Below are 45,246 nucleotides of genomic sequence, written 5' to 3'. Positions count from 1 at the left end.
AAGAAAGTTGATTCGCTCATTTTGTTACGTTGGCTTAGTTTCTTAATTGAAACTAAAATTTTTGTTTGTTTGCACGATTTTGTTTGTTTAGTTTTCAAAGAACAAATTCACCTTTTCTCAAAGTGACAAAATCTATTATAATATAATTCTCTTCAAAAAGTCAACATTTATTTATCATTAAACTCATGATGTTTGACCCATTCTCAAAGGAACTTTCCAATAATAACACGGATGTTTCTACAGTTCAATGAAAGATTTTTCCATATCTATTATTTTAAAAAGGCAGTCGATCCATGAACCACTGCCTTCTTGAAATCTACACCAAACGTTTTCAAGTGCCACCTCACTCAGTCACCAGGTTTTTCCATTCCTCATATTTGGCCGGGCTAAGCTTTGACACATGTTCCAAAAAATCTTGCAAAAATCCAAGCTTTTTTAATCCAGTTAACAATTTGGTAGGGACAGCCCTGTCTGTATTAAATGCCCTCTTGAGGTCGATTACTTTTATTTCCCCTAGTTCATTGAAAAAAATGTGGCGAACCTCAATATCAAGTCTTGTAAAACCCAAAGTTTTCATTTCATCCAGCATCGATAAAATTTTCCCCACGATTGCCTCTGAGAGTTTTTTCTCTTTTTTTAAAAAATGCTTAAGATTATATCCTTTTATAAACTCCATCACTATATAGTTAGAACCATATTCATATAATTTAGGAATAATAGGAGAGGATTGTCCAATTTGCAGTGCATTTAATTCCTTTTTTTGTGTGTCGTCATTAACAAAAACTTTGACGCACTTCTCAGGTGTCAATTGAAAGACGGATCCATCAGCACCCTTCCCAATCATTGTGTAACCGCTCAGGTCTTGAATGGTTACAGTCCCTTTATTCTTGGCTACTATTTTTTCAAAATCTTTCATTTCTAATCTCCTTCTATTTCGAAATTTCAAACCCCTTTGTTGTATTTAGATCTTGGGGATTGCTCTAATATAATCCGAGTTCTTTTCCCCATACTTCTATTTTCTCTAGATATCTTTTTAAAAGTGTGCTCTTTCCTCCATCCAACACCTTTTGTAAATGACTAGAAAGCTTTTTTTCTAGAGTTCTCTGTAAATATGCCTTTTTTAGAAGTTTCAATGGATCATCACTGAAGGTTATTCCATATTTCTGCATTTCTTCGCAATACAGCTGCACACATTGACTTCGAATCTCTTCTTCCCTTTGTTGCCAATCTGAGCGAAAATCAATTAATAATTCGACTAGGACGACCAAATCATACCAGCATGGATACTGCTTCGCAGACTCCCAATCAATCAAAGAGACTTTCCAATTCTCCTCCTCATCATTGGCATTTTCACAGCAAATATTGTGGACATGGAGGTCACCGTGGATGAGACATTGTCCAGATTCCGTAATTTCAGGAAAAAACACAGGCCCTTTTTTTAATATTATTTTGATCATTTTATACCTTGGTGCCACCAATTCTCTTAAGTTAGGATCTTTCAATGCCAGATCCAGATTCTCTTTTGCTTTTTTGATACCCTTAGTCCTCTCCTTTACCTTCTCTTCAGAATCAAAATGGGGAAGAGAGGCGTCAAAAAGATCCGCATGCTGCAAAAATCGATGATCAAAGGTAATGGCATGAAATTTTGCCACGGTTGGGATAATTCGTTCCAAATGTTTTGGAGCTAATTTTATTTGTCCTCGTATCGGCTTCATACATTCGGTGAACATCCATGTTTCATTACCATTTACATTCGGTTCAAGCCAATATAATCGCGGCATAAACTCATGATAAATGTTATAGGCTTTTTGATACATACTGATTTCTAATCTATGATTTTCTTTCAGTGGTTGCTTGTATATTTTAAGGACTATGGGAATGAACTCCCGGCCATCAGTTAGAACCAACTTCCAAATACTTGTCTTTTCCCGTGTATTTTTGAGGCATTCTATTCTTTCTTCCACTAACTTTACTTTTTTACCAAGGACATTTTTTAGCTTCTCTTCCCAATCAAATTGCTTCCAACAGCTTATAATTTCTTCTATATTATTCAAACCTAAAGTTCCCTCCTTCCTCTGCCATCACTTATTTTCTCCCCCATAAGTTTCGCAAATGGGAAACAAAACTTCGAACAAACGGAAGAGGGTCATTCCAAGCAAAAAGAGCCTCCACCTTTTTTCCAGATAAACTTTTCACCCATTCAACGAACTTCATTTCTCCATTTTTTTGTTTTTGGCGAAAGGAAAGAAAATCACGGACAAAGTAAACCCATTTGACCCCTTCTTTCTGCACTGTCACTGGTGCTGGATTTTGCCCGGTAAGGGATAAATAATACAAGTAGGCCAAATTTACCCCACAAGCCATTGATAACGCTTGAGTTAAACCTATTCTTGAATTGATTTCGATAAATTTCAGTTTCCCATCTCTTGGGTCCCGTTTAAATTCAGCAATCGCCAAGCCTTTGAACTGAATATCTTTTAGAAAGGTAGTAGCGAGTTGAATGACTTCTTCGTCCCTCATACTTAGGGCAAGTGCAGTAGATCCAAAATGAGGGGGAAATTGATGTAATTTTTGGTTCATCCACAAGCCAATTAAATTCATCTGATCGTCAAAAAATGTCTTGACGGAATAAATACAATTCTCCTCACCAGGGATGACCTCCTGGATCATTAGTTCACCGAATGGCCGATAAAAAAGGTACTCTTCTCTCAATTGGGAAGCCTGTTCTACTACAATGGCTTTCTTATAAAGACGATGATCGATATTTGAGCGGAAATGAGAAGAATGAACTGGTTTTAAAATACAAGGAAAGGTAATTTGATGGATGATTTGCTCAAACTGCTCTTCGTTATTTATTGCGAAGGTTTTGGGGCATGGCACATTTGATTTCAGGGCCAATTCATACGTTAATCTTTTATCTAATACGGCTTCAACTAGTGTGTGTTTAGGTAATAGAAAGCGATAATAGTGTGAAAGAACAAATCTGTTTTTTGAAATAAACTGTACAAAGTCATCAGACCCCGCATACAGGACAGCCTTTTGGCCAAACTTTTGGGCCAATCTGGTAAGAAATAGAATTAATGCAGCTCCCTCACTAACCGGATTTGGGCAAATTCCACAGGTGGCAAACCGTGTTTTACCGATTTCATATTTCCCTCTCGTATCAAACGCATATACCTTAATCCCTTTTTTCGCTAAACTCCTCACAATACCTATTCCAGTTGCACTTAGATCAAGGACAACGGCAGGAACATCATGTTGCATACTTTTTTCCTCCTTTCATAATAATGACCGATAGATGCCTTCAATCTTTTGAACCATGGTACTAACGGTTAAATGTTGTTGCGCAAATTCCTTCGCATTGCCCGCCAATTCTTTTCTAATTGATTTTTTTCGTAAAAGGAGCAATAATTTTTCTGCAAGTTGTTGTGGGTTAGCTGGTTCAACTATAAATCCTGAATAGTTATCTTTAATGATTTCCGGAATGCCGCCACAATTGGTCGTTAGAATTGCTTGATTGGTAAACATTGCCTCGATTATTGAGATGGGCAGCGTATCACTCGTAGTTGGATGAACAAAAATGTCTGATTCGCTTAATAATTTAGGTACGTCTTCTCTGCTTCCTAAAAAGGATACGTTTTTTAATTTCAACTCACTTACCTGCTTTTTGAGCTTCTTTCTCATCTCACCATCGCCTACAATCCGTACTTCTACATTTTTCAACTTGTCTTGAATTAGAGCAAGCGCTTTGAATAAATATTTATGTCCTTTTCGAGGACGAAGACGTGAGATACAGGTAATTACAGTTTTGCTTTGGCTATTCTTAACTTTCTTCTGAATATTCCATTCCTCAAAATCAATCCCAGTATATACAGTGGTCATTTTATCTTCTTCCGCGCCTAAATTTATTAGGATCGGGCGAAAGACATCACAAAGGATGATTAATTGGTTGGCATTTTTAATTGCTTGTTTATCAATGGCTGAAAAATAGATTTCCTCAACCGAACCTTTTTCCATCAGGTTAAACTTTAATCTGTTTTGGGTCATAAATCCATGCGGTGTGAATAGAAGAGGTTTTTGATAGGATTGGTTAAGTAATCCTATTACATTAGCAGTATATCGATCTTGTGCGTGAATAATATCGTATTGCGACAGATCAATTTCCTCTAACATCATATAGTAACTGTATAGTTTGCTGATATTGTGTAGTATTTTTGGATTACTGATGCCATACCGATTGATAAAAAATTGTGAGAATTTCTCGGAATATCTCTCTCGTAATGCCTGCATTTCATCGGCCGGAAAATGGTTTGGTGCAATAACATGGACACTATGTCCTAAATTTTCCAAGCCAGTTTTAAGTGCTGCGATATAGTTCTGCAGACCACCGATAAATGGATATTCCCAAAACGTTGTGATTAATATCTTCATTTTTTTGTTTTGAATTTCTGCTGATTCGAATTGCTCCCATTCGAATTGCTCCCATTCGAATACATTTTCTTCTTCATAAGGCTCATTGACTCCATAATATTGATCCATTGCATTTATTAAGTAAGGAAAAAGGGTCGGCAGAAATGGTAGTTCATTTTGTTGTTCATTCATCTTTCACTTCCACACCCTCCTAATGATTTCAAAAGCTTCCGCGTATTCGACCCCAACGGTCATTCCTCTGACCCGTGCTAAGTATTTCACTCCGTCATAGGAACGTGGATGTGGAAATGGTCTCATTTCTACATCATAATGGTGAAGAGATTGAATCTTATCTTCGATGGTATCGGTTATATCTACAAAATAATTGGGTTTAAACTCTTTATCATTCGTATGCTGGCTCCATTCACTCGAAGAAACCGTTTCAAAACAAAGAATCTCAATTGGTTTTTTTCCAGGTAACGGTCGAGTAGCTGTTAACACTGCTTGAAACAAAATTTGGTGGTCCCGGTTGGTGTCACCATAATGGTGGGTGAAAATCATTGCAGGAGTATATTTGTCCAAAAGAGCTTCGATCGATTTGTTGATTTCAACAAGTGGTTTCGTTTCCATTAAAAGATTGGGAAATTCCAAAAATAGCACTTCCTCCACTCCTAAGTGTCTATTGGCATGCAGCATTAATGGCTTAATCCGATTTTCTTCCTCCTTACGTCCTTTAGCAGCAATCACAGTAATTACCTTATAGCCATGATTAATTAACTTCTTAATGGTTCCGCCACTTCCAAGAATTTCATCATCTGGATGAGCGGCAATCACTAGCACATACTCACTCATTAAAGCACCTCATCTCCATTTAAAAATACTATTCTTGTAATTATATGAAGACAAAATAAAGTGGATATGGACAATGTGAATAAAATGAAAAAATGGGCTGATTTTAAGTGATATTTATTTGTTTCGACTGCAAACCTGCCACTATCGCTTTTCCAAAAAGCAAAAAAACATATGCATTACGCATATGCTTTCTAAAACTGGATTTTTTTTCAAGGATTATCGTTTCTACTAAATTAGTTGATTAAAACCTCGTCAACCTTTTCATAATCGCTGTTTTTCGTTCCCTATCTTTAATTCTTGTTAAATCAAGAGCATATTCATGACCTTTATTTTTGGCTTTTAAGATTTCTCTTACCGCATTTTTCACACTTTCTTCATTATCTGTAACCATAATTACCTTCCGCAGCATACCTTCCCCCACTCCTTATCTTCCCGTAACGAATTAGACGCTTATTTTTTAGAAAATGTTTCGTTTGGTGACCATTTTTGCAAAGAAGCAAGGTAAAAAATCACATTGAATAAAATTTTTATCTTAGTTTGAAGATTTTGTGTAATTTCCTCGCTTTACCCCCACAAAGTCTAAATTTATTTTAAAATAATCATAGAATATAAAAAACGAGGGGTATAGTTTTGAAATCACTGCAGCTACTACAAGATACTTTTTTAATTGATGCCTACCACGAAGCCATCCGTCTAGAACTTTGCACTGACTTTATTCATTTATTACTAACAGAGATCAGTCATAGAAATTTAATTCATGAAACTATTATCTAAGCCTCTAGACCATCCGAATTCGGTGGTTTTTTTTATGCCAATTTTGGTAACCTTCAATTCTTGAACGGCACCTTTTCTTGTTGAAGTGTTAATCTAGTATTGCTAACTTCCTATATAAATACTTTCTTCTTTCCTCAATATACTTCGTTATTACCGATAATTCCTGGTCAAATATATCTATATCGCGTTTTTTATATGGGTCCTGTTTGACAAACGGACGAATTGATTGTGTCATTTTTTCAACCTTCGGAATCATATTTTCTACTGTAAATTGCTGTTTCATCATTTCTTCAAGTAGCGTTCGATATTGTTTTCGAAAGGTATCTACATTTAATATACGGGCGGTTAATGTATTAAACCCATCAATCGGTACATAATCGGGCTCCATAATCTTTCCATTAACATCCCTGCCCCATGTCGCATCATAATCCCAAGGAATGATTTCAAAAAGGCGCGTTTCACCATTCCTGTAAAGCGCATAGTTATGAACGAAACCATCATAATTTGAAGTAAAAATAATTCCAGCCATCCAGCGGAGATATTTATCAATATCCACAAATTTTTGAATTTCCTTCTCGAATTCATTATTCGCAATCGTATTGATATTAAATATTAGTTCCTTTAAGAAATAGTCATCTTCATGCTTCCCTACCTTTCTTTCATACCCTAACTCCAGTGATTTTTTTGTCTCCTTATCTAAATCGCTCATCAACGAAAAGTTTGCATCACCATCGACCGCATAAAAAATGCTTCCGTTTGGAAGGTTTCTTCTTTTCAAAAAATTCTCATCTACTGATTCGATTTCCAAATAGACCCCTTCTACTTTTCCATTTTGGATTAAAAAGATATGGCGCGATAGTGGTGATAAAACCCCAAGTTCCGCAAAGAAATCAAACGACAGCTTATTTCGGATCAATGAAGGATCCTTATATTCTGCGTTTAAATGAATATGGCTTGAACCTCTGAATTTTTTGGGTTTATAAAAGGAAACCTGATATGATTTTTTCGGAAAATCGCGGATATGTGATCCTCGATAGGCCACATCTATCTCGAGTCTTTTCCCTTCAATCGTTAACTGAGCAGGAATCGGTTCATCAATCCAAATGTCTCTTCTGAGTTCCCGAAGGTCATTCGGCCTAATAAAAAGCTTGTATTCCGGTATTTTTGCAGCCTCGTCCATTTTTTAATTCCTCCTTCCTTTATTGGTATGAAGGAAAATGGATGCTGGTCACGTTTGAATAGCATTTTTTCTTATTTTAGGCTTTTGGCTCATTCCATTGTTTCTGACGATACGTATTTTGATAAGAGAAGAGTGAGTTTATTGGACAAATAGTTTCGTACTCCCTTTTCAAGCTTAAAGGAGGTGCAAAAATAATATGAGTGATTTTTCAGCTGAAGATATTCAAAGAGCTGCAGATGAAGTGAGACGTGGTGGTTTCGGAGACTTTATGTTCCGTGACCCAGGTCAAAATCGTGGCACCACACGCAGAAGAACATCCGGGCGTCGGATGACATCACGCCGAAACACCTCTAGACGTACATCTGGAAACCGCAATACTTCGAGAAGAAATACTTCAAGAAGAAATACTTCAAGAAGAAATACTTCAAGAAGAAATACTTCGAGAAGAAATACTTCGAGAAGAAATACTTCAAGGAGAAATACTTCAAGGAGAAATACTTCAAGGAGAAGAACTTCAAGATGCTGTAAATGGTCAGGGTGGCGGTACAACTCACGTAGCAATACTCGAATAAATAGATGTTGGAAAGACGGAAATATGTGGAATTTACGAGTCCGCAGACGCTAATAGGTTTAAAAACAAGAGGGGATGGAAACTTAGTTTCCTTCCCCATCTTTTGTTATGGTCATATCTACTTTTTTTCAGGAATGGCACAGCTGCCATCTGCACAGCTAACATCGTCTTCGGTGGAAAGATCCTGCAGCACTGGTGCAGGAGACTCTTCCTCCCAAACTTTTTGTAGTGCCCCCATGAAAGTTTCCGTCGGTTGTGCACCAGAAATGGCATATTTTTGATTAATGACAAAGTATGGAACACCGCGAACACCATACTGCTGAGCAAGGGATTCATCTTGACGAACATCAGTTGCATAGGCTTCCTTATCATTAAGGACTTGCAATACTTCCTGGCGATTTAATCCTGCCGCTTCAGCTAGGTCTGCCAATGTTTCAATATCTCCAATATGCTTCGACTCTGTAAAGTAGGCATGCAGCAGCATTTCTGAGACGGCGGCTTCCTTCCCTTGTGTTTTTGCAAATTTAGCCAAGCGATGAGCATCAAACGTATTTGTTGGCTTCATCTCATCAAAATTAAATTTCAACCCAACAGTGGCTGCCTGCTGCCCCACCCCTTGATTTGCTTCCTTCGCTTTTTCAACACTCATTCCATATTTTTTTGCTAATACTTCATGGATGTTCTGGCCAATATTTTTTGGAGAATTTGGGTCAAGTTCAAAGCTTTTGAATTCAACTTCTACCTGATCCCTATGTGGAAATTGATCTAACGCCACTTCTAATCGGCGTTTCCCAATATAACAAAACGGACATACATAATCTGACCAAACTTCAATTTTCATATAGACACCTCGTTTTCTTCGGTTAAATTTTATAGTAACACAAGGTCAGATAAATCTATTCATAGTTGCTCATGATGAGTATCCCCATAGCTGAAGCTAGGAGTTTCGAAAGAATAGGCTTTAAAGCCGCATTGTCTTTACGAGGGCTACCACAAGTCCCGCTACTACATCAGACCGAAGCCTTCAGCTTTGCATTTCTTTTCTTTATGATGATTATTTTTCGTGGGGATTGGAGGAACTGTTTTCTCTCCAGTCCTTCGAAAACATCCTTGGTATGTTTACGGACAATATTAAAAGCTCCATTCACATCGGCATGGATCAAAATCTTAGAACCTTTGATTTTGTAAAAAGCTCGACTGCTTCTATACCCGCTAAAATAAGTTTGGTGCTCTTCCCCGTAAGTTGGAATCGGGTCATGATTCAAGAAACTAGATTTAGAGGTATAGCTTTCTTCTCGGACAATGACTTGAATTCCGTGTCGTTCTGCTTTGTATCGAATCATTCCTATGAAAGTGGCATATGGGATTTGTATGAAGGTTTGTTTTGTAGTCTTTAGCATATCAACCTCCATCTTCCAACCCTCATTTTTACCTATGACGATCGTATCAATGGTTCTTTCTTGAGCAATCTCGGCCACTTTTGCACTGGCCTTATGTAAAAATCCATGACTCGATTGTTTCTTTTTCGGTCTAATGAAATTAATCTTGTGCTGTTAAACTTCCCTTCCTTTGGTCCTTTTCCATTTCGAAGGATACTCATGTATTTGGCTCTTAATTTGTTATAGTATTGATTGATCGATTTTAACCATTTGCCCTTGATAAGCAGAGGCTTTAGCCCCGTGTTATCGATGATAGTTGCCAGGTTATCTACTCCTAAATCAATACCCATTACTCGTTTCGGCTCAAATACCCACTCATTTAATTGTTTTTCGGATCGTTTGATCTCCTTTTCCTGTTCACTTTTAAAAACAACTTCCATTACATACCGCCCATAGGACGGGACAATCCGCACTTGTTGTAGTTTACCATCTATATGTGCGATTTTTCCCAGTTTTAATGTAAGAGGAGTTCCTGGTAATGATAGCATATTTCCGTTTTTAATTTTGGTAATTTGATTGGTTAAATAACAGGTCGTGCGTCCATTTTTCGGTTTGTATTTTGGAATCTTTGGCTTTCCGGAAAAGTTAGTAGGATTAATTTTATATTTCTTGGAGGCTTCGAAGAAACTTTTCCAATCATCATATACCTTTTTTATTGTTTGTTGATTGGACTGTGAGGGCATAGAAAGGTAATCGGTTTGTTTCATCACTTTAAACAGTGCTTCTACAAAGGTATAGGGAAGGAATGCTTTCTCTGGATGAGGCATTTCAAATAGCTTTGGTTTTGGCTCGAAAACATGACCATTATTATCGACTTTTTGAGACTTAGATTTGGCTCTCTCAAAACTTTTTAGACGAATTTTATTCATTTGAGGTAAATGGACTTGAATATCTGTTAGAACTTGAAGTTGATTTTCATTTCTAGTTTCTTTGTTTATAGCTGTGTAAACCTGTCTAATATAGTAGTTGGTGGTATTGTACAAGTTTTTCGCTTTAAAACAGAGTGAGTCGCAGTAGTCGTACAATTCATGTTCCGGCTGTATTTGTATTTTATAGGATCGATACATTTCATTCACCTCCCCTTAATAGAACGAATGTTCTATTTATACTTTGATTATACCAAAGAACTTCATATAATGTATAGTAAAATTAATGCATTATCCTAAAAAATCGAACAAAAAAACAGCTTATATCCCCATATCTAAAGCTAGGGGTTTTACGCAGCTTTTTGATAAATTGGTTGAATTTACTTGCAAAGAAAGTAAAATTAACCCAGTGTAGAGTAAAAGGATTTTTCTCGTAAAATGGAGAATATTGATTAAACTATTCTAAAAATAGCACGAGGTGATGATTGTTGAAAGAATGGATGAAGGAAATTGAAATTAATGCTCTCATCGATCAGGTTTGGGGATTGTTAATTGGCCCACTAGCGGATATGCAAAAAATTATGCTGCAAGTCGTAGATCATCAACCTGTAAAAGTGACTAATGAAGGTATCGGCACTATCTACCGTCAAAAATATAGGAAAGGTAAACGAATCGAGGAGTATGATGTTGAGACCTTAGAATATGTGAATATTCATGATAAACGGAGATTAAAAGTGGGCTTTACGCTGGCCAAGATGTTTGAAATCACCGCTTTGTATGAATTAACGGCAATCGATGAGCAGAAAACTCTTTTTAAATACACCTGCACAAACCGACCTTTAAAGGCATTTCTCAAGTTATTTTTACTATTTGCCAGTGATAAAATAGTTGTTCAATTTTGCGAGCGAGTCAAAAAAGTAGCTGAAGAAGAATTTAAAAATACCAAAGTTCTTGTTAAATAGCCTAGTTAATATCTAGCTAGCTAAAGAAAATTCCACAAGCTTGAAGTTAGAGGGAAGGTTTCTTTTTTGATTCAATTCAGTTTTATATAATGCCGTATAGTCTTGTCTTAACGCACTTTTTATCAAGTTATATATCATTTAATTTTATCTAATTAAATATAAAATCATCTAATCTGTGACCAAGTTGTGACCAAAGTGTGACCATTTTTTATAGTCATTGTTAAAGTGGAACAAATTTAAAGATACAATGTTTTTATTTTTCATTGAGCATTCTTTCGTGCTTAAGAATGATGCATAGAATAATTAGTAATAAAAAAATTCCATTAGGCATCCTTAAACCTAGTGGACTTTTTTTTGTAATAAATTCAGATTAACGACATTTCTTGTATTTTGACAATGAACCTTATAATGCTAAACCTAGATACCAGACCCATGCGTCTAATTTGTTTTTTCTAATCCACGTTTACATGAAAGTTAATTTTAACCAATAAATATAATTATAACTAAATCATTAAACATTAATCTTTTTATACCAAATCAGATTAAAGTATTAGTTACAAGACATTGAGTGGGGAGCAATGTAGAAAAACCTCCATTTCTAGAGGTTTCTCATTCATTAAATATTATAAATAAAATCCTCAGGTATGACCCGTCTTAAGAAATGCTGCGTTCTTTCTTCTTTTGGTCTTGAGAAAATTTCCTTTGGAGAATTCTCTTCTACGATCACACCGCCATCCATAAATATGACTCGGTTGGCTACATCCTTTGCAAAAGACATTTCATGCGTCACCACTAACATGGTTGTTCCTTCTTTTGCAATATTTTTCATGACGGTTAAGACTTCACCGACTAATTCTGGATCCAGTGCAGACGTTGGTTCATCAAATAAAATAATATCTGGATTTAACGCAATCGCTCTTGCAATGCCAACCCGCTGTTGCTGCCCGCCAGACAGTTCACTAGGGTAGGAATTCAATTTATCTGCCAATCCGACCTCGCCAAGGCCTGTTGCCCCTGCTCATTGGCTTCCGCTTTCGGAACCTTTCTTCCAATGATAAGACCTTCTGTCACATTCTCTAATACTGTTTTATTCGTAAACAGATTATAATTCTGAAACACAAAAGCAATCTTTTGCCTAATTTGATGTATTTGTTTTTTGGTTGCTGATATAAGGTTTACATGAATATCACCAAAAATGGCTTGCCCCTGATCGGCTCGTTCAAGGAAGTTAATGCACCGAAGCAATGTGGTCTTACCAGAGCCACTCGGGCCAAGAATGACAACCACATCACCCCTATCAATCTGTAAATCTACTCCTTTTAAAATCTCATTCTTACCAAAGGACTTGTGGATATTTCTAATCTCTAACATGACTTTGCCTCCAATCATAATTTTAGGCAGCGGCTGCTTTATACTTCCTTAACCGTTTTTCATACAGCTTAAAAAAGGTTTCCACTAAGCTGCATAAAATGAGATAGACAAGAAAGATATCGATGTACGCTTCAATAAAATTGTAGCCAACATTGGCTGCCACTTGAGTTTTTAACGTAATCTCTCTCAATGACAAAGCATAACCCAAAGAGGTAGCTTTAATAAGATTGACCGTTGCTGTACAAATATTGGGCAATGCCACCACTAATATTTGTGGGATGAGTATTCTTCTAAACGCTTGCACATTGTTCAACCCAACGGAATAAGCTGCTTCCAGCTGCCCCTTACTGACCGTGCTAATAGCAGAACGAAATACTTCAATTAAAATAGCTGTTGTATTCAACGAGAAAACAATAAATGCGTACCAAATCGGATTGATATCGTAGATACTCGTTTTAACATGATACTTCTCGAATATGGGAGCCAATAGTAAAGGAACACTTGTAAAAATAATAAAAATTTGAACAATGACAGGAGTCCCTCTCACAAACGAAACATACACTCGTGCCAACTGGCTTATCACTGGAATTCGATTAATCCGCGATAAGGCGAGCAAAAATCCTGTAGGCAGAGCAATGAGTAAGGAGACAATCGTAATGAGTAAGGCTATAGGCACTCCAGATAATGCAACAAAAAAGGTTTTTACTAAAAATGAAACATCCAATCCGACCGACATGCTGTCACCCCCTATGTCGTTTTTATAACCAGTTTACCTTTACTAAAAATCTTTTCTAGCTTTGAAAAGAACTGTTCAATCAAAATGGATAAAACCCAGTATACAAGAGATAAGGCAAGATAAATTTCTAACGAATGAGAATTATAGTTATTTGAAATAATAAGGCTTGCTTTCCCCATAATATCAACCAAACCAATGGTATACGCTAATGATCCTTCCTTCATTAATTCAAGGAGGCTGGTGCCGAAATTGGGCAATGCGACAACAAATGCTTGCGGCAACACAATTCCCCGAAATGCCTGGGCAGGACTAAGCCCAACACTAACCGCTGCCTCATATTGTCCCCGGTCGATCGCTTCATAGGCCGTTCTCATCACCTCAGACATGAAGGCCCCAAATTGCAGCGAAAAGGTAATCACAACATAAATCGAAGTGTGAAGATGATTCAGTTCTGTACCAAAGTTACTGGCTATTGCCGGAAGCCCGTAATACACTAAAAATAAAAGAACAATAGAGGGGGTACACCTTAAAATGGTGGTATACCCATTGGCGATTTTTCTGGCAGCTGTACTCGTTCCGAGTTTCATTACGGCTAAGATAAATCCTAGAATCGTACCGAACAAAACCGATAGACCTGCTACCATAAAAGTTACGTGTAAAAACGAAAGAAGTTGTGGCAATGCTCCCCAAATGTAGGTACTATCAAAATACGTTTGCATATTCCACCTCTTTTTAGATGGTTACCTTTTTACAGTATCCAATAGTTTAAATAAATCAGTATTATAGAACTTAACCATCAGTTTGTTTGTCTTCTTTTCCTCTTTTATTTTCTTGATGGCTTGATCATAGGCATCTGCAAATTCTTGTTCTTTTTTGTTGAATAATGGCCACGTTTTGACAACTGCAAACTCATTATAAACAAGGTCATTTGCTAAATTATGGTAAGGTCCATCCTTTGCAAGAACTTGCTTTTCATACGTTGCTCCCAAATAAATGCCTCCATCTACACGTCCTTCATTTACCCATTGAACGACATCCACTGAGAATGCATCTCCGGCTACCAGTTTAACTTTATTGTCTGGATTGGCTTGGTTATATTCATCCACAATGGTATATTGAGCATTACTTGCCACAATAGGTGCTAACGAAAGCTTAGCTTTAGCAAAGTCTGATAAGTCTTTTATATTTTCGTTTTTCTTTTTTAACAAAATACCAACGCCGCTGAGTCCGAGGAATTCTTTCGGAAAAATATAACTCTTTGTTCTTTCCTCTGTGAACCAGGCATTTTTTACCCCTACTTGATATTTGCCTTGCTGCACCCCTACCAATAAGTCTTCACTGGATGTTGGCACATATTCGAATTCATATTCTGGCAATGCCTTATCCACTAATTTCATGACTTCAATTTCATATCCCGTTGGGTTGCCCTTTTCATCTAGGTATCCGATTGGTTTACCGCCTTGATCAAACGCTACTTTTACTTTTCTGACTTCTTCCTTAGCAGCTCCCGCATCCGATTTTGCCCCAGTTGTTGCCGTTGAGCCGCAGCCTGCGATGAGGGTTACTAAAGCGATTCCTGTAGCGGCGATTTTAAAAAACTTATTCATTTTCATTGTCTTTTCCTCCCTTAGATTCATATTGATGAATAGCTGTTTGAGCTAATTTTAAAATGGTTAGATCATCCATTGGCGGATTATGCAGGCCTGCTCGGACATCTCGGTAATAACGCTGCAGTGGATTGGTCAGTTGTAAGCTTTTTGCTCCGACCAATCGCATCGCTTTATCGACCACTGTAATCGCGGAGTTGGTCACAATATGTTTGGCTACAAGTGCTTCATTTGTGATATCCCGTTGACGATACTCATCAATGTAAGCCTCTGCCGTACCATATAAGGCAAATCTTGCTTTGTATAATTCCAAGTCCATCTCGCCTAATAACGCCTGCACGTTCGTCAGCTGAGCGATTGGACCCTTAATACTATTTGGCGAATGGATATTGGCAAATTCGAGTGCATAGTCCCTGGCCGCCTGCGCGATCCCTAAATAGGTGGCAGGAATCAGCAGACCCCAGCCATTCAGTTTAAACCCCGTATGATAACTAGGAATTTCGACTAAGTCCGACTCATCCACTACCACGTTTTCTAATACTAGATCATGGCTGCCGGTACCACGCATCGCGATCACATTCCAATTTTCCTCGATGGTTAGTCCTTCCGCTTCTTTTGGAATCAGCAAAAATCCTACCGTTCCTTTTTCTTCGATCCAAGCAGAAGTTAAAAAATAATCCAGTTCCGGTGAGCAGGTTGTATAGCTCTTCCGCCCATTAATCACCCATTTGCCAGCTACACGCTTAGCACTTGTTTCGGGCCGGCCCCCGCGAATGGGACTGCCTGTAGCCATTTCGCTTACTGCTCGGTTAATAATGGCCCCATCGTTCACTTCTTCAGCAAAAAGGGCTAACTTTTCTGGTTCCCAATACCGATTTTCAAATAATTCTCCAACGGTCATTAATGTCCATCCAATCGATAACGCGGTGCTGCCATCATAGCTTCCCAGCTTTTCTTGTAATAGAATGGTATCGTATAGAGAAAATCCTGACCCGCCAAATTCCTTTGGTAAGGTCAATTTGGTGTAACCGATTTTTCTTAACACCTGGATATTCTCTCTAGGGAAGCTGCCCTCCATGTCGATTTGCGAGGCTTGTGCTTTAAAGTCCGCTTCTAATGGGTACAGCCGTTCAAGCCACTTGCGCTGCTTGCTATTTTTTACAAATAAGTCCTGCATGTTCTTTGCTCCCTTCTAACACTAAATAAAAAAGACTGCTCCCATTTAGAATGGAAGCAGCCTTCAGTTGACTGATAAGCTAAACTCATAAGTTTTTATATACATTTTTGGAATATTATGTATCTATTACATTATAATAAGCATATTAATCCAATGTGTCAACTAGGAATTTAAAATTGTATTTTCATTAACTAATTTACCTTCTGCTTTTAACTGATCGAAAGTTTTGGAGAGTCCTAGTTTGTGTTCACCAGCGGTAAATTTACCGGCTAACTCATAAAAGTTCTCCATTACGAGCGAGGCATATTGGTTAATAGGAATCTTTTCTACGAAGAATAGTCCAAATCAACTATTGTTTCAAAGTCAATTCAAAAAAATGAACAAGTTTAATATCTCTATAAGGAGCTCCACCTTCCGTTATCTCACAAAAGATGACAATTGTAGAATTGGAAATATGCCCCTCTCTATTGAGAAGGGTTTTTTATTTCACAAAGACATCACAAGGTATTTGTCATTTTTTGTCTAACTGTTAGTGTAGTTACCTAATAAAGGAGTTGTGTTAAGTTGAAAGTAGGAGATAAAAAGACATTTGTTTATATACCATGGTTAGGATTTATTGAAGCTGCTGATACAATGGAAGAAACGATTAAAAGGATTAATCAAGAGGAAGCAAAAATAGAATGGGAAGACAAAAAAATTCTACGTACATTACAAAAAGCAAAGCCCGGTAAAAATATAAAAATTGGAGATTCATGGCTAATAAGTGAAGCCCCTCTCCATTAAGAGAAGGGTTTTTATTGTGGAGCAAAACGGGAACTTAATGCTTTCCCTATAGAATTCCCATAGAAAAAAATTTATTCAAATTAAAGATACAAAAGTGAATTAATCTTAGCAATAGTGTGTTCACCTGCAATTCCATCAATTTTTGGAATCATATTAGTTAGTTGTTTTAGGTTTGGTCGATTCCCTATCCTCTGTGTGCTAGGTCTTGTGGGTGCATCTTGCTGAGGAGAACCGGAATTCTAAGAACGTCCCTTGCATGCATAGGTTTTAGTGGTAAATGTCCACGAGATTTTAAAATTCCTTGAAGACAAGCAAGAGTTCCAACAATAATTGGTGAAGCACTAGATGTTCCGCTAAAATTATCTTTATACCAATCTTCTTCATTAACTCCACCTTGTAAATCAGCGTCACCAGTGGTAGTTACTTCCCTTTCCCACCCTTGAACATCAACAATAGCTCCATAATTAGAAAACTCAAGTCTAGAACGATCAGGACCATAATCTCTGCCATATGTACCGGGAGGCGGTGCTCCCGCTCCTACTAAAATAGCTCCAGAATCCCTATGACTACGGTTGAATTTGTTTTGATATATCTCATCCTCTAAATTTTCTGCTCCATTCCCCGCAGCTTCTACCACCATAACTCCCTTAGTCTATGCCCCTCCTTTCTTTTGATCAATGCAGAAAAAGGAGAGAAAGGTTCTCCCCTTTATATTTTATTTGTTGTAATGCTATGTTTAGTTCTAAAACATTTACACGAGGCTCACCAAAAATCCCCAACTGGCGTCCTTTGGTATGTTCCTTTATAAGTTTTTCTATTCGATCTTCCGAAACATTCATGGCTTTGGCAATTCTAGGTACCTGTGCCTTAGCTGCTTCCGGAGTTAAATCCGGATCAAATCCGGAACCGGAAGTTGTCACTAGATCTGTTGAAATCGTGTCACCTAAATTTCCATTTTCCTTTTTTAAATGATTCACATTGTCTTTCACTGTTTGAATGTATTCTTTTGATGCAACGGCAGCATTCGTTGCATCAGATGCTTTTGGGTCATATTTTGCCGCGGATCCTCTTGGATGGAAGCATTGCGGACCCTTAAACTCTTGAGCCAAAAGCTCTGAACCTTTAGTCGATTGACTAGCCAAATTGTGTAAACAAAATGCAAAGATAACGATTTAAGACTCCCAATTTGATCAAGCTCGCTTTTGTGCCAAAAAACCTTGGTTGACTATCTTTTTATTATTTAAGAAACGTGATAATCCAAATGTTGTAATACTTGCAAACACAACACATAACGCACTGAACCATGTAATTGATGATATTGATATTTGCCCCACAATTACTCCACCTAAACCTGCACCAACTGCAAAACCTAATTGCATCATCGATTGGTTCAGACCTAGCAACACATCTGAGGATTCAGGTGATATCGTTGCTAAATTATATTGCTGAGTTGCACCTGATGACCATCCTGCAAATGACCAGACTGTCAATATAATAAATACTGCAATAATTGAATGTGATATGAATGAAAGCACGACTAAAGATGTTCCGTTTACAAGTAACCCTCTTTTTAATGTAAAAATTACGCCTCTTTTATCTGCACTTAAGCCACCTAGTTTAGAACCAAATAAGCTTGCAACTCCAAGAACAAGTAAAGTAATGCTTAAAAGATGATCACTCATACCTACAGTATTTACAAGGTATGGAGATAAATAAGTAAAAATAATCCCGTACCCTGTCATTAAAAAGAAGGTGATTAATAATGCTAAAGCAATTTTTGGTTTTTTGAACATAGCAATTTGTCTCGATAAAGGGATTGAAGCATCTCCATTCATTTTTGGTATTGTATTTAAAACAATAAAAATGACAAGTAAAACTAATAATGCGATACCGATAAATACAAATTTCCAGCCATACGTAGATGTAATAAAACGTCCAATAGGAACACCAATGATTAATGATGCGGTAAATCCCATTACAACTGTTGCAATTGAACTTGCCTTTTTATTAGCAGGTGTAATCTTTGCTGCGATACTTAAAACTGTAACGACCGCTACACCTGTACTTAAAGCCATAATAATGCGAGCAATCATAAATAATCCATACCCTGGAACAATTACTGATAGTAAATTTCCTATAATAAAAACAAATAACGTATAGATCAGTAATTTACGTCTTTCCATTTTAGCCGTTAATACCATTAATATAGGAGTACCGATTGCATAGGCTAATGAAAAGACTGTAATTAATTGACCAGCCGCTCCAATTGACACTCCTAGGGCATCTGCCATTTTATCCAAAATACCTGAGATGATATACTGTGAAGTACCAACTAAAAAACTTATCAATGCTAAAATATTAATCTTTGCTGTATTTGACATGTGAAATTTTCTCCTCAATATCACTATTAATTTCTATATTTCTATAAACACTGAAATAATATACAAAATGAAAGAAGCTATTTAAGCTTCATTCTATTCTAGTGCTTTAAATTAATGTATTAAGATGCTTCTTAACATCGTATTCTTCCAACTCTTTACCAATTTTTAAACGATGAATAAAATCAGGATTAGAAATTAATGGACGTCCGAAAGCAGCGACATCGATTATTCCTTCTTCAATCGCCTGATTCGCCATTTCTGGATTTAATGTACCTACCCCAATAATGACACCATCCCAGTATTTTCGGACTAATTGATGCATCGTTTTTCCATTTGCAAGCACTCGATCAAATTGCATAATCGATGGGTGAATCATTGTTGCACCCGCTTCCTTAAATGCCTCAACAAATGTACGAATAGCCATTTCTGGATCTTCCCACATGTAATTTGGTATATCTGCTTTATGAGCAGAGAATCGGATCATTGTTCGTTCTGTACCGATTGCGTCGATAACTGCTTTAATTACTTCCTTCATAAACGTTAATCTTTGAGCAAGGTCACCACCATATTCGTCTGTACGATGATTTGTTATATCTGAATTAAATTGGTCAATTAAGTATCCGTGGGCACCGTGAATTTCTACACCATCAAAACCTGCTGCTATTGAATTTTTCGCAGCTTGCGCATATTGATTGATTACTTCATTAATATCTTTTATTGTCATTTCTTCAGGAACATCATATGGCTTACGGAAACGAGAGACAAGGCCTTCAGCTGGAATAGCTGATGGTGCTTGAGGAGGCAGATTTCCAGCAAGCTCGTGATGAGATAAACGACCAACATGCCATATTTGAGCGATCATTGTTCCTCCCTCTTTATGCACAGCATCAGTTACTTTTTTCCATCCCTTAATTTGTTTGTCTGAATAAATTCCTGGAATTCCAGGATAGCCTTTTCCACGAGGACTAATGACGGTTCCTTCTGAAATGATTAAACCAACTCCATCGGCAGCACGTTTTCGGTAATATTCAACAATATCCTCCCCTACTACGCCCGTCTGATCATCTGCAAAGGATCTTGTTAACGGCGCCATTGCGATACGAGAGCGTAAATTCCAAGCTCCGATTTTTATCGGTTCAAAAAATTTACTTTCTAAACCATTTTTTAAATTTCCCCAAGAATTTGTTTCTTTGCTAATTTGGCCCATACATTTTCCCCCGTTCATTTCAATTATTCGGTATTTCTATAAATACTGAAATTAAAATTAAAATTATTCCGCTTTAACATTAAAGCAAAGCGGGTGCGTATTGTTCAAGGACCTCACGTTGTAAACTGTAATATCTGAAGGTTCCCTCTCTGCGAACTGCTAATAATCCGCAATCGAGTAATGGTTTTAAATGATGTGTCAATGTTGAATTGGCAGGGACTTTTAATTGATTTGCCATTTCCAGGCAGGCTAACTCTGATTGTTGAGCAAGTAATTTTACGATTTGTAAACGAGTCGATTCACCTAGTGCCTTATAGACTTTTACAGCAATATCATCACTCACCGCTAAAAACCTCCTTTCAGCAATGCTTATTTCAGTATTTCTAGAAATATTGTATTTCATCAGAGATGCTCTGTCAAGAGAGTGCTTTTCATTTTTTAATTCAAAGGCTGTTTTCTTAATTTAAGAATGTGATTGTGTACCACTACACGATGCTCGCTCCTAAATAAAATGATTTTATTAATATAACTTTTAGTCTTCCACACATTCTAATTATCTTTTTTAACAATAATTTCCAATCTTTTTATTTTCGAATACAATTTATGTCTTTAGAGTTTTTCACTTATATAAAAAAACGCACATTAGGTTAAATATATATAAGAACAAATAGTCACCAAAATTTAAAGCCCGTAACTTAGATTACCAAGTAATCATTTGATACAGGCTATTTTAAATAATGGAAGTTATCCTTCCTTGGCTAGCTTCCATTTTTATTTTACTAAACTTTTACAATTAGTACCATGTTAATATATTATTGAACCATTATATACATATATTTCATAGTAAGTCGGTGACCCGCAGAAATACTTTTTTATAAATGAATTAGAGATTACTTATACACACTGATCAATTTCATTGGGTTTCTCATCACAAGCAGTTTTGAAGCCTGTGGAATTTTCTTTTTTTTTCCTAAAGAGCCCTTAATTGATTTGGTTCAATGAAGTAAAGTATTTCTTTGCTTACGGATTCTTTGGTTAATTCCTCCCAAGCCTGTTTATAAAAAGATAATTGGCTGCTATAGAATGCTTGGAGCTTTTCGTAGTCTTCGACCTGTTTTGCTCGGTCTGTTTTATAATCAACGATGTTCCATGAGCCATTCTTTTTGTAGATAAGATCAATCGTTCCTTTGACGTAGAAGGGATGGATATCTTCAGGATTTTTAGTGATTAACGAATAAAGAGTTTGGCCCTTTTCAACTTTTAACGCAAAGGGAACTTCTGTCAGCACTTCTTCCGCTGTCACTAACTCATCCCAAAGGAGTGATTTTCGCAAGTTTTGCAGATAAGACTTTACTTCTTCCTCTCTTTCGATAGGAAGCTTAAATTTGTTTAAGGCAACCTTTATATAATTAGAAAGTTCATGGCCCTGAACAGCTTTTTCAAAGACATCATGAATCAGCGTTCCCCAATCCTTTCCACCACCCGATTCTCGTTCAATCATGATTAACTCTGAATAATCTTTGTCTTTTGTTGGCGACCAATGTTCAAAAGTTTTCATTTTACTTTGGTCAAGCCAGGCGTTTTTACTCACGGTTTTCGCCTTAAATTCGGATAAGGTAAGCTCCTTTGGCTCTAAGTTAATTTCAAACACTTCTATTTCAGGCACTTCCATTTCCTCGATGTTTTCCATTTCAAAAAGGATATTCCAAGGGTTTTTCTTATTACCAGTGTGAGAACTGATGATTAGTGCTTTTTCGGCACGAGTTGCCGCGACATAAATAATCCGCTGCTCTTCTTCGGTAAGGTACATTAGCTCTTCTGTCTTATGTGTCTCCCATTCAAGTGGAATCGCAATTTCTTTTTCCGCAAAGCCATTCTTCACTGTAAACGTAAAGTACCCTTTAGAAGTATAGTCCTCACGTTTAATATGCTGTGATAAAAAGGATTCAGGACTGACTGACTTGACTGGATGTGCCAAAAAGACAATTGGTGCCTCTAGTCCTTTTGCTTTATGAATATTCATAATCCGAACCGCATCTGCGTCTTCTTCAAGGTTTGCAACCACTGTTTTTTCAAAAATCAGCTCGGTCAGTGCTTCGATTACTTGTTTATATGTTGTATTACCAGTCGTCTCCTGTTTACGGAGGGCTTCTAGCATTTGGAGCAGACTCTTATACGTTCGTTTATTCCGGCCATTTTTCAAAAGTAATGGATAGAAACCGACCTCTTCGATGATTTTTTCAATTGCAGCTGTTGGCGACAGCGTCCGAATTAGCTTTTGACATCGCTGTAATTTATCCCATGTTATTTCAAATTTATCTTTTAGCACTATCGGAATTTCAGCCGGTATTTGGGCGTAAATGGAAAATCTTCCACCAGCTTGTTTCCATTGATATAGTTCTTGATCACTGATACCGAAGAAAACCCCCCGTAACACAGCAACGAAGCCAACTTCATCGGTTGGGTCCAAGAATGATTTTAACAGGATCCATAAATCTTGGAACTCTCTTGTTTCACCAAGGATAACTTCACCACTGATACTAACAGGAATCCCCATGTCCTCAATCGTTTTCGCATAGGAAGCAACGCCATCGGTATACCTGGTCAGTACCATGAAATCCTTGGCATTATGGCCCTGCTCGATGAGATTTTGAATGGTCAGTGCGATGTTCTCAGCATCGATTAATATGACTTCTTCCTTCTTTTTATAATCGGCAGGAACGGATAAACGCTTCACACCTGTAAAGCCCTCGCCTTTGTCCTCATGAAAGGCTATTAACGGGTGGTAGGCAGCTTGGTAATCGGATTCCACTTCAGGTAAATACTTTTCAAACACTTTATTTAATTTCTTAGTAACAGTGTCAAGTGTCCGAAAATTTGTCGTCAGCTGCAGCACTTCTCCTCCATGCTCCTCGATTAACTGTTTGACACGATTGTATGTATCAATATCGGCGCGTCGAAAACGGTAAATAGCTTGTTTGGGATCACCAACAACGAAGAGTGAGCCTGCTTTCGGTTTGCATTTTGTCCAGATTTTTTCATTAATGTCATCACTCGTTAAATAAAACATGATCTCCGCCTGAATCGGGTCCGTATCCTGAAACTCATCGACGAGTAAATAGCGATATTTCGCTTGGAAATAGGCGCGAACTTCTGGATTACCTTTAAGCAATTTTGATGTATGGATCATTAAATCTTGAAAGTTTAGTAGTGATCTCTCTTTCTTCATTTGCTCGTAGGTTCGGACAGCATCTTGTAAAAAATCGATAATAATGGGATGACAATATTCTTTCCAAGCTTGTATAAGCGGTTTGATGGATACTTCAAACACTGCTGTAATTTTCTCTTCATAAAATTTTGCATCTTCCTTGGCTGTCCAGCGATTATAGGTTGGCTTTAAGTTCTTATCAAATAATTCAAAAATACTAATGATGTCCTTTTCCTTCGAAGGATTGATGAATTTTTCCTTTTGGACAGCCGTTAAAATCGCTTTTTGTAAACTATCATACCCCTTCGGTGGTTCCTCCTCAGGAACGCATCGTTTTGCTTCTTTAATTAGGAGCATAAATGATTGGTATTCTGGCTGCAATACTGGTTTCGGGACACTTTCCGTCACCCATTCCACATCGGAATATTCCTTTAGCCTCTTTAACCAGGGAAACAGGTTGTCAACGGATATCCCTAATTCTCCAATGAGTTCAAAGTGATGCGGTTCTTCATTGATTAAATTTTGTAAATGAAGTTGCCACGCTTCTTCTAAAATATCTAAATCATCGGACTCTTCAAGCTCTTTAAAGGTTAAATCTAAATTTGCTTCAATCGGACGCTCTCGGAGCAGTTTGGCACAATAGGCATGGACCGTTCCTAAAAAGCAGCGCTCAATATTTTGCAATGCCTCACCTAAACGAAACTCGATATCAAGGTCCATTTCTTTTTTCCACGCTTCCTCTAATTTTGCTTGAAAACGGACCTTTAACTCATCAGCGGCCTTTCGTGTAAAAGTGATCGCAACAATTTCCTGAATTTCTGCTGTCCCTGTATAAATGAGGTTGACCATCCGATCGACTAAGCTCGTCGTTTTACCAGAACCAGCACCAGCTTCAACTAAAAAATTCCTCTTAAGTTGTGATTTAATTTTATCCCGGGCCGCTTGATCGAGAATTTCCTTAGTCATATGCTCTAACCCCCTTTAACTTTTGATTCGACTGCTTCATTTCAAGGCTTTCTTTATCATAAAAATGGCGGCGGCAAACAAGCTTATAATCACAGAATTTGCAATCATTCACATCATCAGTCATTTCAAAATGACCATGGTTCACAGTATCAATCAGTTTTTCCAAAATATCTATACCATTTGTTCTGAGTGTACGGTCCTGCTTCCTCGTAAACCTCTGTGCCAATCCTTTTGGGGTCGGAAAATAATAGGAGCTCTCCTCGACTGCACCCTCGCCAAGGTTTAAATGCTGTTCGATGGCCAAAGCATAAATCATGTGCTGAAGCTGTCGACCGCCTTTGAAGGCTGCATTTTTCGCATAACCGTACGTGCTCCCCGTTTTATAATCAATAATGTGATATTTACCGTCCTTGGATTGGTCCACACGGTCAATAATCCCTGAAATTTTTACTTCTCCTGATGGAAGAGTAATAATCGCCGGATCCTTTTCACCAATCCCAAAGGAATACTCAAAATAAAGCGGATCGTAATTTTCGCTGTGAAGCTCTTCTTCTTTTAGAAAAATCTCACAGCAAGCTAAGATGTCACTCCGTTCACGTTGATAGACTCTTTCATTTGGCGGCGGCAGCACTTCCTTTTGCTGTTCAATTAAGTTTTGAGCAATCGTTAAAATGAGTTCAAAATGGTTCTCGTAAGAAGGCTTGGCATGATCTTGTTGTAATTTTTTATAAAAGTTTTCAAAAATACTATGTAGCAGGCTTCCACGGGTAGCAGCATCCAGCCATGTGTTTGCGTCAAACGAAAAGTCATCGACAGGCCTAACTTTTAACACTTCTCTCAAAAAATAGGAATACGGACATTTTGCAAGGGTTTCAAGCTTGCCCGCACTCAGCGTTTTCTCCTGATTGAGACGTGGGTCATATTGCGCGTCATCAATTTGAACCAGTCCATCATATTCAGAGAAATTTCCGGTATTTCGTGCGGTTTCGGCGGCGATTCCCTGTTTAACATTATTAAAATGGGTTAGAATCCCTTCATTTAGCTGATGTGAACTATCATTTGTTAATTTTTCATTCCAGTAGTCTTTATCTTCAAAAATATCAGTAGCGATGATTGATGACGGCAGTAACTTTAACGATTTAAATTCGGCATCTTTATTGCCTGTGATTAAGCGGTAGCATTGCAAGACAACAAATGCCGGGTTAACGACACGGTTTTCGTTCATATCGAAATGGCAGTAACTGACCGTGACATGACTATTTGAATTTGCCAAAACTTGTAACAGCGTATACAAGTTCTCTTGACCCTTTTCACGAAGTAATCGCAGGCCGTTCCCTAATTGAATCCTCTCTGCATCAAGCAAGAGTGGATCTTCACTTACGTTACCAGGAAACTTCTTGTTATCAAGTCCAACGAAAAATACATTTGGTCGACTATTGTATATTCCACTCTTATAAGTTGAAACATGGAGGTGACCTGGTTTTGGCCGTGATTGATTTATACGGACAGAAAGCAGTAGGTCCTTTATCTTTTCAAAGACATCATAACTAGGTAACTTTTCATCCGCATAAGGGAGCAGTTTTTGGATTTCTTCCAATAAGGTTGATTTTGCGATCTCATCAAAAGCGGAATTTGTTTTACAATTATTTTTGAGTACATAGGCGATTCCGGTTAAACATTTTTTATAGTTCATGATTGACTTTAATGGTGGAAGCTTCTTAAAAATTTCTTCAAAACTCAACCAAATCCATAACATCTCTTTTGCAGGATTTTCATAACAGGGGTCATCTAAATGATCGACGCACTTCATACTTAATCGATCAAATTCCTTAGAAAGAAGTTTTAAATACCGTTCTTGAGACCAGCCAATTTGAAGATCCCTGAGCACTCTGGAAATTTTTGATTTTGAAACCACCACTTCATCAAGTCCAACAAATCCACTCTCAATGAAAGGAACTTTTTTACCCAGTTCAAGCAAGCCCTCATTGAACATGTCCAGAAAAGCTGGGACACTATAATTTGACTGAATCCACCCTACAAGCCCTGAAACTAACCGTCCAGGGCGGCTGAAAGAAACCGGAAGTCCTTCGCCAAAGGTTATAGGGAGGTCCATCTTTTGTGACAAGTGATAAAATTGGGTTATGTATGCATCAGCATTTGTATAATAAACAACATTCTCATCTAGAGGAGATTTTGCGACCTTAATCTTCTCTAGGATTTGTTTCACTTCCATTTCTTCTGTTTTAGCAGTAAAGACTACTAAGTTTGGCTCACCGCATGCTTCTTCCTGTTGATAGAGATAGCTAAGCGGAGTCGAGGGTCCGCAATGAATGGAACTAAGGTTTGACCGCTCAGGAGTATTGACCCCCAAAACGGGTGCAAGCGGCAGTTTATAGACTGTCTCAGGGATAATCTTTCTCAGGAAATGGTCTTCTAAATGCGATAGGGTTAGACCTGATTGTAAAATAAATAATACCTTTTCATTTATTTGAGCCGTTTCAAGTGCCTTATTTAACAATCCGGCCTTGTCGGTAAATTGCTCAGAAATTAACTTATTTTCATATTCAGCAAGGATCTCATAAAAATCCTCCGCTTTGTCTGGATTGATAAATGCATTCTTTTTCAACGTGTCCTTTGTATAGCCAGCTAAATGTAATGTTTGGATGGTTGTAAAAATGGCATGACTAAAGGCTGGCGTAATTTCCATTCCTGCAAAGTATCGGAGCTTATCCTGGTTCTTCAACTCTTTAAGGAGATTGTAAGTAAAATGAACTCCAACCGTATGATCTAAGCTATTTTGCGGTTGCTCTGAATTCAAGTCAACAAGAGTTTGGGCAAGGTCGATTACTGTTTTATACTTAAGATTAATTGCTTGATGTCCTTCCTTAACAAATGCCTCATTGATTTGTTCCCCAATTGAATGAGAATCAACGATCACGACTTTTTCTTTATAAGGAAATTTACTGCAGATTTGGTTAAGTTCGCTTATTAAGGCTTGCATGGGAACCTCCAACTTTCTAAAAGAAAAATAATAATTATCTACCTATTCACTCTGTTCTAGTTTCATATTTGTTATTCCTTCAATATAATTGAAAAAACATATTTTTTTCAAAGTTGGTAATAATAACCTCGATTAACTTTGAAAGGATGGGATGTTTGATGTCGTTAGAATGGTTTGACAGAGTTTGTGGAGAACTGCAAGAACACCTGGAATCTATTTGTGAAGAATACGATCAGGTTGGCCAAATGACAGTTGAAAGAGCTGCCAAACATCCAAGGATTGAGTTTTATGTCGATACCGCAGATGTTGATACCGAAGAACTGGAGCGTGATTATTTTTGCTCACTGTTCTTTGATCCGCAAAACGAAGAATTTTACATCGATACATTCGATGTTGACAGCGGACATACGGCGAAGGTCATCCTTTCAGACATAGAAGACCTTATCGAGGAAGTTCACGCCAGTCTTCATGATTACATGAACGGCGATGATCACTATACAGATGATGGGGTCTATCTTCAGACCAGCGAGGTCTTGGATGATGATGATGAGGTCGAAACTGTTTATGTGGAAGATGATGAGGATGAAGAGTATTACGAAGCCGAACAAGTCAACAGTGACGACATCTTTGAGGAAATTGATGTTGATTGGTCCACCCCTGAAGTAACGGCCTTCAAACATGAAGACGAAGTCGAAGTAACCTATCAATTTGGATTGGTGCAAGCTACTGGAGACGGTGTTCTCAAGCGCGTTAATCGGATTTGGACGACGGACGATGAATTAATCAAGGATGAGTCCCATTTCATTTTTAGTAAAGAAGAAGCAACCACCATAATTGCGATGATTGCCTCTCATATGGACCAATTAAGCGAGTTTGAATTTTAAGCAATATAAGCCTAATACAACGAGCATGCCTGAGCGGTATGCTTGTTTTTTTTCGAAAATAAAAGTTCTCCAAGGTAGGAGAACTTTATGATTACTCAACCGTGTAATCAATTTGAATAAGATCCCAAGCAGTGATTATGCCAAGGGGGGACTCGTCCGCTTTCCCATGTTCAGTGATTATAACACTTTCTATTTTCCGCTTCTTCCTATGTGCTTTTTCAAAAATATTTTCAACCTCAAAAATATTAATATCTTTTGGGACGATTTCTATCGGATGTTCCTTCTCATAGGTAATTATATCTGACACTTGGATATCGGAAAGATTGACAGAGCTGTTCTCCATATTTTGTGACATCCATTTCACAATCGAACTTGCTGTAAGTAAGCCGACACATTTTTTGTTTTTATAGCTTGGAAACTTTGAATACCCGTGTTCTTTAATGGCGGCTGTTACCTTTAAGATACTGTCACGATAATCAAAGTACACTACATTTTTCGTAGCAATCGACAGTGCATAATTAGGACGGCTAAAAACATTGGCGATTTTTTCAATATGAGAAACGATAGGTTATTGATTGGCTAAAATAGTAATCAGCTTATCCTCCACCTTTTTTCCTTTTGAATCTTCCATTAAGTTATTTAGAAGGATTGAAAAAATTAAGGTTTGTCCACTTTTTGTTTTCACGTAGCCTGATATTGAACTCACCGTTGAAATGGTCCCCGTTTTTGCGTAAACTTTTCCTCGAACCAAAGAATCCTTCATCCGATTTCTTAAAGTTCCGCCGACCATCTTTTCACTTTCACCGGCGACAGGTAATGAGTGAAGATAACTAGGAAACCACTTTTCCTTTTGGACGGAGAATAACAGCTGCGTCAGCTGGTTGGCTGGAATCAGGTCAACATGGGAAACGCCTGAACCATCCCTAAGCACCAATGTTTTGGGGTTAACTTCGAATTTTGTAATTTCATTTTTTAAAACGCTTAGTCCCTTTTCCCAGCTTCCTTCCCCTTTTACGACTCGACCCATTTCCTTAATTAATATTTCAGCATGGACGTTATTGCTCAGTTTCATAAACGGAACCAGCAGCTCAGATAACGGCATCGATTGATGTGTCGTTAAAATTCTTGCGGTGTCAGGCACCAATCCTGTTTTTAGTTTTCCTGTCACCTGTATTCCGTGTTCTGTTAAGGATTGGTTCAAAAGAGACACGGCATAACGAGTGGGTTCCCAGACACCAATCCATTCCTTTTCTGTTTTTGCCTTTGTTGGGATGGTTCCTTCGATTGTTATGATGTTCCTCGCGTGTTCCCGTTCGATGGTGATATCCTTTTTACCATCCTCTGGAACGGTTACCGCGTGGTTGATTATTTTTAGAAAGTTGGTTTTTGGGGTTATTTTCACTGTAGTCTTGTCCCCATTTTTCGTACCAGGCACCACCTCGACTTTGATCGATCCGGCATCAAAATCCTTCGTTGGTGAGGCGGTGAGTGCCGAAATCTGTGCCCCATAATGGGTTGTTTCGTCGCTCCAAGGCAGGTCGAGCGAATAGCGGACACTATCATACCAGGAATCGTCTCCTACAAGATTCCCTTTAATCTTTTTGATGCCGCGCTTCTGAATATCCTCAGCCATTTTATCAAAATCAGATTTTAATAAAGTTGGATCTCCCTTCCCTTTTAAATATAGATTTCCGTTTAGAGTTTTCTTTTTTACCGTGCCATCCGTATGTAACTCCGTCGTGAAGGTGTGGTCTTCTCCGAGGATAGTAAGGGCGGCAGCAGCTGTTAATAGTTTCATATTGGAAGCAGGTCTTAGGCGGACGTCGCCTTGGTGGGCATAAATGATTTTTCCTTCCGCAGCGGTACGGATGCTTATGCCTGCAATTGCTCCTTTTAACGCAGGTTCGTTATTTATTAGTTGATTAATCTGCTGGGTCATTTTTTCGTAGCCGTACATGGCGTTTACTTTTATAGAAGGAACGGATGCGGCAAGCACCGTAATGAAGATGAGGGTGTAATATTTAAGTCTGTTAATCAAGCTTTGGTTCCAGCCTTTCCTTTTTCCTTAGAGTTTGTCCGAAAATAACAAATAATATCATAGATGTTTTTTTATTGGACAACCGCAAATCCCAATTTTTGTCTAAATGCACAAAACCCATTGAAAATGGCACAAAAACTGGTGAAAATGACACAAAACTATCCCAAAATGGCACAACCCCCCTTCAAAATGGCACAAAAACAAAATTCACCCGCTACACTGTCAAAAATAAAGTGTAATTTTATACGATTCTCTTCACCACATGGATATTTTTACTAAGATAATCCCAATTCTGCGGTGCCGGCAAACTTATTTGCCAAAAAGTCGTCCCAGCTAATTGATACATATCAATTAACCTATACTTTTCTATAAAACTCCTAATATCTTCAAACCATACCACATGCTCCTCACTACCCTGCCAGTAGCGAAACCAAGGTGCCCTAGCCGTGATATCAAACTCGATGTTCTCAGGCAGTGATATCGCTTTATTTTGAGCAGCAAGTACCGATAAGGCTTGGGTTGCATTCGTACCAACAACCTTGTCATACCCATATAACGCCACGGCGATTTGCAGTTTACGAGAATTAATTTGTGTCACCGAGTATTGAATCACTTGCTCCAGCCACGGAATCGGGGCAATCGGCTCGGGCGGCCCCCCCGGGTAGCCATAATCCATGGTCATCACCGCCACGATATCAGCCACCTTGCCAATCGACGCATAATCATAAGCACCAATGATTCGATTCGTTGGAATATCAGCTGTTTTGGCGTGAACATTTACTTGTAAAATAAGCCCGTCTAAGCTGCGCTTTAATTCTGTTAAAAATAAATTGAAATCATTTCGTCTAGCCGGTGGAATAAATTCAAAGTCGATACTGACGCCACCGAACCCTCTTTGCCTGGTTAAGTTGACCAAGCTCGCTACCAAATTTCCCCGATAGGTTGGATTTTCCAGGACACGCCCTGCCAACTCCGCGCTGAAATCATTTCCGATAAGATTTCGGACCATCAATAATGGGATGATCTTCAATTGATTACTTCTTGCAACCAGGGCTGCATCCTCGCTCACATTAAACGCATAGCCTTCCTCTGTAAACGTATAAGCGACAATCGCTAAATAGGTTAATTGGTTAGCTAAACTATTGATTGTGGAAAGGTTTGCACTTTCAGATGCTGGCACTAAAAACCCTAGTGTTTCGAGAGATAATCTTATTGGAGTGGGAACATTTATGATTTGGCCGATTACGAGCAGGTTAGGATTAATCCCTGGATTTGCAGCGAGAATAACCGAAGGATCGACCCTAAATTGTTGAGCCAGCTGCCAGATGTGATCGCCTGCTTTAATTTGATAGTAGCGGAGTGGAGACAAGACATCCGGAAGATAAAGTGCAAGACCCGGGACGATGGAACTTGCTGAAGGTAACCCATTTAGCTCTACAATCGTTTGAATTGAAACCCCGTACCTCGTGGATATTGCCCACAAATTTTCACCTGCGATAACAACATGAACAGCCATCTTCTCACACTCCTTCATTACTATCATATGGGCGAAAGATGATAAGTTATTACAATAGAAAAACGAACTTGCCGACTGACAAGTTCGTTTTCCTAAACCTATAGTCGCGGGTCAATCGGATCCGATTCCAGCGCCAGCACCCCTAATACACATTCATGGTAGCGCTCCAATGACTCTCTTCTAATAAAACGATTCACCGCTTCCACACCTAAGGCAAATTCCTTTAAAGCATTTCGTTGTTTCTTACCTGCATTTCGCTGCTTAAGACGGGCCAGATTTTCTGGTTGTAAATAATCGATGCCATAGATGATATGCAAATATTTTCGACCTCTTACTTTAATGGCCGGCTGGAGGAGCTTACCTTTATGTCGTGCCACATAAGACTCCGGTTTCACAACAAAGCCTTCATGTCCATCCTCCGTCATTTCTTCCCACCACTTTATGGCCGATTTCATGGAGTCTTCATCGTTAACAATTCGATATTCCGTTTCCAAGAACAAATTTGATAGGACGCTGAATTCTTTGTTTTTCTCCATATGCCACTTGTGCGGTTTATCGAAAAAGGTTTCATTACTGTGAGCAAGTGTATGAAAAGGGGCAATTTGAATACCTGCTAATCCTTCCGTTTCCCAGCAATACTTTTGATACACTTCGTTAAACACTTGGGCATTGCGTATCTTTTCATCCGTTTCCTCAAGCCAACTTGAAACATCCTTACCGTTATCCAAAGCTTTTTTCAACTGTTCCTGTAATTTACTGCGATCAAGCAATGCCATCTCACCAACATGAGCATATTGATTCATAATTAATTCTTTTGCTTTTAAATTCCACGGAAGGATCTCAGCGTCCATCAGGACAAAATCAGTGTTGTATTTTTCAAAATAACCACTCAAGTCAATATTTAATACTTGTAATATTTGTTCTTCCAGTTCCTTTTTGAAAAAGGCCCGGCCAGTCCGCGTGTATATCGAACCTAATGTTTCCCTGCCGATATACTCTTTAGCGATTTCTTTATTTTTAAAAAGAAACAAAATGCCGCGGCTGCCCATATGCTTTTTCTCGACAACCATCGTGTCAACACCATTCGCCTGATAGTATTCAAATGCTTCAATCGGATGCTCTAAGTATCCTGCTAAACTCGATGGTTTCGGTGTCGGGCTCATCGTAGGCGGAAGATAGACAATCTCCTCAAGCGGCAATGTGTAATGGGAAAGGTCATCCAGTGCTGATTTCGTACTATCCGCATAAATTGCAATCTCCCCATATAGTTCCGTTAATACCGAATATCCTTCTAAAAATTTTGCGATATTGGGCGGTGCCAGCCTTTTACTTTCCAATACCTTTAATGGATTGTCCGACACATTTGCAAAATCGGCTTTCGCTTTGACAGAAACAAATTTCCTTTCCGGAAAACAATATGCCGTTAGGTTGCCACCAAAAACGACTCCTTGGTCAATATTGAGGGTGTTATTAACCAATAATGGCTGCGTCCTAGGATCATGCCCCCAGAGAATAAGTTCGCTGGACTGATGAGCAATTGACCAATCTTTTCGGACGGGTTTGCCGTTTTCGTCAAGGCCATCCGAGTCTCCGTACCGACAGAAATCGGAAATGCGCGGCGATTCTTTGCCGATATAATGGTCTTTGATTCCTGCATGGACTGCAACAGCGACGTTGACTCCATTTTTCTGGATAATGTAATGTGATTTAGCCTCTAACAGCATGTCTCTTATTTGTTCCTTTAAACGATCGGCCTCATCTTTACCAAATTTACCTTCATAATCATCAAATTCAGCCTTTACATTTTCATCACCATGAGCAAGCGTAACATTCTTACCGTCAAGCCAGCGGGCGATTTTCCAACCATGATTACTGTCAATCATATAGGCAAGTCCTGCTGCCACATGCTTTTGAAAAAATTGCAGCGTCTCGATCGAACGAGGTCCCCTACTCATCACATCTCCAAGGGAAAGGATTTTCCGTCCTTCTGGATGGATAAAATAACCCTCTTCATTTTCTATATAACCAAGCTTTGACAAGATTTCGCTAAACTCTTCAAAGCAACCGTGAATATCCCCAATAAAATCAATGCCATTGCCAACATCAATTAGTAATGGATTACCAAGTCGATTCACATTTAAGACTTGCAATTCTTCTTCACCGAATATGTAGCATCGCCGAAAGCCCTCCTTTTTAATGGAGCGAATCGTCTTCTTGAAATGTTGGTATTGCTGCTTGATACGGTTTTTACCTCTTGGGAAATCCCTCTCTAAGTCACGTCTGAGTAATTCAGTTTCTGCCAAATTCAGCACGATTGCAATGGCCGGAACATGATACCTCTTTGCCATTTGCAGGTATTTTTCACGTTCGTAATCACGTAAATGAGTAGCATCGATAAAGGTTAATTTATTGAGGCGGCAACGTTTGGCAATGATATAATCCATCGCTTCAAAAGCTTCTTTTGAAATTTGTTGGTATTCATTAAAAAGAGCATCTGCTTCATATTTAGGTCGCCGATTCCAATCAATAAATTCAGCATCGCTAACTAAAACACGGAACTGATCGGAACTTACTACTTCCGATGCATAAATCTGTTGTTCTTGCATTAATTGATTTATTAAAGTCGTTTTACCCGAATTGGACGGGCCTACAAGTAAAACGATACCCGCATGAGGCAAATTAATTTTCGCCATCATCCCTCCTCCCTTCTGAAAATAACCATTTGAGTAGGATGCCCGTATAGTTGGTTTTCTTCACCGATGCCTTTATAACTTACTTGGTATGGATAGATTTTTGTCAAATCTTCCACTTTTTGGTGAAGCTGAGCCCTTGTCCATTCAAAGCGATGATCGTGGTGTCTCATTTCCTCATTCATATCATAGACAACATTGTATTCTTGGTTAGGCGTGGTCACGATCAACACTTCTGGTCGATAGTCTTTAAAAATCGTCTCGAATACCCTTGTTAACCGGTATTCATCAATATGTTCAATCACTTCACATAAAACCATGACATCCTTGTTACTCAACCGTTCATCATAATAAAATAACGATCCTGCTAAGGACTTGGGTTCTACAAATCCACGTTTCGCCTTTGCATAGTCGAATCGTTCCAATGCCTTTAACCGAGCTTTATTCGATGGTTCAACAGAAATTATCTCTTGCACCCCTTTAATAAATCCAAGCTGAACAGATAACTTCCCTTCACCAGCACCAAAGTCAACAATAGTGGCTTTTTTTGGCAGGGCCTCAATATTTTTAATAATCGCTTCGTAACGAAGGTCATTTAAACGGATTTTCGGAGGTTCATGCTTCTCCTCGGTTTTCGTCTCTTTTTCATAGAATCTTGACTGAGAGATCACCTTTTGAAACCGTAACGAACGTTTTAAAATCAGCGCCTTTTGTGGATGTTCCTCTAACCATCCTTCCCCGTAGCGGTCCAACTTTTCCAATTCTCTTTCGTCAATAAAATAATGCTTATAGTTATCAATAACGGGAATTAAAATCGAAATATGTTTAAGTGCATTCTGGAGCGTTTGTTTCCCTAACAAGGTTATAAATCGGGCAGAGCTTTTTTCGCGAATAAAACTTTCCCCGTATTCCATCTTGATGGTGTAACCCATTGGAGCAAATAACGATTCAAGTTCCCTAATGCTCAAATCAGTAGCAATCGGCCCAAAGGTTAATTCCATTTCAAAGGAATGCTCGACCCATGAAGCATATTCCTCTGCTGGTTTCCCATTCAGTGCAGTCCCCAGCGCTTTACGAATCGAGGAAACAAAAATACTGCTTGCCGCAAACTCGCGGTCATTTATGTAATGGGTAATATCAAAAGAATCAGGTGAGTTTTTCACTAGGTCAATTGGATCCGTTTTAACATAGACCAAAAACTGTACTTCCTCGCTTGAAAAAGTCGGGTAGACCAGACGGACAGTCAACCCTTTCTCTCCACGCTCATATAGATTATTCGGATTTTTAGCTATAAGGTAAGAAACCGCTTCAACACCAGGGCCTCTTACTGTTAATGATAGTTGCATTCTTTTTCACTTCACTTTCATGGAATGAATTATCAGAGTTTTATTTTAACATATTTACATTAATTTGGTTTTAATTGAAGAATAACCCGGGTTCCTAAGGTTAGAACACCGGGTTATTCTTAATATTCATCATATCGATATCTTCTAGTCTTCGCTGCATAACAGGCCTCACAAGTCGGAAACGAATGATCCCATGGCAGCTTCTTTCCGCAGGTTTTGCATTTTTTAACGAATTTATTTATATCCGTCTTTAAGCGGTCCTGCACTTTATCGCTGACCTCTTCTCTTAGCCGCTCCCAATAGATTGCTGTCGTTCGCTCCCCTAATCGATATAAAAATAAAAGATGGAGACCAATTGCTTTGTAACTGAGTTCTAATTCCTCCAAGCTTCGTTCCTTTACAATCGGTTCTGGGAGTTCTCTCCCATGGATAATAGCATACATTTTTTCTTCCCATTGCTTCGTTAATACTGGCTCATTTTTTGAAAAAGGAAGATGTAAAAATCCATAAAGGTCCATTAAGGATAAACGTGCTTCAATTTCAGTACCTGCTACCATTTGATACAACGACTTTTCCTCGGCAAGAGCAGCTTTTTTCGTTCCGTTTGGACTTTCAAATTTCCCCCATAATTCAAAAAATGTACCTAAGTCGTGATAATACCGTTGAAAGCGTTCAAAAACTGAATTGGTTGGTGCAATTGCAAATGTATGAACAGGCTCATCCTCCTGCAAAAGCAAGTTTCTCATTTTTCTGATATCACTAGTAAAGGCTACTTTGCCAATATTGTAAATACCTTTTCGACCTGCACGTCCAGCAATTTGCTTCACTTCTTGTGATGTCAGCAGTCGTCGTCTAGTCCCATCAAACTTATCATTTTCTAAAAAAACAATCCGTCGAATCGGCAGATTTAAGCCCATTCCAATCGCATCTGTAGCAACGATGACTTTTGTTTTTCCAGTGTTGAATTGCTGAATTTGCTTTTTTCTTGTTTCTGGCGGCATGCTGCCGTAGATCATGCTGACAGTATGTCCGTCATTTTGCAGTCGTGAGGCGGTTTCAAGTACGCGCCTTCGTGAGAAACAAATCAGCGCATCGCCTTTTTTAATGTGTTTAATATGAAACTCCTTCGTTTCAACCTCAAGAGGAGTATCACGGCTGTATTCATGAACTTCGATATTGGAATTACCTAAAAGCTGGAGCAGCATGGTTTTTGAATTCCTGCTGCCTATGATATGGACTTCCTCTGCATTAGCTTTCGTGATTGCCTTATACCATGAAAAACCACGATCTTTATCTGTAATCATTTGTGCTTCATCAATGACGATTATTTCATAAAACTCTTTTTCGTGAAACATTTCCACGGTGCAGGAAGTATGATTTGCACCTGGGGTGATTTTTTCCTCTTCCCCAGTTTTTAAGGAACACGGCGTCCCCTCAGCGTTTAATTTATCAAATACCTCAAGTGCTAATAATCGAAGCGGCGCTAAATATAACCCGCTATAAGCATCTTTCATTCTTTCGAGCGCATGATGGGTTTTCCCTGTATTGGTTTCGCCGATGTGCAAGACATAACGGACCTGACGTTGTAACGAAGGGTCGTATTCCGTTGCAAAGATTTCCTTCATCATTCGCTCTTCTTCTGCTTTTTTCCGCTCGAGTTCTTCTTGCGCTTCTTTTTGTTTTTCCTCGCGCGCTTGGAAGTCTTTTTCAAAAATTTCTTTATGAACCTTTGCATCAAAAGGTAATTCTGCCAAACGTATTAAGTCCGACAGGTATTCAGCTTGGATATCCTCAATAAAATAACCCTCGACATCATAAAGAACCTGAGCAATGCTGCCCTTTACGAAGGACGACGATAGTTTCTCAAGAAAGGTTTCATGAAAATCATCCTTAAGTTTTTCAGAAAGCTGCTCTAATATTTTTTCCGGAATAAGCTCAGACAAATAGTCAGCAATTAAGCTTTCATAAACGAAAAAATAGGTTTGATATTCATAAAAACTCCTGCCCCAATTCAAAGTTTTATGGATATCCCCTGTCAGTTCTTCAAAAAAGGTGGCAACAGTTGTATAGGCTGAGGGGTTAAAATGGCCTTCATCCACTAATTTTTCTTCTAATGCAAAGGTATCAACCGATTGAAACTTTACATTATTTTGTAGGTCAGCCACTAGTTGTATGGCAACGAAGTAACGAACATATAAATAAAACAGCTCATATTGTTCTTCCAAGATCCCAACAGCGGCATCTTCAATCTCACTTCTGATCACTTGCTTCTGTTCTTCGAGCTGTTTTTGTCCTTCTCGTTTTATAAAATTAACCTTCGCCTCCCGATACTGTTTCTCCCACTCTTCTTCTTTACCTGAAAATGTTTCATGAACCCACCCCATCGTATCAAAGACATGATAGGTTCGCATTTCATCCCTAAATAACTTATTGATTAGTTTTTTGTCGATTCCCTGTACCTCGAAGCCTTTATCAGTTAAATATTGCTTTTTTTCATTCCTTGGAACATCATTGGTCGACTTATTTAGCCAAACATTGGTCCAAATTTGCTCAACATAATGATTTCTGTCAGTTAGGTATTGTTCAAAGGTTGGCAGTGTTTCTTTCGTTTCGAAATAATGGTTAATATCTTCATACACTTTCAATTTTGTATGTTCTATCGCTTGAGGGTATATAGTGGTTATTTTATTCATTTATTTCCCTCCTTTTCTAGAAAATGTTTTGTTAAGTCCATTCTATCACAAAACAAAAAACCGAACAAGCATTCGGTTTTAAAGTTGATGCTGGCTGCAATATTGATCCACCAGGTCTTCGATTTGATCCAGTTCAGGAAACTTCCCTGAGAAGTGGAATTTAATTTCCTCGATGAAGTTATCCTGATTATATACATGAATGGCCCCATTTTGTTGAATGACACTAAATTCTGGTACAAATCGATAACCGCTGCGTTCAATAGCCCCCATTGTAAGTCCCCTTTCAAATAATTTTTTATAGTATTTGCATAAAATGGGCGTCTATCCAATTACATCACAATAAAAAAGGGATGGTGCATACTGCAACATCCCTTGTTCTTCCTTTATGCTGTTGTAAAAACTTCTTGTTTATTTTGCTCATGTCGAATGGTTGCTTGTGCTGCAGCCAAACGTGCTAGTGGTACGCGGTATGGTGAACAACTGACATAATCTAGGCCGGTTTTGTAGCAGAATTCAATCGAGCTCTTTTCTCCGCCATGCTCGCCGCAAATACCTGTTTTTAAGGACGGTTTTGTTCCACGGCCAAGCTTCACGCCTGTTTCAACTAGCTTACCAACGCCTTCTTGATCAAGGACAGCAAACGGATTATCCGGAAGCACTTTATTTTCAATGTAAGCTTGCAGGAACTTGCCTTCCGCATCATCACGGCTGTAACCAAATGTTGTTTGTGTTAAATCATTGGTCCCAAACGAAAAGAAGTCAGCTTCCTCGGCAATTTTATCTGCAGTTAAAGCAGCACGCGGGATTTCAATCATAGTTCCAATCGTGTACTTGAAGCTTTTTCCGGTTTCTTCTTGAACAAGAAATGCTGCATCAATCACTAATTTACGCATATCCTTTAATTCATTCACATGACCGACCAAAGGAATCATGATTTCTGGTTGCACTTCGATGCCTTTGTCAGCGAGCTTAGCTGCTGCATAGAAAATTGCTTTTGCTTGCATTTCATAAATCTCTGGGTAAATCATCCCAAGACGGCAACCACGGTGGCCAAGCATTGGGTTAAACTCATCTAATTGGCGGACCTTTTTCAGCAATTGCTCTTTTTTCTTCAATTCTGGTGATTGTGGATCTAAAATCTGAAGCTTCGTTACTTCCACTAACAGTTCCTCTTTATCCGGTAAGAATTCATGTAATGGTGGATCAAGTAAACGGATAGTTACAGGTAATCCTTGCATAGCTTCGAAGATTCCTTCAAAGTCCCCTTGCTGCATTGGCAATAACTGGTTCAAAGCTTCCATTCTCTCATTATAAGTTTCAGCAAGAATCATTTTTTGCACGGTTGGAATCCGTTTTAAATCCATAAACATATGTTCAGTTCGGCATAAGCCAATTCCGCCTGCGCCAAATTCAAATGCCTTTTTTGCATCTTCTGGGTTATCTGCATTGGCACGGACCCCTAATTTACGCTCTTGGTCTGCCCATGCAAGCAACATTTGGAACTCATCCGATAGTTCTGGGTCAATCATTGGAATCTCCCCAAGCATAATTTCACCAGTAGAGCCATCAATCGTTATGATATCTCCATAATTAATAACTGTCTCACCAATTGTAAATTGTTTAGCTTTCAGATCTATCTTTAATGCTTCACATCCGCAAATACACGCTTTCCCCATCCCACGAGCGACTACTGCAGCGTGGCTTGTCATGCCGCCACGGCTAGTCAAAATTGCTTGCGATGCAACGATACCATGGATATCATCTGGAGTGGTTTCAGGACGAACAAGAATTACTTTTTTTCCATCATTGTTTAATTGCTCCGCTTCATCGGCATTAAACACGACTTGACCTGTCGCTGCACCTGGTGATGCTGGCAAGCCTTTTGCTAAAACTCTCTTCTCAAATTTGTCGTCAATCCGGCGATGCAGCAGTTGATCTAATTGTTCTGGGTCAACACGTAGCAATGCCGTCTTTTTATCAATGATTCCTTCTTCGACCATTTCCACGGCGATTCGAATCGCTGCTTGCGCCGTTCTTTTTCCATTACGGGTTTGCAAGATAAATAACTTACCACCTTCAACCGTAAATTCGATATCTTGCATTTCTTCGTAATGCTGTTCCAAGCGCTTGCAAGTATCAGTGAATTGCTTATATACTCCTGGCATTTCATCTTTTAAAGTAGCGATTGGCTGTGGAGTACGAATCCCTGCCACAACATCTTCCCCTTGGGCATTGATTAAGTATTCACCGTAAAGGACATGCTCACCAGTCGATGGATTTCTTGTGAATGCCACACCTGTGCCTGAATCATTTCCCATGTTGCCAAACACCATACTTTGAATATTTACAGCTGTTCCTAAATGGTCAGCAATTTTGTTAAGGCGACGGTAGACAATCGCACGCTGATTATTCCAAGAGTTAAAGACTGCATGAATCGCAAGGAATAGCTGCTCTTTTGGATCTTGCGGGAAATCCTTTCGTTTATGCTTTTTGACTATACCTTTATAGCCAATAATCACTTCTTTCCAGTCATCAGCACTCATTTCTGGGTCAGAGGTATAGCCTTTTTCCTCGCGTATTTCTTCTAATAATTGTTCAAAATAGTAGGTATCGATATCTAGTACAACATTACTAAACATCTGTATGAAACGACGGTAGGAATCATAAGCAAACCGTGGATTATTGGTTAATTCTGCTACTCCGATAACGGTTTCATCGTTCATTCCAAGATTCAAGATGGTATCCATCATGCCAGGCATGGAGAAAACAGAACCGGAACGTACGGAAACGAGCAAAGGATTTTTTGGGTCGCCAAGCTTTTTGCCCATTTTTTCTTCTAGACGGGTAAGAGCCTCTAAAGTCTGGACTTCAACAAAGGTTGGAATGGTTTTGCTAGCTTCATAGAATGCATTGCAGGCCTGTGTAGTGATTGTAAAGCCATACGGAACTGGAAGACCAATACGCGTCATTTCCGCTAGGTTTGCCCCTTTTCCCCCAAGTAACCCCTTCATATTGCCATTTCCTTCATGAAATAAATAAACGAATTTTTCCATTATTAGTAGCTCCTCTCTTTTTTTAACACGTCTAAAATTAAGCCAGCTGTTTCTTCAACAGCTTTATTTGATACATCAATAACAGGACAGCCTAAGCGCTTCATTACTTTTTCAGCATGATCAAGCTCCTCAAGAATTCTCCCAAAGCTTGCATAGTTAGCCTGTGAGGCTAACCCTAAAGCCTTTAGACGTTCCTTGCGAATTTCGTTTAATTTATCTGGTGATATTATTAATCCAATACAATTCTTACGGGGTATTTCGAATAATTCATCTGGCGGCGGCACCTCTGGAACCAAAGGAACATTGGCCACTTTAAAGCGTTTATGTGCTAAGTACATAGACAAAGGTGTCTTCGATGTACGTGAGATTCCGACTAGAACAATATCCGCCTTTATGATTCCTCTCGGATCACGCCCATCATCATACTTAACGGCAAATTCAATTGCTTCAATTTTCCTGAAGTATTCTTCGTCCAATTTTCTCATCAATCCAGGTCGATGATGCGGCTGTTTATTGAAGCTTGTTTCAAACGCATTCATCAACGGACTTAGTAAATCTACAGCAAAAATGCTCTCTTCTTTTGCACGTCGATCTAAATACTCTTTTAATGATGGAATAACGATCGTATAGGCAATAATCGTACGTCCCTTTTTTGCTAGTAAAATGATATCTTCAATATCTTCAAAATCATCCACATAGGAATTACGGCGAATTTCTACCTGCCCGCCATTAAATTGTGTTGCCACTGCTTTTACTACAAACTCAGCTGTTTCACCTACTGAGTCAGATACAACATAGACAACTTCTTTCTGTACCAAAATGGCAGCCACTCTCCTTAGTATGAATTGTTTTCCATGATTTCTAAATATGCCCGCGTAATGGTGGTTTTGGTGATTCTTCCTACCAGCAAATATGTACTCTTTTGCTCCTCTATTTCCTTAACAACTGGCAAAGAGTCAATGCGATTATGGATCATCTTTTTGGCTGCTTCGAGCAAGGTCTCTTCAGGATTAATTGTAATAATATTTGGCATTCTAGTCATGATGACACTGACAGGCAATTCATTTAGATTTTGATTTCCTAGTGATGCTCTGAGCAAATCCTTACGGGAAACAACCCCTGCTAGATGTCCTTTTGTATCAACCGCATAAAGTGTGCCCACATCCTCTAAAAAGAGCTGCACGATCGCATCATACACGGAGGTTGATTTCTCAACTACAATTGGATGGGCTTTATAATCCGTTACCTTTTGGTGGATAAACCTTTTAGCCTGTTGCTTTGCTTCAAAGCTTTCATTAAAAAAATAACCTACTCGCGGCCTTGCATCTAAGTTACCTGACATCGTTAAAATGGCAAGATCGGGTCTTAGTGCAGCTCTTGTTAATGAAAGCTTCTCTGCGATGTCTTTTCCTGTAATGGGCCCGTTCTGTTTAACAATCTGGAGGATTTCATTCTGACGTTTAGATAATTTAATAATTACCACCCCCTTATCTACATTAAATATGTTATATTCAATAGATTCATTGTAAATGTGTTATACTTATTTATATATAGTATATTACATTATCTTATAAACCGAAACAATAAGTTTTATATTTTTTTACAAAATATTAAACTATTTTTTTTAAAGTAAATAAGAAACCCCGCCGGTATCGACGAGAAAGGGGTTCCAAAAAGAAAGCCATTCTTGTCTTCATAAGGTGGTAAGCTTTTCATGAGGACAAAAATGCTAAGCAAAATTCAAAATTTGTCCTCATGGTATGTTCATGAGGACAAAAATGCTAAACACAATACAAAATTTGTCCTCATGGTGTATTCATGAGGACAGAAATGCTAAGCAAAATTCAAATTTGTCCTCATGGTGTGTTCATGAGGACAAAAATACTAAGCAAAATTCAAAATTTGTCCTCATAGTATGTTCATTGAGGACACCATGGGTTGAAGGTTCAAACATAAACTAGCAGAGACAATAAAAAAGTGAAAATATAAAAAAAGGCACAAAAAAATTCCAAGTATATACTAGGAATTTTTTTGTGCCTTTTTGACAGGGGCAGTAGGAATTGAACCCACACTGAAGGTTTTGGAGACCTTAGTTCTACCTTTAAACTATGCCCCTAAACATGGTGGAGGGGGACGGATTCGAACCGCCGAACCCGGAGGGAGCGGATTTACAGTCCGCCGCGTTTAGCCACTTCGCTACCCCTCCACATATAAAAAATAATAAAACTGGAGGAGGAAGAGGGATTCGAACCCCCGCGCGGTGTTACCCGCCTGTCGGTTTTCAAGACCGATCCCTTCAGCCAAACTTGGGTATTCCTCCATGGAAAAAGAAAATCATATAATAGTATTTTGGTAGCGGCGAAGGGAGTCGAACCCCCGACCTTTCGGGTATGAACCGAGCGCTCTAGCCAGCTGAGCTACACCGCCAAAAAAATAATATTATTAAGGTGGAGCCTAGCGGGATCGAACCGCTGACCTCCTGCGTGCAAAGCAGGCGCTCTCCCAGCTGAGCTAAGGCCCCAAAATATTCTGAATAAAGAATGGTCGGGAAGACAGGATTCGAACCTGCGACCCCTTGGTCCCAAACCAAGTGCTCTACCAAGCTGAGCTACTTCCCGATAATATGACGAACTGGGCGCTAATTTGATGTGTTAAATTACCTTCGATAAAACATGGTGCCGAGGACCGGAATCGAACCGGTACGGTAGTCACCTACCGCAGGATTTTAAGTCCTGTGCGTCTGCCAGTTCCGCCACCCCGGCTAAATATTTGGAGCGGAAGACGGGATTCGAACCCGCGACCCCCACCTTGGCAAGGTGATGTTCTACCACTGAACTACTTCCGCATATATGGATGTTTTTTTCTAACGCATAAAACTATGGTGCGGGTGAAGGGAGTCGAACCCCCACGCCTTGCGGCGCCAGATCCTAAGTCTGGTGCGTCTGCCAATTCCGCCACACCCGCATAGTAAAAGAAAAATGGTGGAGGATGACGGGCTCGAACCGCCGACCCTCTGCTTGTAAGGCAGATGCTCTCCCAGCTGAGCTAATCCTCCATATATACCGCCTGGCAACGTCCTACTCTCACAGGGACGCGTGTCCCAACTACCATCGGCGCTGAGAAGCTTAACTTCCGTGTTCGGTATGGGAACGGGTGTGACCTTCTCGCCATTGCTGCCAGACTATTTTTTTAGAGGAATCATTCCCTCAAAACTAGATAATGCAGAAGAAGTTTGTAAAAACGAGTATGCCTTAAAAATTGGTTAAGTCCTCGAACGATTAGTATCAGTCAGCTCCACATGTTACCACGCTTCCACCTCTGACCTATCAACCTGATCATCTTTCAGGGTTCTTACTAGCTTGCGCTATGGGAAATCTCATCTTGAGGGGGGCTTCATGCTTAGATGCTTTCAGCACTTATCCCGTCCGCACATAGCTACCCAGCGATGCCCTTGGCAGAACAACTGGTACACCAGCGGTGCGTCCATCCCGGTCCTCTCGTACTAAGGACAGCTCCTCTCAAATTTCCTGCGCCC

The 45,246-nt window shown here is 38.9% G+C and carries 37 protein-coding genes, 10 tRNA genes, 2 rRNA genes and 2 pseudogenes; 5 read left to right on the top strand and 46 right to left on the bottom strand.

All coding sequences use genetic code 11. The features are described from left to right. Positions 1 to 343: 343 nt before the first annotated feature. From J7E63_RS25705 to J7E63_RS25680, 6 genes are all read right to left on the bottom strand, one after another. Positions 344 to 916 carry a kinase gene (locus J7E63_RS25705; RefSeq protein ID WP_215017718.1) on the bottom strand — a complete coding sequence of 191 codons (573 nt, stop codon included), beginning with the start codon at positions 914 to 916 and terminating at the stop codon, positions 344 to 346. Positions 917 to 980: 64 nt separating this feature from the next. Then, entirely contained in the window at positions 981 to 2,054 is a 1,074-nt protein-coding gene (locus tag J7E63_RS25700) for a phosphotransferase (protein WP_215017716.1), read from the bottom strand. A 31-nt stretch (positions 2,055 to 2,085) separates the two neighbouring features. After that, entirely contained in the window at positions 2,086 to 3,264 is a 1,179-nt protein-coding gene (locus tag J7E63_RS25695; protein WP_214717416.1) for a carboxylate--amine ligase, read from the bottom strand. Positions 3,265 to 3,279: 15 nt separating this feature from the next. Further along, positions 3,280 to 4,602, bottom strand: a complete 1,323-nt coding sequence (locus J7E63_RS25690) for a glycosyltransferase family 4 protein (protein WP_215017713.1) — start codon at positions 4,600 to 4,602, stop codon at positions 3,280 to 3,282. Between the two features lie 3 nt (positions 4,603 to 4,605). Continuing rightward, positions 4,606 to 5,262 (bottom strand): PIG-L deacetylase family protein, encoded by a 657-nt coding sequence (locus tag J7E63_RS25685; RefSeq protein WP_215017711.1) that lies wholly within the window; start codon positions 5,260 to 5,262, stop codon positions 4,606 to 4,608. Between the two features lie 241 nt (positions 5,263 to 5,503). Then, positions 5,504 to 5,671, bottom strand: coding sequence for a hypothetical protein (locus J7E63_RS25680; RefSeq protein WP_168244660.1), 168 nt, complete (start codon positions 5,669 to 5,671; stop codon positions 5,504 to 5,506). Between the two features lie 221 nt (positions 5,672 to 5,892). Here J7E63_RS25680 and sda point away from each other — a divergent pair, with 221 nt between their 5' ends. Next, a complete protein-coding gene (sda, locus tag J7E63_RS25675) occupies positions 5,893 to 6,036 on the top strand; it encodes a sporulation histidine kinase inhibitor Sda (RefSeq protein ID WP_251027004.1) in 144 nt (47 codons plus the stop codon). A gap of 88 nt (positions 6,037 to 6,124) precedes the next feature. Here sda and J7E63_RS25670 read toward each other — a convergent pair whose 3' ends face one another. Then, positions 6,125 to 7,216, bottom strand: a complete 1,092-nt coding sequence (locus J7E63_RS25670) for a CotH kinase family protein (protein WP_215017709.1) — start codon at positions 7,214 to 7,216, stop codon at positions 6,125 to 6,127. Positions 7,217 to 7,412: 196 nt separating this feature from the next. Here J7E63_RS25670 and J7E63_RS30635 point away from each other — a divergent pair. Beyond that, positions 7,413 to 7,487: pseudogene (locus tag J7E63_RS30635) on the top strand (CotG/ExsB N-terminal domain-containing protein); the annotation flags it as partial. Positions 7,488 to 7,501: 14 nt separating this feature from the next. Here the strand turns inward: J7E63_RS30635 and J7E63_RS25665 are convergent. The 4 genes from J7E63_RS25665 to J7E63_RS30375 all read right to left on the bottom strand — a co-directional run bounded on the left by J7E63_RS25665 (position 7,502) and on the right by J7E63_RS30375 (position 10,293). Next, on the bottom strand, positions 7,502 to 7,777 hold the full coding sequence (locus J7E63_RS25665) for a hypothetical protein (protein ID WP_215017708.1): 276 nt from the start codon (positions 7,775 to 7,777) through the stop codon (positions 7,502 to 7,504). A 128-nt stretch (positions 7,778 to 7,905) separates the two neighbouring features. Then, on the bottom strand, positions 7,906 to 8,628 hold the full coding sequence (locus J7E63_RS25660; protein ID WP_215017706.1) for a DsbA family oxidoreductase: 723 nt from the start codon (positions 8,626 to 8,628) through the stop codon (positions 7,906 to 7,908). A gap of 169 nt (positions 8,629 to 8,797) precedes the next feature. Then, complete coding sequence (locus J7E63_RS25655; protein WP_308162019.1) at positions 8,798 to 9,265, bottom strand: IS200/IS605 family accessory protein TnpB-related protein; 468 nt, start codon at positions 9,263 to 9,265, stop codon at positions 8,798 to 8,800. Beyond that, complete coding sequence (locus J7E63_RS30375) at positions 9,220 to 10,293, bottom strand: transposase (protein ID WP_215017702.1); 1,074 nt, start codon at positions 10,291 to 10,293, stop codon at positions 9,220 to 9,222. Before J7E63_RS30375 ends, J7E63_RS25655 begins: the two co-directional genes overlap by 46 nt. 284 nt (positions 10,294 to 10,577) lie before the next feature. Here J7E63_RS30375 and J7E63_RS25645 point away from each other — a divergent pair, with 284 nt between their 5' ends. Further along, a complete protein-coding gene (locus J7E63_RS25645) occupies positions 10,578 to 11,054 on the top strand; it encodes an SRPBCC family protein (protein WP_308162018.1) in 477 nt (158 codons plus the stop codon). Positions 11,055 to 11,670: 616 nt separating this feature from the next. On the opposite strand, the pseudogene J7E63_RS25640 reads toward J7E63_RS25645, so the two are convergent. The 5 genes and pseudogenes from J7E63_RS25640 to J7E63_RS25620 form a co-directional block, all read right to left on the bottom strand. Beyond that, positions 11,671 to 12,425: pseudogene (locus J7E63_RS25640) on the bottom strand (amino acid ABC transporter ATP-binding protein). Between the two features lie 22 nt (positions 12,426 to 12,447). After that, positions 12,448 to 13,161: an amino acid ABC transporter permease gene (locus J7E63_RS25635; protein WP_251033771.1), complete on the bottom strand. Its 714-nt coding sequence runs from the start codon at positions 13,159 to 13,161 to the stop codon at positions 12,448 to 12,450. An 11-nt stretch (positions 13,162 to 13,172) separates the two neighbouring features. Next, entirely contained in the window at positions 13,173 to 13,880 is a 708-nt protein-coding gene (locus J7E63_RS25630) for an amino acid ABC transporter permease (RefSeq protein WP_215017700.1), read from the bottom strand. A 21-nt stretch (positions 13,881 to 13,901) separates the two neighbouring features. Next, positions 13,902 to 14,774 carry a transporter substrate-binding domain-containing protein gene (locus J7E63_RS25625; RefSeq protein WP_215017698.1) on the bottom strand — a complete coding sequence of 291 codons (873 nt, stop codon included), beginning with the start codon at positions 14,772 to 14,774 and terminating at the stop codon, positions 13,902 to 13,904. Then, positions 14,761 to 15,945, bottom strand: coding sequence for an acyl-CoA dehydrogenase family protein (locus tag J7E63_RS25620; protein WP_215017697.1), 1,185 nt, complete (start codon positions 15,943 to 15,945; stop codon positions 14,761 to 14,763). The genes J7E63_RS25625 and J7E63_RS25620 overlap by 14 nt, the downstream gene beginning before the upstream one ends. A gap of 564 nt (positions 15,946 to 16,509) precedes the next feature. On the opposite strand from J7E63_RS25620, the gene J7E63_RS25615 reads away from it, so the two are divergent. Then, positions 16,510 to 16,728: a hypothetical protein gene (locus tag J7E63_RS25615; RefSeq protein WP_215017695.1), complete on the top strand. Its 219-nt coding sequence runs from the start codon at positions 16,510 to 16,512 to the stop codon at positions 16,726 to 16,728. Between the two features lie 184 nt (positions 16,729 to 16,912). Here the strand turns inward: J7E63_RS25615 and J7E63_RS25610 are convergent, their stop codons facing one another. From J7E63_RS25610 to J7E63_RS25580, 7 genes are all read right to left on the bottom strand, one after another. Then, positions 16,913 to 17,368 (bottom strand): S8/S53 family peptidase, encoded by a 456-nt coding sequence (locus J7E63_RS25610; RefSeq protein WP_251033770.1) that lies wholly within the window; start codon positions 17,366 to 17,368, stop codon positions 16,913 to 16,915. 34 nt (positions 17,369 to 17,402) lie between these two features. Continuing rightward, a complete protein-coding gene (locus J7E63_RS25605) occupies positions 17,403 to 17,870 on the bottom strand; it encodes a potassium-transporting ATPase subunit C (RefSeq protein WP_285289974.1) in 468 nt (155 codons plus the stop codon). Between the two features lie 48 nt (positions 17,871 to 17,918). After that, complete coding sequence (locus J7E63_RS25600) at positions 17,919 to 19,109, bottom strand: MFS transporter (protein WP_215017691.1); 1,191 nt, start codon at positions 19,107 to 19,109, stop codon at positions 17,919 to 17,921. Positions 19,110 to 19,215: 106 nt separating this feature from the next. Next, a complete protein-coding gene (locus tag J7E63_RS25595; RefSeq protein ID WP_251033769.1) occupies positions 19,216 to 20,316 on the bottom strand; it encodes an alkene reductase in 1,101 nt (366 codons plus the stop codon). 79 nt (positions 20,317 to 20,395) lie between these two features. Then, positions 20,396 to 20,659 (bottom strand): ArsR/SmtB family transcription factor, encoded by a 264-nt coding sequence (locus J7E63_RS25590; protein ID WP_088087250.1) that lies wholly within the window; start codon positions 20,657 to 20,659, stop codon positions 20,396 to 20,398. A gap of 627 nt (positions 20,660 to 21,286) precedes the next feature. Continuing rightward, positions 21,287 to 24,490 carry a UvrD-helicase domain-containing protein gene (locus tag J7E63_RS25585; protein WP_215017685.1) on the bottom strand — a complete coding sequence of 1,068 codons (3,204 nt, stop codon included), beginning with the start codon at positions 24,488 to 24,490 and terminating at the stop codon, positions 21,287 to 21,289. Continuing rightward, positions 24,483 to 27,491 carry a PD-(D/E)XK nuclease family protein gene (locus J7E63_RS25580; RefSeq protein WP_215017683.1) on the bottom strand — a complete coding sequence of 1,003 codons (3,009 nt, stop codon included), beginning with the start codon at positions 27,489 to 27,491 and terminating at the stop codon, positions 24,483 to 24,485. The genes J7E63_RS25585 and J7E63_RS25580 overlap by 8 nt, the downstream gene beginning before the upstream one ends. Positions 27,492 to 27,649: 158 nt before the next feature. Here J7E63_RS25580 and J7E63_RS25575 point away from each other — a divergent pair, with 158 nt between their 5' ends. Then, entirely contained in the window at positions 27,650 to 28,375 is a 726-nt protein-coding gene (locus J7E63_RS25575) for a hypothetical protein (RefSeq protein WP_215017725.1), read from the top strand. 91 nt (positions 28,376 to 28,466) lie between these two features. On the opposite strand, the gene J7E63_RS25570 is transcribed toward J7E63_RS25575, so the two are convergent. The 23 genes from J7E63_RS25570 to J7E63_RS25460 form a co-directional block, all read right to left on the bottom strand. Beyond that, complete coding sequence (locus J7E63_RS25570) at positions 28,467 to 28,880, bottom strand: CBS domain-containing protein (RefSeq protein ID WP_308162022.1); 414 nt, start codon at positions 28,878 to 28,880, stop codon at positions 28,467 to 28,469. 63 nt (positions 28,881 to 28,943) lie between these two features. Next, positions 28,944 to 30,413, bottom strand: coding sequence for a D-alanyl-D-alanine carboxypeptidase/D-alanyl-D-alanine endopeptidase (gene dacB / locus J7E63_RS25565; protein WP_251033768.1), 1,470 nt, complete (start codon positions 30,411 to 30,413; stop codon positions 28,944 to 28,946). Further along, positions 30,406 to 30,588 carry a hypothetical protein gene (locus J7E63_RS25560; RefSeq protein ID WP_215017681.1) on the bottom strand — a complete coding sequence of 61 codons (183 nt, stop codon included), beginning with the start codon at positions 30,586 to 30,588 and terminating at the stop codon, positions 30,406 to 30,408. The genes dacB and J7E63_RS25560 overlap by 8 nt, the downstream gene beginning before the upstream one ends. Before the next feature lie 66 nt (positions 30,589 to 30,654). Next, complete coding sequence (locus J7E63_RS25555) at positions 30,655 to 31,929, bottom strand: LysM peptidoglycan-binding domain-containing protein (RefSeq protein ID WP_215017679.1); 1,275 nt, start codon at positions 31,927 to 31,929, stop codon at positions 30,655 to 30,657. Between the two features lie 98 nt (positions 31,930 to 32,027). Continuing rightward, positions 32,028 to 34,622: a polynucleotide kinase-phosphatase gene (locus J7E63_RS25550; RefSeq protein ID WP_215017720.1), complete on the bottom strand. Its 2,595-nt coding sequence runs from the start codon at positions 34,620 to 34,622 to the stop codon at positions 32,028 to 32,030. After that, positions 34,622 to 35,965, bottom strand: coding sequence for a methyltransferase domain-containing protein (locus J7E63_RS25545; protein ID WP_215017677.1), 1,344 nt, complete (start codon positions 35,963 to 35,965; stop codon positions 34,622 to 34,624). Before J7E63_RS25545 ends, J7E63_RS25550 begins: the two co-directional genes overlap by 1 nt. Positions 35,966 to 36,084: 119 nt before the next feature. Next, entirely contained in the window at positions 36,085 to 38,658 is a 2,574-nt protein-coding gene (locus J7E63_RS25540; protein ID WP_215017675.1) for a DEAD/DEAH box helicase, read from the bottom strand. A 78-nt stretch (positions 38,659 to 38,736) separates the two neighbouring features. Further along, complete coding sequence (locus J7E63_RS25535) at positions 38,737 to 38,928, bottom strand: YbxH family protein (RefSeq protein ID WP_168244672.1); 192 nt, start codon at positions 38,926 to 38,928, stop codon at positions 38,737 to 38,739. A 113-nt stretch (positions 38,929 to 39,041) separates the two neighbouring features. Next, positions 39,042 to 41,711 carry a pyruvate, phosphate dikinase gene (gene ppdK, locus J7E63_RS25530; protein WP_215017673.1) on the bottom strand — a complete coding sequence of 890 codons (2,670 nt, stop codon included), beginning with the start codon at positions 41,709 to 41,711 and terminating at the stop codon, positions 39,042 to 39,044. A 2-nt stretch (positions 41,712 to 41,713) separates the two neighbouring features. Then, positions 41,714 to 42,529 carry a pyruvate, water dikinase regulatory protein gene (locus tag J7E63_RS25525; RefSeq protein WP_098935093.1) on the bottom strand — a complete coding sequence of 272 codons (816 nt, stop codon included), beginning with the start codon at positions 42,527 to 42,529 and terminating at the stop codon, positions 41,714 to 41,716. A gap of 17 nt (positions 42,530 to 42,546) precedes the next feature. Beyond that, the gene (ccpN, locus tag J7E63_RS25520; protein WP_374193801.1) at positions 42,547 to 43,188 is read right to left on the bottom strand and encodes a transcriptional regulator CcpN; all 642 of its coding nucleotides are present in this window, start codon (positions 43,186 to 43,188) and stop codon (positions 42,547 to 42,549) included. 568 nt (positions 43,189 to 43,756) lie between these two features. Further along, a tRNA-Trp gene (locus J7E63_RS25515) sits at positions 43,757 to 43,827 on the bottom strand. 5 nt (positions 43,828 to 43,832) lie between these two features. Further along, positions 43,833 to 43,917: transfer RNA gene (locus tag J7E63_RS25510), tRNA-Tyr, on the bottom strand. 21 nt (positions 43,918 to 43,938) lie between these two features. Next, positions 43,939 to 44,031, bottom strand: a tRNA-Ser gene (locus J7E63_RS25505). A 30-nt stretch (positions 44,032 to 44,061) separates the two neighbouring features. Continuing rightward, positions 44,062 to 44,138, bottom strand: a tRNA-Met gene (locus J7E63_RS25500). 21 nt (positions 44,139 to 44,159) lie between these two features. Further along, positions 44,160 to 44,232, bottom strand: a tRNA-Ala gene (locus tag J7E63_RS25495). Positions 44,233 to 44,252: 20 nt separating this feature from the next. Then, a tRNA-Pro gene (locus J7E63_RS25490) sits at positions 44,253 to 44,329 on the bottom strand. Positions 44,330 to 44,384: 55 nt separating this feature from the next. Then, positions 44,385 to 44,473 (bottom strand) — tRNA-Leu (locus tag J7E63_RS25485). An 8-nt stretch (positions 44,474 to 44,481) separates the two neighbouring features. Then, positions 44,482 to 44,556, bottom strand: a tRNA-Gly gene (locus tag J7E63_RS25480). Between the two features lie 34 nt (positions 44,557 to 44,590). Further along, positions 44,591 to 44,675: transfer RNA gene (locus tag J7E63_RS25475), tRNA-Leu, on the bottom strand. Positions 44,676 to 44,690: 15 nt separating this feature from the next. Further along, positions 44,691 to 44,766 (bottom strand) — tRNA-Val (locus J7E63_RS25470). 9 nt (positions 44,767 to 44,775) lie between these two features. Then, positions 44,776 to 44,892, bottom strand: a 5S ribosomal RNA gene (rrf, locus tag J7E63_RS25465). 77 nt (positions 44,893 to 44,969) lie between these two features. Further along, a 23S ribosomal RNA gene (locus J7E63_RS25460) occupies positions 44,970 to 45,246 on the bottom strand; the annotation flags it as partial.

The organism is Bacillus sp. ISL-75 (assembly GCF_018613095.1).
This window is presented reverse-complemented; position numbering and strand designations above follow the sequence as displayed.

Excerpts from the sequence above, each read along its gene's own strand:
- J7E63_RS25705 (WP_215017718.1), bottom strand. The coding sequence starts at position 916 with ATGAAAGATTTTGAAAAAATAGTAGCCAAGAATAAAGGGACTGTAACC.
- J7E63_RS25695 (WP_214717416.1), bottom strand. The coding sequence starts at position 3,264 with ATGCAACATGATGTTCCTGCCGTTGTCCTTGATCTAAGTGCAACTGGA.
- J7E63_RS25690 (WP_215017713.1), bottom strand. The coding sequence starts at position 4,602 with ATGAATGAACAACAAAATGAACTACCATTTCTGCCGACCCTTTTTCCT.
- J7E63_RS25685 (WP_215017711.1), bottom strand. The coding sequence starts at position 5,262 with ATGAGTGAGTATGTGCTAGTGATTGCCGCTCATCCAGATGATGAAATT.
- J7E63_RS25680 (WP_168244660.1), bottom strand. The coding sequence starts at position 5,671 with ATGCTGCGGAAGGTAATTATGGTTACAGATAATGAAGAAAGTGTGAAA.
- J7E63_RS25670 (WP_215017709.1), bottom strand. The coding sequence starts at position 7,216 with ATGGACGAGGCTGCAAAAATACCGGAATACAAGCTTTTTATTAGGCCG.
- J7E63_RS25660 (WP_215017706.1), bottom strand. The coding sequence starts at position 8,628 with ATGAAAATTGAAGTTTGGTCAGATTATGTATGTCCGTTTTGTTATATT.
- J7E63_RS30375 (WP_215017702.1), bottom strand. The coding sequence starts at position 10,293 with ATGTATCGATCCTATAAAATACAAATACAGCCGGAACATGAATTGTAC.
- J7E63_RS25635 (WP_251033771.1), bottom strand. The coding sequence starts at position 13,161 with ATGTCGGTCGGATTGGATGTTTCATTTTTAGTAAAAACCTTTTTTGTT.
- J7E63_RS25630 (WP_215017700.1), bottom strand. The coding sequence starts at position 13,880 with ATGCAAACGTATTTTGATAGTACCTACATTTGGGGAGCATTGCCACAA.
- J7E63_RS25625 (WP_215017698.1), bottom strand. The coding sequence starts at position 14,774 with ATGAAAATGAATAAGTTTTTTAAAATCGCCGCTACAGGAATCGCTTTA.
- J7E63_RS25620 (WP_215017697.1), bottom strand. The coding sequence starts at position 15,945 with ATGCAGGACTTATTTGTAAAAAATAGCAAGCAGCGCAAGTGGCTTGAA.
- J7E63_RS25610 (WP_251033770.1), bottom strand. The coding sequence starts at position 17,368 with ATGGTGGTAGAAGCTGCGGGGAATGGAGCAGAAAATTTAGAGGATGAG.
- J7E63_RS25600 (WP_215017691.1), bottom strand. The coding sequence starts at position 19,109 with ATGTCAAATACAGCAAAGATTAATATTTTAGCATTGATAAGTTTTTTA.
- J7E63_RS25595 (WP_251033769.1), bottom strand. The coding sequence starts at position 20,316 with ATGGGCCAAATTAGCAAAGAAACAAATTCTTGGGGAAATTTAAAAAAT.
- J7E63_RS25585 (WP_215017685.1), bottom strand. The coding sequence starts at position 24,490 with ATGACTAAGGAAATTCTCGATCAAGCGGCCCGGGATAAAATTAAATCA.
- J7E63_RS25580 (WP_215017683.1), bottom strand. The coding sequence starts at position 27,491 with ATGCAAGCCTTAATAAGCGAACTTAACCAAATCTGCAGTAAATTTCCT.
- J7E63_RS25575 (WP_215017725.1), top strand. The coding sequence starts at position 27,650 with ATGTCGTTAGAATGGTTTGACAGAGTTTGTGGAGAACTGCAAGAACAC.
- J7E63_RS25555 (WP_215017679.1), bottom strand. The coding sequence starts at position 31,929 with ATGGCTGTTCATGTTGTTATCGCAGGTGAAAATTTGTGGGCAATATCC.
- J7E63_RS25550 (WP_215017720.1), bottom strand. The coding sequence starts at position 34,622 with ATGGCGAAAATTAATTTGCCTCATGCGGGTATCGTTTTACTTGTAGGC.
- J7E63_RS25545 (WP_215017677.1), bottom strand. The coding sequence starts at position 35,965 with ATGCAACTATCATTAACAGTAAGAGGCCCTGGTGTTGAAGCGGTTTCT.
- J7E63_RS25540 (WP_215017675.1), bottom strand. The coding sequence starts at position 38,658 with ATGAATAAAATAACCACTATATACCCTCAAGCGATAGAACATACAAAA.
- J7E63_RS25535 (WP_168244672.1), bottom strand. The coding sequence starts at position 38,928 with ATGGGGGCTATTGAACGCAGCGGTTATCGATTTGTACCAGAATTTAGT.
- ppdK (WP_215017673.1), bottom strand. The coding sequence starts at position 41,711 with ATGGAAAAATTCGTTTATTTATTTCATGAAGGAAATGGCAATATGAAG.